Annotated in this window: 42 protein-coding genes (2 of these 42 only partly in view); 16 read left to right on the forward strand and 26 right to left on the reverse strand. The window is 70.8% G+C overall.

The window, feature by feature from the left end:
• Nucleotides 1-620 carry the 3' portion of a FadR/GntR family transcriptional regulator gene (locus tag AC507J_RS16725; protein WP_496290063.1) on the forward strand. It extends 151 nt beyond the left edge of the window, so only the last 620 of its 771 coding nucleotides appear in the window; its start codon lies off the left edge, out of view; its stop codon occupies nt 618-620.
• 40 nt (nt 621-660) lie between these two features.
• Entirely contained in the window at nt 661-1,290 is a 630-nt protein-coding gene (locus AC507J_RS16730) for a CG0192-related protein (RefSeq protein ID WP_496290064.1), read from the forward strand.
• Nucleotides 1,291-1,415: 125 nt separating this feature from the next.
• Here AC507J_RS16730 and sigJ read toward each other — a convergent pair whose 3' ends face one another.
• Nucleotides 1,416-2,300 (reverse strand): RNA polymerase sigma factor SigJ, encoded by an 885-nt coding sequence (gene sigJ, locus AC507J_RS16735; protein WP_496290065.1) that lies wholly within the window; start codon nt 2,298-2,300, stop codon nt 1,416-1,418.
• A gap of 181 nt (nt 2,301-2,481) precedes the next feature.
• Between sigJ and AC507J_RS16740 the strand changes: the two genes are divergently transcribed.
• A complete protein-coding gene (locus tag AC507J_RS16740; RefSeq protein WP_496290066.1) occupies nt 2,482-3,264 on the forward strand; it encodes an SDR family oxidoreductase in 783 nt (260 codons plus the stop codon).
• Nucleotides 3,265-3,269: 5 nt separating this feature from the next.
• Here AC507J_RS16740 and AC507J_RS16745 read toward each other — a convergent pair whose 3' ends face one another.
• From AC507J_RS16745 to AC507J_RS16765, 5 genes are all read right to left on the reverse strand, one after another.
• Nucleotides 3,270-3,971, reverse strand: a complete 702-nt coding sequence (locus tag AC507J_RS16745; RefSeq protein ID WP_496290067.1) for a GH12 family glycosyl hydrolase domain-containing protein — start codon at nt 3,969-3,971, stop codon at nt 3,270-3,272.
• 106 nt (nt 3,972-4,077) lie between these two features.
• Complete coding sequence (locus AC507J_RS16750) at nt 4,078-4,782, reverse strand: CBS domain-containing protein (protein WP_496290068.1); 705 nt, start codon at nt 4,780-4,782, stop codon at nt 4,078-4,080.
• Nucleotides 4,783-4,918: 136 nt separating this feature from the next.
• The gene (locus AC507J_RS16755) at nt 4,919-7,228 is read right to left on the reverse strand and encodes an alpha-L-fucosidase (protein ID WP_496290069.1); all 2,310 of its coding nucleotides are present in this window, start codon (nt 7,226-7,228) and stop codon (nt 4,919-4,921) included.
• Nucleotides 7,229-7,423: 195 nt separating this feature from the next.
• Nucleotides 7,424-7,678 carry a hypothetical protein gene (locus tag AC507J_RS16760; protein ID WP_496290070.1) on the reverse strand — a complete coding sequence of 85 codons (255 nt, stop codon included), beginning with the start codon at nt 7,676-7,678 and terminating at the stop codon, nt 7,424-7,426.
• Between the two features lie 109 nt (nt 7,679-7,787).
• Nucleotides 7,788-8,216 (reverse strand): hypothetical protein, encoded by a 429-nt coding sequence (locus tag AC507J_RS16765; RefSeq protein ID WP_496290071.1) that lies wholly within the window; start codon nt 8,214-8,216, stop codon nt 7,788-7,790.
• A gap of 245 nt (nt 8,217-8,461) precedes the next feature.
• On the opposite strand from AC507J_RS16765, the gene AC507J_RS16770 reads away from it, so the two are divergent.
• From AC507J_RS16770 to AC507J_RS16780, 3 genes are all read left to right on the forward strand, one after another.
• Complete coding sequence (locus tag AC507J_RS16770) at nt 8,462-9,391, forward strand: hypothetical protein (RefSeq protein ID WP_496290072.1); 930 nt, start codon at nt 8,462-8,464, stop codon at nt 9,389-9,391.
• 90 nt (nt 9,392-9,481) lie between these two features.
• Nucleotides 9,482-10,696: a sensor histidine kinase gene (locus tag AC507J_RS16775; RefSeq protein WP_496290073.1), complete on the forward strand. Its 1,215-nt coding sequence runs from the start codon at nt 9,482-9,484 to the stop codon at nt 10,694-10,696.
• A complete protein-coding gene (locus tag AC507J_RS16780) occupies nt 10,693-11,319 on the forward strand; it encodes a response regulator transcription factor (RefSeq protein ID WP_496290074.1) in 627 nt (208 codons plus the stop codon). The genes AC507J_RS16775 and AC507J_RS16780 overlap by 4 nt, the downstream gene beginning before the upstream one ends.
• Nucleotides 11,320-11,335: 16 nt before the next feature.
• Here AC507J_RS16780 and AC507J_RS16785 read toward each other — a convergent pair whose 3' ends face one another.
• From AC507J_RS16785 to AC507J_RS16805, 5 genes are all read right to left on the reverse strand, one after another.
• Entirely contained in the window at nt 11,336-11,638 is a 303-nt protein-coding gene (locus AC507J_RS16785) for a MoaD/ThiS family protein (RefSeq protein WP_496290075.1), read from the reverse strand.
• The gene (locus AC507J_RS16790; RefSeq protein ID WP_496290076.1) at nt 11,635-12,750 is read right to left on the reverse strand and encodes a WD40/YVTN/BNR-like repeat-containing protein; all 1,116 of its coding nucleotides are present in this window, start codon (nt 12,748-12,750) and stop codon (nt 11,635-11,637) included. The genes AC507J_RS16785 and AC507J_RS16790 overlap by 4 nt, the downstream gene beginning before the upstream one ends.
• A 279-nt stretch (nt 12,751-13,029) precedes the next feature.
• On the reverse strand, nt 13,030-16,986 hold the full coding sequence (locus AC507J_RS16795; RefSeq protein WP_496290077.1) for a CHAT domain-containing protein: 3,957 nt from the start codon (nt 16,984-16,986) through the stop codon (nt 13,030-13,032).
• Nucleotides 16,983-18,944: a caspase family protein gene (locus tag AC507J_RS16800; protein ID WP_496290078.1), complete on the reverse strand. Its 1,962-nt coding sequence runs from the start codon at nt 18,942-18,944 to the stop codon at nt 16,983-16,985. The genes AC507J_RS16795 and AC507J_RS16800 overlap by 4 nt, the downstream gene beginning before the upstream one ends.
• Entirely contained in the window at nt 18,941-20,251 is a 1,311-nt protein-coding gene (locus AC507J_RS16805; RefSeq protein ID WP_496290079.1) for a hypothetical protein, read from the reverse strand. Before AC507J_RS16805 ends, AC507J_RS16800 begins: the two co-directional genes overlap by 4 nt.
• 528 nt (nt 20,252-20,779) lie before the next feature.
• On the opposite strand from AC507J_RS16805, the gene AC507J_RS16810 reads away from it, so the two are divergent.
• From AC507J_RS16810 to AC507J_RS16835, 6 genes are all read left to right on the forward strand, one after another.
• Nucleotides 20,780-21,541: a Crp/Fnr family transcriptional regulator gene (locus tag AC507J_RS16810; protein WP_496290080.1), complete on the forward strand. Its 762-nt coding sequence runs from the start codon at nt 20,780-20,782 to the stop codon at nt 21,539-21,541.
• 210 nt (nt 21,542-21,751) lie between these two features.
• Nucleotides 21,752-23,524: a hypothetical protein gene (locus tag AC507J_RS16815; protein WP_496290081.1), complete on the forward strand. Its 1,773-nt coding sequence runs from the start codon at nt 21,752-21,754 to the stop codon at nt 23,522-23,524.
• 1 nt (nt 23,525) lies between these two features.
• On the forward strand, nt 23,526-23,705 hold the full coding sequence (locus tag AC507J_RS16820) for a hypothetical protein (protein WP_496290082.1): 180 nt from the start codon (nt 23,526-23,528) through the stop codon (nt 23,703-23,705).
• Between the two features lie 2 nt (nt 23,706-23,707).
• Nucleotides 23,708-24,268 (forward strand): hypothetical protein, encoded by a 561-nt coding sequence (locus AC507J_RS16825; RefSeq protein ID WP_496290083.1) that lies wholly within the window; start codon nt 23,708-23,710, stop codon nt 24,266-24,268.
• An 8-nt stretch (nt 24,269-24,276) separates the two neighbouring features.
• Nucleotides 24,277-25,836, forward strand: a complete 1,560-nt coding sequence (locus tag AC507J_RS16830) for an AAA family ATPase (protein ID WP_496290084.1) — start codon at nt 24,277-24,279, stop codon at nt 25,834-25,836.
• Nucleotides 25,837-25,849: 13 nt separating this feature from the next.
• Nucleotides 25,850-26,731 (forward strand): hypothetical protein, encoded by an 882-nt coding sequence (locus AC507J_RS16835; protein ID WP_496290085.1) that lies wholly within the window; start codon nt 25,850-25,852, stop codon nt 26,729-26,731.
• A 23-nt stretch (nt 26,732-26,754) separates the two neighbouring features.
• Here the strand turns inward: AC507J_RS16835 and AC507J_RS16840 are convergent, their stop codons facing one another.
• From AC507J_RS16840 to AC507J_RS16890, 11 genes are all read right to left on the reverse strand, one after another.
• The gene (locus AC507J_RS16840) at nt 26,755-27,264 is read right to left on the reverse strand and encodes a hypothetical protein (RefSeq protein WP_496290086.1); all 510 of its coding nucleotides are present in this window, start codon (nt 27,262-27,264) and stop codon (nt 26,755-26,757) included.
• Nucleotides 27,254-29,047, reverse strand: coding sequence for a RyR domain-containing protein (locus AC507J_RS16845; protein WP_496290087.1), 1,794 nt, complete (start codon nt 29,045-29,047; stop codon nt 27,254-27,256). Before AC507J_RS16845 ends, AC507J_RS16840 begins: the two co-directional genes overlap by 11 nt.
• On the reverse strand, nt 29,044-33,507 hold the full coding sequence (locus tag AC507J_RS16850; protein WP_496290088.1) for a DUF4062 domain-containing protein: 4,464 nt from the start codon (nt 33,505-33,507) through the stop codon (nt 29,044-29,046). Before AC507J_RS16850 ends, AC507J_RS16845 begins: the two co-directional genes overlap by 4 nt.
• Nucleotides 33,508-33,577: 70 nt before the next feature.
• A complete protein-coding gene (locus AC507J_RS16855) occupies nt 33,578-34,438 on the reverse strand; it encodes an aldo/keto reductase (RefSeq protein WP_496290089.1) in 861 nt (286 codons plus the stop codon).
• 70 nt (nt 34,439-34,508) lie between these two features.
• Nucleotides 34,509-35,129 carry an L-threonylcarbamoyladenylate synthase gene (locus AC507J_RS16860; RefSeq protein WP_496290090.1) on the reverse strand — a complete coding sequence of 207 codons (621 nt, stop codon included), beginning with the start codon at nt 35,127-35,129 and terminating at the stop codon, nt 34,509-34,511.
• Nucleotides 35,130-35,273: 144 nt separating this feature from the next.
• The gene (locus tag AC507J_RS16865; protein ID WP_496290091.1) at nt 35,274-37,433 is read right to left on the reverse strand and encodes a UvrD-helicase domain-containing protein; all 2,160 of its coding nucleotides are present in this window, start codon (nt 37,431-37,433) and stop codon (nt 35,274-35,276) included.
• Nucleotides 37,434-37,457: 24 nt separating this feature from the next.
• A complete protein-coding gene (locus AC507J_RS16870) occupies nt 37,458-40,001 on the reverse strand; it encodes a GmrSD restriction endonuclease domain-containing protein (protein ID WP_496290092.1) in 2,544 nt (847 codons plus the stop codon).
• A 451-nt stretch (nt 40,002-40,452) separates the two neighbouring features.
• A complete protein-coding gene (locus tag AC507J_RS16875; RefSeq protein WP_496290093.1) occupies nt 40,453-41,016 on the reverse strand; it encodes a dihydrofolate reductase family protein in 564 nt (187 codons plus the stop codon).
• A gap of 60 nt (nt 41,017-41,076) precedes the next feature.
• The gene (locus AC507J_RS16880; RefSeq protein WP_496290094.1) at nt 41,077-42,129 is read right to left on the reverse strand and encodes a sigma-70 family RNA polymerase sigma factor; all 1,053 of its coding nucleotides are present in this window, start codon (nt 42,127-42,129) and stop codon (nt 41,077-41,079) included.
• A gap of 30 nt (nt 42,130-42,159) precedes the next feature.
• Nucleotides 42,160-43,449 carry a serpin family protein gene (locus AC507J_RS16885; protein ID WP_496290095.1) on the reverse strand — a complete coding sequence of 430 codons (1,290 nt, stop codon included), beginning with the start codon at nt 43,447-43,449 and terminating at the stop codon, nt 42,160-42,162.
• A 101-nt stretch (nt 43,450-43,550) separates the two neighbouring features.
• Entirely contained in the window at nt 43,551-44,351 is an 801-nt protein-coding gene (locus AC507J_RS16890; protein ID WP_496290096.1) for a CE1 family esterase, read from the reverse strand.
• A 74-nt stretch (nt 44,352-44,425) separates the two neighbouring features.
• Here AC507J_RS16890 and AC507J_RS16895 point away from each other — a divergent pair, with 74 nt between their 5' ends.
• A complete protein-coding gene (locus AC507J_RS16895; protein ID WP_496290097.1) occupies nt 44,426-44,980 on the forward strand; it encodes a TetR/AcrR family transcriptional regulator in 555 nt (184 codons plus the stop codon).
• Nucleotides 44,981-45,088: 108 nt separating this feature from the next.
• Here the strand turns inward: AC507J_RS16895 and AC507J_RS16900 are convergent, their stop codons facing one another.
• The 4 genes from AC507J_RS16900 to AC507J_RS16915 all read right to left on the reverse strand — a co-directional run bounded on the left by AC507J_RS16900 (nt 45,089) and on the right by AC507J_RS16915 (nt 55,312).
• Nucleotides 45,089-45,925: a serine/threonine-protein kinase gene (locus AC507J_RS16900; protein WP_496290098.1), complete on the reverse strand. Its 837-nt coding sequence runs from the start codon at nt 45,923-45,925 to the stop codon at nt 45,089-45,091.
• 51 nt (nt 45,926-45,976) lie between these two features.
• A complete protein-coding gene (locus tag AC507J_RS16905; protein WP_496290099.1) occupies nt 45,977-48,202 on the reverse strand; it encodes a UvrD-helicase domain-containing protein in 2,226 nt (741 codons plus the stop codon).
• The gene (locus tag AC507J_RS16910; RefSeq protein WP_496290100.1) at nt 48,199-54,654 is read right to left on the reverse strand and encodes a DEAD/DEAH box helicase; all 6,456 of its coding nucleotides are present in this window, start codon (nt 54,652-54,654) and stop codon (nt 48,199-48,201) included. The genes AC507J_RS16905 and AC507J_RS16910 overlap by 4 nt, the downstream gene beginning before the upstream one ends.
• A 280-nt stretch (nt 54,655-54,934) precedes the next feature.
• Nucleotides 54,935-55,312 carry a hypothetical protein gene (locus AC507J_RS16915; protein WP_496290101.1) on the reverse strand — a complete coding sequence of 126 codons (378 nt, stop codon included), beginning with the start codon at nt 55,310-55,312 and terminating at the stop codon, nt 54,935-54,937.
• A gap of 128 nt (nt 55,313-55,440) precedes the next feature.
• On the opposite strand from AC507J_RS16915, the gene AC507J_RS16920 reads away from it, so the two are divergent.
• The 3 genes in view from AC507J_RS16920 to AC507J_RS16930 are tightly spaced (at most 3 nt apart) and all read left to right on the forward strand, a layout consistent with a single transcriptional unit that may run on beyond the window.
• On the forward strand, nt 55,441-55,713 hold the full coding sequence (locus tag AC507J_RS16920; protein WP_155219639.1) for a hypothetical protein: 273 nt from the start codon (nt 55,441-55,443) through the stop codon (nt 55,711-55,713).
• Nucleotides 55,706-56,317, forward strand: coding sequence for a DUF6879 family protein (locus tag AC507J_RS16925; RefSeq protein WP_496290102.1), 612 nt, complete (start codon nt 55,706-55,708; stop codon nt 56,315-56,317). Before AC507J_RS16920 ends, AC507J_RS16925 begins: the two co-directional genes overlap by 8 nt.
• A 3-nt stretch (nt 56,318-56,320) precedes the next feature.
• Nucleotides 56,321-57,671: the 5' portion of an ATP-binding protein gene (locus tag AC507J_RS16930; protein WP_496290103.1), read on the forward strand. It continues 1,109 nt past the right edge of the window; 1,351 of the gene's 2,460 nt are visible here — the first part of the coding sequence; its start codon is at nt 56,321-56,323; its stop codon lies off the right edge, out of view.

Below are 57,671 nucleotides of genomic sequence, written 5' to 3' on the forward strand. Positions count from 1 at the left end.
ATCGTTACGCGGTGTCCCGGTCGGTGATCCGCGAGGTGCTGCGGGTGCTCGCGTCGATGGGCTTCATCGAGACCCGTCGGCGGGTCGGCGTCATGATCCGCCCGGCCAATCACTGGAACGTCTTCGATCCCCAGGTCATCCGCTGGCGGCTGGCCTCGGCCGGACGCATCGCCCAGCTACGCTCGATCACCGAGCTGCGTACCGCGGTGGAGCCGCACGCCGCCTGGCTCGCCGCGCACCGGGTCGACCACGACGAGGCGAGCGACCTGGTCGGCCTCGCCGCCAAGATGTGGGCCGCCGGCAAGGCCGGCGACGAGGAGCGCTTCCTGGGCCTGGACATCGAGTTCCATCGGCGGGTGCTGCGCGCCTCGGGCAACGAGATGTTCGTCAAGCTCCAGGATCTGGTCGCCGAGGTGCTGACCGGCCGTCACCACTACCATCTGATGCCGCACCATCCGCACGAGCAGGCACTCCAGCTGCACGCCGACGTCGCCCAGTCCATCCAGCGCGGCGACGGTGACGCCGCCCGGCACGCGATGGTGCAGATCATGGAACACGCCTTCGACGAGATGTCCGCGATCTGGGAGCAGAATCTGGGCCCCGTGCCGCACCCGGCCTGACCACCGCCGGTGCGGCGAGCCACCACGTACGATGCCGCGCATGGCCTTGCTGCACCGCGCGGAAATCCGCCCCACCAAGCTCGAACTGTTGGCGACCTGGCTGCCCGGCCGGGACTGGTACCAGGGCGACACCGACGCCGAGGTGGCGCGCGTGGCCGCGTACCGCTTCGACGACCCGGCCGGAGAGGTCGGCATCGAGACGCTCCTCGTCCGCGCCGGCACCGGCCCGGTCCACCAGGTGCCGCTGACCTACCATGGCGCTCCGCGCGACGGCGCCGAGGAATGGCTGGTGGGCACCGTGGAGCACTCGGTGTTGGGCACCCGCTGGGTCTACGACGCCTGCGGTGACCCGGTGTACGCCGCCGCACTTGCCGACGCCATTCTCGCCGGCAGCGGCCAGGCCCAGGAGTATTTCGAGATCGACGGCGCGCGTGAGGTGCGTCCGCCCAGCATGGACATCGACACCGACGCCGCCGGCAGTGCCGAGGTCCCGCGCGTCGCGGCCGTGCGACGGGTGGTGGACGGCGACCCCACGGTGATCGTCACCGACACCGTGGAGCTCGCCGTGGTCCGACGCCCCGGCAGCCCCGGCAGCACCCCGGCCGGTGCCACGTTGACCGGCAGCTGGGACGGCGTCAGCGCCCCGCTGGCGTACGCCTCGCTGCGCTGAGCCCGGCGCGCGGTGTGCCGGCTGCCCGGCCGGTGCCGTGAGGTCCGCGGGCGACGCCGGCACCGCCCCGTGCCGGTGCCGGCGTCGCCCGCCCGACGGCCCTGCCCCGCGCCCCGGGCAGGTGGTCAGGCCGTGAACGCGGTCAGGTCCAGCCGACTGAGGCGGTCCCGGTCGGCGATCACGTCGATCTCGGCGATCAGCCCGCCGGTGATGGTGAATGCCATGATCGACAGCGGCTGCCGGCCCGCAGTGACGACCACCCCGGCGCCTCCGTTGATCACCGCGGGTCGGGCGAACGGGGAGAACCGACCGAACATGGTGGCCTGGGCGGCGACCTCGCGGGCACCGGCGATCACGGTGGTGTGGCGGGTCCGGCTGGCGCCGCCGTCGGAGCGCAGTACCGCGTCCGGGTGCAGCACGGCGACCAGCCCGGCCAGGTCGCCTTCGCGGGCGGCAGCGAGAAACGCGTCGACCACCTCGCGCTGGCGGGCGAGATCGGGGTCCGGGCTCGGGGCCTGGCCGCGGACCCGGCGCCGGGCCCGGCTGGCCAACTGCCGGGCGGCGGCCGGTGACCGGTCGACCATCGGGCCGATCTCGTCGAACGGCATCCCGAACATGTCGTGCAGGACGAAGGCGAGCCGCTCCGCCGGGGTGAGCGTGTCGAGGACCACCAGCAGCGCCAGGCCGATCGAGTCGGCCAGCACGGCGGAGTGCTCGGGATCGTCGGGGCCGGCCGGGGCGACCAACGGATCGGGTACCCGGACGTCGAGGGGTTCCTCCCGGCGCCGGTGGCGGGTACGCAGCGTGTTCAGGCAGACCCGGGCGACCACCGTGGTCAGCCAGGCCGCCACGTTGTCCAGCTCATCGGGGTCGGCGCGGGACAGCCGCAACCAGGTCTCCTGCACGGCGTCGTCGGCCTCGCCGAGGGAACCGAGCATCCGGTAGGCCACCGACCGCAGGTGCGCACGCTCCGCCTCGAATCGCTCGGCCAGCCAGGCGGACCCACCCATGCCACTCCCCTTCCGGTCTCGGCTCCACCCGTTCGACCCCGCCGGGCCCGCCGATGTGACCCGAGGTGACCTGGATCACTGCGGTCACATTCCCCGGCCGGGCGGGGTCGACCCGGCGAAACCACGAACGGTAGCCGGCCGATGGGCAGCGCCCCAGGTTCGGCGACGACAGGGAGGTTCCATGAATCCACCGATCCTGGTCACCGGCGGCACCGGCACCCTGGGCCGCCTGGTCACCCCACTGCTCCGCGCGGCCGGCCACCCGGTACGGATCCTCAGCCGCCGGGGCGGTCCCGCCGCGCCCGGAGTCGAGCACGTCGCCGGGGACCTGGCCACCGGCGTCGGCGTCGACGACGCCTTCGTCCCGGGCACCGAGATCGTCCTGCACCTGGCCGGCGGGCAGCGGGGCGACGACGAACTCGCCCGTACCGTCGCCCGGGCCGCGCGGCTGGCCGGCGTCCGGCACCTGGTCTTCATCTCGGTCACCGGGGCCGACCGGGTCCCGCTCGCCTGGCTGCGCAACAAGCTGGTCGCCGAGAAGACGATCGCCGACTCCGGTGTGCCGTGGACGACGCTGCGCGCCGCGCAGTTCCACGAACTGACCCTGACCCTGGTGCGGAAGATGTCGGCCCTGCCGATCATCCCGGCGCCCGGGATGCGACTCCAACCGGTCGACGGTCGCGAGGTCGCCGCCCGGGTCGCCGAGTTGGCGCTGGCCGCGCCGGCCGGCCTGGTGCCCGACCTGGCCGGGCCGAAGACGTACGGGATGGACGAGTTGATCTGCAGCTACCTGCGCGCCACCGGCAGGCGGCGGCTGCTGCTGCCCGTACGACTCCCCGGCCAGGCCGGGCGCGCCTACCGGGCCGGCGCCAACCTGGCTCGCGACGGCGCCACGAAGGGCACCCTGACCTGGGAGGAGTTCCTTGCCGATCGGGTGGTGCGGTCGGGCTCGGTCAGCGGCTGACGCCCTCAGCCGCTGACCGAGAAGGAGTTGGTGGTGAAGGTCTTGCCGCCGGCGGACGAGGTGATCTCGTAGCCGAGTTGCACGTCGCCGATGGTCACGTCACCGAACCAGCCCCGGTTCCGGATCCACTGGGCCACCGCCGTGACGTTGACCGTGCCGGCGTTGGTGTTGCTGGTGCGGATGAACGAGTAGACCTGGTTGGCGCCGTTGGAGCCCCGGTAGACGTCCCAGGTGTGCCCGCCGACGGTGGCCCGGGTCTGGTAACTGCCCAACGGCCCGACCGGACCGTACTTGTTCATCCACAGCATGATCTCGTGGGCGTGGTCGGTGGTCCAGATGTCGTACGAGGTGGTGAAGGCGACCCCGCTGGTCGGGACGGTGACGTTGAAGCTGCTCGTGACGTTGCCCAGCTGGCTGACCCGCCGGCCGATGTAGCGGGTGGCGTTCGGGTAGGACTTGATCCCGCCGGTGTTGGGATGGTTGGCCCAGACCCACCAGTTGCTTGGCGAGTTGGCCGTGATCGTCTGCGGCCCGTAGCCGTTGCCCCAGATGTTGTTGTACAGGGTGTAACCGCCGCTGCTCCAGGTGCCCCACCGGTCGGATGAGGACCAGACGGCCGCCTGTGCGGGCGCGGCAGGCAGGACCGCAGCCGTGGCAGCGAGCAGAGCTGCGGTCGCGACGGTGACGACTGAGCGGACAAGGCGCATGGCGCGCCTCCTTCCAGGTAGATAACCCCTGTTCGCCGCCCACCTTAGTTTCGAAATAAAACTATTTCAAGTGATGTTCTTCGATGCATTGCCATGGTGGTCCAGGTCAGGCGACCCGCATCGGCTGCACGGGAAAGGACGGCGACGCGGGCAGGTCACGGTCGTCGAAGTCGTAGCCCAACTCGTTGACCACCTCGACCACACCGGCGATGCGTGCCGCGAGCCGCCCCGCGATGTCGACCGCGGAGCTGCGGTCCAGGCGGCCGGTCATGGTCACCACACCGTCGCGTACCTCGATCCGGACCGTGCCGTCGCGCACCGCGAGCACCCGGCGCAGCACCTCCTGGACCACGTCGTCGCGGATGTCGGCGTCGGAGCGCAGATGCACGCGCAACAGGTCGCCGCGGGTCACGATGCCGACCACCCGACCGAGGTCGTCCACCACCGGCAGTCGTTTGACCTGCTCGCGGTCCATCAGCCGGGCGGCGGCCACCAGGGAGGTGTGCGGGAAGACGGTCACCGCCGGCGCGGTCATCAGGTCCCGCGCGATCCCCGCCGCGCCCTTGCGCCGAGCCTTACGACGACTGGGCCGCTCGAAGACGCGGCGCTCGTCCGGCTCGCCCATCCACTCCACCTTGTGCAGCAGGTCCCCCTCGGAGACCACACCGCGCGCGTACCCGAAGTCGTCGACCACCGGCACCGCGCTCACCCGCCGCTCCGCAAGAACATCGACGATCTTCCGGTACGCGGTCTCCTCCGTCACCGTGGCGACGTCCTTGGTCATCACGTCACTCACCTGCCAGGCCCGCATCACGACCTCCTCTGCTCGGCTACCCATTCACGGTATGGCTGAGCTGGGCATTCGGGTCAGGGCTGGCAGACCCCTCCGGCCGGGACCTTTGGCGGCGGCGGACCGGGGTCCGCCGCCGCCTGCACGTCGACCTGAACTAGCCGGTCACGGCCGTCAGATGCCACCGGAGGTTGGGGCTGCTGTCGACGGTCCACTGTTTCAGCGACGAGCCCGCTGGGACGTTGCCGCCGCTGTCCAGCGCGAGCCCGGTCTGTTTGTTGACGAACTGGTACACACCTGCGCCGACGCTCACCAGGCGCCACAGTTGGCTGTCCGCCCCGGTGGCCGTCACCTGCTGGACGAAGGTCCCGCTGCCGAGCCCCAGCCCGTCGATCACCAAGCCGGTGGCGGGGTTGGCGATCTCGTGGTAGCCGGCGGCCTTCTCGGTCAGCTTCCACTCCTGTTCGGCACTACCGTCGGGAGCCTGTTGCTTCACGGGGCTACCGCTGCCGCCGGAGTCGGTGTCGAGCGCGAAGCTGTTCGTCACGTTCGTCACCACGAATGGCTTGCTTAGGTCCTTGACGACCCGGATCGAACCCACCGCTGTCTTCTTCGGCAGGGCCTGAACCGAGCTGGTGTAGCTGGTCGGCGTACCGGTGAAGTTGTCGCCGGGGTAGAGGACCAGTGCCGTACCGGGCGCGACGTGCACCGAGGAGAGCTTGGTGCGCTTCAGGCCCAGGTCGGCCAGTTCGGCCGTGGTGTACTCCCCCGGGGCCAGCAGCGCGCTGACGCCCCGGAAGCCCTTGTCCTGGTAGACGCTCGCGCCGTCGGCGGCGGGGCGCGGGGTCGGGATGCCCTTCTTGAAGGAGAGCTTGAGCACGTACGCGGACGACGCGACCGGGCGCTGTCCCGGCATCGTCACCTTCAGGCCGTCCGGCTCCTGGCGTACGTTCTTGGTCAGGTTGATCGTCTTCTTCGGGCTGCTACCGAGCAGCTCGACCTTCTTCAGGTCAGCCAGGTTGGTGGTGTCCGAGCCCAGGGTGGTGATGTTGAGGACCTGGTTGTCCCCCGGCCAGCCCAGCACCGTGGCGTAGAGCGTGTCGTCCTTCTTGTTCCGGGTGAACCTGATGTCGGTGTTGGTGCCGACCTTGGGTGCGACGAACGAGCCGCCGCCCATCTTGGTCGGACCCTCGCCGTAGATGTCCCAGGCCCGGGTGGAGTAGATCGACTCACCGTATCGACCGAGGTAGTCGCCGATGTCGTGGAGCACGTCCCGCTGCCCCTGCGGGATCTCCCCCTCCAGGGTCGGCGAGACGTTCAGCAGCATGTTGCCGTTCTTGCTGACCCGGTCGATCAGGGCGTGGATCATCTGCTGCGACGAGTAGTAACCGATGCCCGTGGTGTAGCTCCAGCTGCTCGACGAGATGGCGTCGTCGGTGAGCCAGTACGGGCGGACGATGTCCGCCGGCCCGCCGCGCTCGTAGTCCTCGACCGCGCTGCGGTTGTCGAAGCCGCCGTCGAAGTGCTTGTAGGTCGTCACCACCTCCTTGCCCCACTTCTCGGCCTGGTTGAAGTAGTAGGCCAGGTAGTTGAGGCGCTGCTGCTCGTCCACGGCGCAGGGCCCTGGGTCGCCGTGGCAGTAGCCGGGGCTGTCGAGACCGAAGTCGTTCCAGATGATGTCCGGCTGACTCTGGTCGATCACTTCCTTCTGCTTGTCGAACCAGAGCTGGTCGGCGTCCTCGCGGGGCAGCTGGCCGTAGAGCTTGCGCAGGCTCGGGTCGGACTGCGGGGCGACGAACCGGAAGAACCCGTTGTAGTTGAACGAGTGGTGCATCGCCACCAGCAGCTTCATGTCCTGCTTGCGGATCGCCTCCGCGAAGATCTTCAGCAGGTCCAGCTTGGGGCCACGGTCAGCGGAGTTCCACTCGTTGACCTCGCTGTCCCACATGGAGTAGCCATCGTGGTGCTCGGCGACCGGGCCACCGAAGCGCGCTCCGGCCTCCTTGAAGAGGCGGGCCCACTCGTCCGGGTCGAACTTGCCGCCCTCCGACTTGAGGACCGGCTTGAACTGGACGTGGTTGCCGGCCTTGTCGACTCCACCGTCGATGAACTTCTCGTAGCCCCACTCGGTCTGCGGGTCGCCGTAGGTGGCCCGGTGGTGGTTGTTGATGCCGCTACCGTTGTTGTACATCTCGCGGCCGTACCACTCGTGCCCGTACTGCGGAGTGGTGAAGGCACCCCAGTGCCAGTAGATGCCGAACTTCGCGTCCTTGAACCACTCTGGCGAGGCGACGTGCTGGTTCACCGACTCCCAGGTCGGTTCGTAGGTGACGGTCTTGCCGGGCGGTGACGAGGGCGCCTCGGCGCGGGGGGTCGCCCCGGCCGGTGGCCCGGTCAGCAGTCCGAGGCCGAGCGCCCCGCTGGCTGTCAGAGCCGTGGCGGCTCGCAGAATTGATCGATTCGTCATACTCGGGAAACTCCCTCGACGCAGAGACGTGTTAGACACCTCACATACATCTGATGTTATGCACCTCGATCATGCGAGGTCAAGGACTGTCTCCTGAGGAAACCGCCCGGAGAAGGTTATTCATCAGATCATTTGTCGATCATGGACGGCGCTTCTCGCGCACCGGATGATGCCGCCGAGCGCCAAGCCCCAGAGTCAGGTCAACCCTTCGAGGCCGCCCGAACCCTTGGCGGACAACAGTTCACGGCGTACGACGCCGCGCTCAGTGCGCGGGCTGATGGTGCCGGACGGCACGCCGGCAACCTGCACGCGTACCGTGATCGGCTGGCCGCCGGAGGGCAGCCGATCGCCGACTCCCGCGACCCGGCCGCCCACCGTGGCGGTGAGGTGCAGAGCGACGGAGGCCGACCCGGCGAGCCGGCTCCGACCGGCGCGGAGGCCGGCCAGCACCGCTTAGGTGCGCAACTCCTCGGCGAAGACCACAGTGGAGGGTGGAGGTCCCCGCGTTACCAGGCGCCTGCTCGGCGGGCTCTCCCTTGGCGTCTCGCCCTGCCACGCTTCAGGAGATCCGCCCCAGCGCCAGGTGACAGGCGGCAAGGAGCACCGCCGTCGCCACCGGCCACGGCCACCAGCGGCAGGCTCGGGACAGCCGGATCAGCGAGATCACGAGGCAGGCGGTAGCCGACAGGCCCGCAGCGGCGGCCACGAGCCAGAAGGTCCGTTGCTCCGGACGCCAGCAGGCCCCCCACCCGTGGACGGCGGGATCGCACGGCTCGGCACCCGGACCGGTGAGCGCGGGCGACCAGTAGATCAGCATGATCACCCACAGGGACAGGAGCAGACCGCCCACCACCGCGAGGGGAATCGCCACCGCGAGCCGCAGGGCTCGGGTGCGGGCGCGGATGGTCACCGGCTCGGCACCCTCGGACCATTCGTCCGCCGTGGTCACCGGCTCGGCACCCTCGGACCATTCGTCTGCCGTGGTCACCCCGCCATCATCGCCGCTCGCGGCTCGCCCGTCGTCACCCGACCGTATCGGTCGGGGCGACCGGTCGAGGCTCAGCTCCCGTCGAGGCTCTTGTTAAGAGGGGGCCCCTCCTATGCACGAGGCGTTAACAAGGGGCCCTTCCTTTCATCTCCTACCGGGGTAGGAGATGGGGCTCCGACCGGGGGGCGGAGCTTGGGCTCGCGGGTGGGCGCGCCGCGCCGGAGCGCCGACCAGCATCTACAGGCATGACCAGTTTTGTACGCCAGGCAGGTGCCTGGCACCGTCCGCTTATGGTTTTCGTCTGGGCGATGGCGGGGCTCGCCGTCGTCTCCGCCGTCGGCATCTTCGCCGACGAGCGGGTGCTCACCGGGGCACCGATCTGGCTCAAGCCGTTCAAGTTCTCGGTCTCCCTGGCGTTGTACGGCCTCACCCTGGCCTGGCTGCTCTCGCTGCTGCGGCGGCGCAGCCGGATCGCGGAGTGGGCGGGCACCGTCGTGGTGGCGATGGGTGTGGTGGAGATGATCGTCGTCGTCGGGCAGGTGCTGCGCGGGCAGACCAGCCACTACAACGCGACCAGCCCGCTGAACGCCGTGCTGTGGCAGCTGATGGGCACCGCGATCATGGTGCTCTTCGTGGCGCATCTCGTGCTCGGGATGGTGGTGCTGCGGCAGCCGGTCGCGGACCGGGCCAGCCGGTACGCGATCGGGCTCGGGTTGGCTCTGACGGCGCTCGGCATGCTGGTGGCGATCCCGATGGTGCTGCCCGGTCAGGCGCCGGCGGTGGAGGGGATCGCCGGGGCGCACAGCGTGGGGGTGCCCGACGGTGGTCCCGGGCTGCCGCTGGTCGGCTGGAGCACCACCGGCGGCGACCTGCGGATCGGCCACTTCGTGGGGCTGCACGCGTTGCAGGTGCTGCCGATCCTGGCGCTCCTGCTGGGTCGGTTCCTCGGCGACCGCCTGGACAACGTCACCCGGGCGCGGCTGCTGCTGGTCGCGGGCGGCGGGTACGGCGGGCTGACGATTCTGCTGACCTGGCAGGCGCTGCGCGGGCAGTCGCTGCTGCGACCGGACGCGCTCACCCTGGCCGTCGCGGCGGCACTGGTGGTGGCGACCGTGGCCGCCGGTGCCCTGGTACTGAGCCGGGCTCGCCGCCCCGAGGTGGCGCTCGCGGCATGAACGAGCTGTTGTTCACGCTGACGTTCGCGGTGGCCGCACCCTTCCGGCCGGCGGTCGCCACGACACCCGAACCGGCCTAGGCTGATCACCGTGAGCTGGGCGGGGCGGCTGGTCGACGTACGCGACAGCCTGGTGCGGATGGTGCTTGTCATTCTCGCCGGCGTCGGATACCTGCTCTTCGTCCTCCAGGGCAGGCCGACCACCGACCAGCTGATCCTCGCGGTGGGTGCCTTCGCCGCCGGGCTGACGCTGCACCGCCGGCCGCTGGCCAACCTGCTCACGCAGACCGCGTTGCTGGCCGTCGCCATCCTCCGGCTCGACGACTGCACGATCAACCAGGTCGGTGCCAGCTGGGCGCTGCTCGAACTGACCATGCGGGCCGAGCGGACCCGGACCATCTGGCTGGCCACCGGCCTGCTGGCCGCGGTCGACATGATCGACTCGGTCGGCGATCCGCTCCCCCGCTTTCTCGCCGGGGCGGCCGGGCTGCTGGTGGAGGTCGGCCTCCCGCTGCTGCTCGGCCTGCTCATCCGGGCCAACCGGGAACTGTCGCAGCAGGCGCGGCAGCGGGCGGCGGAGGAACAGCGCCGGCGCGAGTCGGAGGCCCGGGCGGCCCGGGCCGACGAACGCAGCGCCATCGCCCGGGAGTTGCACGACGTGGTGGCGCATCACGTGGCCTCGATGGTGCTCCGGGTGGGCGTGGCCCGGCACGTGCTGACCGAGCTGGACCCGAGGGTGGACGAGGTCTTCGACGACGTACACGCGACCGGCACCGCGGCCCTGGCCGACCTGCGTCGGCTGGTCGCGGTGCTGCGCGACCCCGACGGCGTACGCGGCGACGCGGCGCTGACCGCGATCGAGCCCTCGGCGCTGCCGGCCGCCCTCGGCACGGCGGTCGACCGGGCCCGCCAGGCCGGGATCACAGTGGAGGCCGAGATCGACCCGGCGATCGGTTCGATCGACGCGGTACGGGGGCTGGCGGTGCTGCGCCTGACCCAGGAGTCGCTGACCAACGTGGCCAAGCACGTCGGCGCGTCCGCGCTGGCCCGGTTGTCGGTCCGGCTGGTCGACGGGGCGGTGCACTGGGAGGTGACCGACGACGGTCGGGGCCGGGTGCCGGCCTCGGTGCCGTCCGGTGGTGGTCACGGCATCACCGGGATGCGGGAGCGCGTCGAGGTCCTCGGTGGCCGCTTGGAGGTGGGACCGGCCGGTGCGGGCTGGCGGGTGCGTACCGTCCTACCTGCCGCCCCCGCTCCCGCCCGAACCGCCCCGCCCTCCTCCCCCGCTCGATTGGAGTCGACATGATCCGCGTCCTGCTCGTCGACGACCAGCATCTGATCCGGGCGGGCCTGCGCATGCTCTGCGACGCCCAGCCGGACATCGAGGTCGTCGGTGAGGCCGACAACGGCCGCGAGGCGATCGCCCTCGCCGCCCGGCTACGGCCGGACGTGGTGGTCATGGACCTGCGCATGCCGGGCGTCGACGGGATCACCGCGACCAGTCGGGTGCTCGCCGACCGGCCCGGCACCCGGGTGCTGGTGTTGACCACGTTCGGCGACGACGACCACCTCTATCCCGCGCTGACCGCCGGTGCCTGCGGATTCCTGCTCAAGGACGCACCCCCCACCGAGCTGCTGGACGGCATCCGCCGGGCCGCCTCCGGCGACAGCCCGTTCAGCCCGGAGGTGCTGCGGCGCCTGGTGCAGCGCGCGGTGCACGCCCGCGTCGAGGCACCGCCGCCCGTCGACGGGCTGACCACGCGCGAACAGGAGGTCCTGGACCTGGTGGCCGAGGGGCTCTCCAACGCGGAGATCGCCGAACGGCTGCACATCGGCGTCACCACGGTCAAGACCCACATCACCAGCCTGATGACCAAGACCGGCAGCCCGAATCGGGTACGCCTGGCCCTGTTCGCGCGCGGCGTTTGAGCGCCGGTGCCGGCGGTTAGCCGCCGGCCATCGCACCGAGGATGATAAGTGGTTCCTCGCCGGCCACGACCCGTTCGGGCAGGGGCGCGTCCGGCGCGGTGTTGGAGAGGTCCTCCTCGCAGGCGTAGAAGCGGACGAAGGCGCGGCGCTTGCCGCTGTGCCGGTCCCGGATGGTGCCGAGCAGCATCGGATAGCGCGCCTCGAGGGCGTCCAGCACCCGACGCTGGGTGGCCGGTTCCGGGCCGGCCACCTCGACGCGTACCTCGCCGGTGACCTTCGCCAGGTTCTTCAGATGGGCCGGGAGGACCACCCGGATCACGGCAACACCTGGACTTCGACGGAGAGTACGGCCGGCAGGTCCCGGACGATCGGCGCCCAGCTGTCGCCACCGTCGGCCGAGTGGTAGACCTGCCCGCCGGTGGTGCCGAAGTAGATGCCGCAGGGATCCAGCGTGTCGACCGCCATCGCGTCCCGGAGCACGTTGACGTAGCAGTGCGACTGCGGCAGGCCGGTGGTCAACGGCTCCCACTCGTCGCCGCCGGTGCGGCTGCGGTAGACGCGTAGCCGGCCCTCCGGCGGGTAGTGCTCGGAGTCGCTCTTGATCGGCACGACGTAGATCGTCTCGGGGTCGTTGGCGTCCACCGCGATCGGGAACCCGAAATCCGACGGAAGGTTGCCGCTGATCTCGCGCCAGTGCTCCCCGGCGTCGTCGCTGCGCATGACGTCCCAGTGCTTCTGCATGAAGAGCGTGTCCGGCCGGGACGGGTGCTGGGCGATGTGGTGCACGCAGTGGCCGACCTCGGCGTCGGTGTCGGGGATCTCCCCCGAGCGCAGCCCCTTGTTGATCGGCGACCAGCTGGCACCGGCGTCGTCGCTGCGGAACGCGCCCGCCGCCGAGATGGCGGTGTAGATCCGGCCGGGGTGCACCGGGTCCAGGATGATCGTGTGCAGGCAGAGACCGCCGGCGCCGGGCTGCCAGGACGGCCCGGTCGGGTGGGTACGCAGCGCGGTCAGCTCGGTCCACTTCTGGCCACCGTCGGTGGAGACGTAGAGGGCGGCGTCCTCGGCGCCCGCGTACACGGTGTCGGGGTCGTCGCGGGACGGTTCGAGGTGCCAGATGCGCTTGAACTCCCACGGGCGCGGCGTGCCGTCGTACCACAGGTGGTCGCCGACGTCGCCTGCGTAGGCGAAGTCGTTGCCGACCGTGGCCCAGCTGCGGCCGCCGTCGTCGGAGCGCTGGATCAGCTGGCCGAACCAGCCACCGGACTGCGAGACGTAGAGCCGGTCCGGGTCGGCCGGCGACCCGGTCAGGTGCATGATCTCCCAGCCGCCGAAGTGCGGGCCGTCGACCGTCCAGTCGCCGCGCCGGCCGTCCGAGGTCAGGATGAACGCGCCCTTGCGGGTGCCGACCAGCACCCGTACGCCGGTCATGCGGCCACCTCGCGTCGCGCGGCGGCGGCACGGCCGGTCCTCGGGCCGCCTGGCGGAATCGCTCGTTGCTTGTCGCTCATTCGGTGCATCCTCTCGTTCGGTCCGGCGGGCCGGGTCAATCCCGCCCGGCGTGCCGAAGCCCATCGGTCACCCTCGGTCTACTCCACAGGTACGACGAATCTCCGCCCTCGATGCGGACAACGAGCCTGGCTCTCGGCGGACGCCCGCCCCGCGGCCGCCGGCCGGACCCCACCGAGCGATCGGCCGGCTCGCCGGGACTCATCGCCCGAGGTGAGTGAAGGCGGCCCAGGCCAGCGGATCGGCGTTGTCGGGACGGGCGCACTGGGTGGCGAGTTCGGCTGGCATCCCCTCGGGCGGGCTGCGATCCGGATCCAGCATCCACAGCTGCGCGCGGTGCAGCGCTTCCGCGGGCGGGCAGTTCTTTACGTAGAGATGGTGATGGACCAGGTACATCAGCAGGGAGGTGCCCACGTCCGGCACCGACCACAACGAGCCGAAGACGGTCTGCGCGCCAGCCGCGAGAAACACGGAGGCGAGGCTGAACGCCTCGTCGGGCAGCCCGCCGGCCAGGTTCGTGGTGCAGGCGGCCAGGAACACCTGTCCCAGTTCGAGTGCGGCGAGGCGGGAGACCTCCACCAACTCCCGGGCCGGCAGTCGGCCATCGGCCAGCAGCAGGTGGGAATCTGCCGGACGGACCGGATCGATCCGCCCATGGCAGGCGAGGTGCAGCAGGGAGGGACCGGCACCTGCGGCCCGCACCCAGTCCAGCACGGCGTCCCGCCGGGCGGTCCGGTCCGGCCCCGCATCGGGTCCGCCGAGGTAGCGGCCCTCGGGATGGAAGCGTCGGTGGATCGCCCGCGCCTCGACGCCGGCGAATGGCAGGTCACCCAGCGGATCCCCGACGATAAGGGCGGAACGGACGGGACGTACGGGTTGGGCTGCGGCCGTGCCGAGCAGGCGAGCGGAGGGGGTGTAGGAGATGACCAGGTCGTGGACGGCGTACCGGCGACCGGACGGGGTCTCCTGGTACGCGGCGTGCCACGGCACCAACCCGAGCAGACCCATCGGCACGAGCACCACCCGCCGTGGTGCCCGGCTCTGCCCCAGGCGGGCCACCAGCGGGCGCATGGCGGCCCGCCACGCCCATCGGCACAGGTCGTCGATCCCGCTCCGCGCCGAGGGCGGCAGGCTCCCGCCGACCGGCCCGGCATCCCGGAGTGACAGGTCCTCCGATCCGGCGTTTCGGGACGACCGGTCCTCCGGACCGGTGAGGCCGGCGCCAAGCGCGGCCCGCAGCAGCCGCCGTACCGGTGCGCCGTCCCCGGTGCCAAGCTCGGGTAGTTCGAGCAGATCGACCTCACCGGCGTTGGAGACGATCACGGCGAGGCCCGGCACCGGATGGGCGGCCGGCACCAGGTAGACGAGCGCGTCTGCACCCAGGGTGGTGAGGGTCGCACCGATCTCGCCGGAGCGGGCCTGTGCCAGCGGCCCGCGCGTGGCCAGGTCTTCGGCGTCGAGCGTGGAGATCACCCGCAGCCGCAGGTCGTCGGGGATCTCTCCGGCGGTGGCGACCGCACCGAGCACCTCCCCGGTGAGCTGGTCGCGGCCCAGTCCACTGGTCTGCCGCCATTGCGTGGCCAACTCGCCCTGCCCGGCCGCATCGAGCAGGTCGGCCACCGTACGGGAGGCGGTGACGGCCTGTAGGACGAGACCGCGCCCGGCGTCGAGGGCGGCGACCAGGTCGTCGTCGGCCTGGTCCTGAAGGCACCACCGGACGACGGCGGTCGCGTCGGTGGCGGCCTCCCGGGCGGTCTCCATCGCGTGGTCCGTACCGGCCTGGAGGAGCACCCGCCGGGCATGGCCGTGCAGGGCGGCGAGCCCGAGTCGCCGGGTCCGCGCCCGGTCGGGGTCACCGGCGAGGCGCAGGGCGTACGCGAGGTCGCGCATCAGGATCGTCCATTTCGTGCCATCGGCGCCGACCTCCGTCTTCGCCTGCTCCAGCAGGTCGACGGCGCGGGCGGCGGCCCGGCGGTCCCGAACCATCAACGCCGGGACGAGTTCCGCCTTCGCGGCGAGCATAAATGTCGTCACGCGGACGATGTGTCCCCGTTCCAGCCGACCGGCGGCGTCGGCCAGGTGTGCTGCCCACCGTCGGAGCAGCGGCAGGTCGCCACGCTGGCTGCCCGCCCAGATCTGCACTCCGCCGGTCAGCACCGAGACGAACACCGTGTGTGACAGCGGTCCGGGCGGCAGGGGCGTCGGGGACTGCGGTCGAACCTCTCCCTCGCCGGTGAGGAGGATCAGTAGGTCCTGACCGATGCGGATCAGCGGATCCAGGAGATTTGTCTTCATTCGGGCGGCGACGAGGTCACGCCGTAGCGCGAGGGCACGCCCGATCATCCGGCGCAGGCCCGGGGCGGCGCCTCGGCTGCCCGATGTGAGCGTTTCCGCCAGGGCGAGGGCGATGTCCATCTCACGGCGGTGCAGATCCAGCCGGGCCTTGCCGGTGGTCTCGTACGCCTGCGCCAGCGCCTGCGCAAGCGACCGGCCGGCGTCCTGGCTACGCAGATCCCCGTACTTGACGGCCCGTGCCTGAAGCGCGACCGGCAGCATGAGCCGGGCCACGTTCCCATCGGCCAGGGTGAACGCCTCGTCCTTGTGCGCACGCAGCAGCGCGTGCAGGCCCCGGTCCGGGCTCTGGCCCGACGCGCTGTCCTCGGCCAACTGCTGCACGATGCTTTCGGCCATCGCCAGCGTGCCGAGCACGTCCGGCGGCAGGTCACCGTCGGGCGCTCCGGCCACCGCGAACAGGCGCCGCTGCCTGGGTAGGTCGAGATGGTCCGGCAGTTCGCCGACGTAGGCGAACTCGGTGAGCAGCAGGCAGGCGGCGAAGGCTGCCCGCTTGGGGTCGCAGGTGGCGACCAGGTCGTCCAGTAGCTGGTCGCCCTCGTTTAGGATCTCCCGCAGCCGGGGCAGGCTGGGCGGGACGGCTTCCGGGTACGTGTCGATCTCGTGGTCCAGCAGTTTGTTCGCGGCCTTGAGCCGAAGGAGCTGCGCCACCACCGCCTCGTCGGTCGGGCCGCCCTCGGCCACGGCGTGATCCAGACAGCGGATGGCGGCATCGAGGGTCTCCGGCGCCGAGGCGAGCTGCCAGCGCGCCAGGTGCGTCTCACCCAGTTGCCGCCATACCGGTCCGGGCCGCTGGACCGACGGCAACGCCTTCTCCAGCAGGGCCACCGCCTCGGCGAGGAGGTCCAGGTCACCCGCGTCGATTCCGGTCTCGTGCAGCAGTTCGGCAAGCGCGACATCGAAGGCGGGGTCGGGATCCCTCGCGCACACCGTGCGCCAGCGGGCGACAGCTGTGTCGAGGTCTGCCCGCTCGGCGTCCAGGCCCCACCGCATCGCGTACGCCTCGGCCTGGTGACGGTGCAGCGTCACCCAGGTGAACGAGTCCGGGTCGCAGACGGGCAGGGCCCGGTCCGCCACCGTGATCGCCTGTTCGACGCTCGTCCGGTCCTCGCGCAGGCCCGCCGTCTCCAGGTGAGCCGCGACGAGTTCGGCGGAGGCGAAGGCGTAGTGCGGGGTGGTGTCCGGCGACAGCTCCGCCAGCGCCTCGGCGAGCACCGCGACGCCCCGGTCCAGATCCTGCTCGGTCTGCCCGCCGTAGTCGTAGCGGTCCAGCAGCAGCACACCGAGCAGCATCCGGGCGTAACCGCTGTCCACACCGCCCTGGCGCACCACATCCAGCGCGGTGAGCGCCTCGTCCCGGTGCTCGGCAGCGGTCTCCGGGTTCTCCTCAGCCGCGCAGCGCCAGAGGAAACGCTGCCAGATCGCGTCCACCAGGTCGTCGGCCACCCCGTCCCGGTCGGCGTCGACCGCCGGCCAGCCCCGGTACGCCGCCATCAGGTGCCCGACGGCACCCTCGTGGTCGGCCGGCTCGTCACCGAGCCGGGCCCGTTCGGCGTGGCAGATGCCGAGTCCCCAGTGCCAGTACGGCACCTGCTCGTGCCGCGGGGCGCGGGCCAGCGCCCGACCGAACTCCGCGATGGCGGCCAGCAGCGACGTCTCGTCCGGTTCGCGTTGGTAGCGTTCCACGTACGCCGCACCGAGCAGCCCGGCCGGTTCGGCGAGGTCCGCACCGGCCGGTGGGTCCGCGACGTACGCGTTCAGTCGGGCGATCCACTCGTCGAGGGGTACCTCATCGTCCTCGATCATCGGTGCCCCGGCGGTGCCTCGGTACGGCGGCGGGCCGGCACCTCGGTGACCACCGGCACCGCCACCGTCGCCCAGTCGCACGCGCCCGGGTCGACGGCTCCCGCGTCCCGGTGCACCGCGGCCAGGCCGAGCCGTCCGAGCAGACCGGTGACGGCCAGCGGTGCGCGGGTCCGCCCGGGCCATACCTCGTCCACCGCCGGCAGCTCGAACGGCGACGAGCTGAACTGCTCCTCGGCCGCGAGCAGCAGCAGCCAGTCCCGGGTACGCGTGCCGGGTTGCACCGCCGCGCCGACGGGCAGCCGGAACTCGACCGGTCGACCGGAGAGCGCCGCCGCGACGCGTCCGGGTGCGACGTGGTCGCCGGGAAAGAGGGTGGCGTGCACCCGGTGCCGCTCGGTGATGTTGATCAGGACGAAGAAGAGCTGCCGGTCGCTGTCGTTGCGCATCCGGACGAACACCGTCGGCGGCACCCAGACGCCCTGCTCCCGGCGGTAGCGCAGGCGCAGGGCACCGTCCGCGTCCGGCAGCAGAGGCGGCCGGTGCGCGGGCACGCTGAACTCGCCCGGTCTGGTCTCGACGAGTTCCACACGAACCGCTCCCAACAGGCTGGAGACGGGATTCACCAGGGCCTTGACCTGGTGCACGCGGGCCAGGTGTTCGAGGGCCGCAGCCGCTCGCCGGCCGTCGTCGTGACCGGTGTTCAACTCGACGCCGAGCGGCGCGCCGTCCGCGTCGCAGACCCGCACCCGGTCCGGTTGGTCGGCGTCCAGCAGCAGGTCCGTCGTCCTCTCCCCGTCGCCCTCGACCGGTCGGAGGTGCGGCGAGGGTCGCCCGCCGGGCCCCGCCGACGCGAGCGCCTTCAGCACCAGGTCCGCCGCCGGCCGGTACGCGCCGCCGACGGCCACGGTCACCGTCGGCATCGGGACCCGGCTCAACACGACGGGGTACTGGATGTCCTCGTCGGGAGCCCAGCCGAGCGCCTCGACCACGCTGCGTCCGGGCTCGACCCGCATGATCCGCGCCTCGCGCAACTCCGGTCCGGGTACCGCCACCCGCGCGTCCTCCGCGCCGGGTCCGAGCGACAGGCCGTGGCAGGAACCGGCGTCGATCTCCCACTCGCGGCGCACCCGGCGCATCCGGATGCCGGTGGCCGGCGGGATGATCTGCCCGCCCAGGAAGGGCTGGTCGGCGATGCCGGGAGTCACCGGATCCAACTGCGGAACCTGGTGCCAGGATCGGCGTTCCACTTCGCACCGCGCCGCGACCAGCAGCTCACGGTACGTCGCGGCCGGACCGAGCCGGCGCATGGCGTTCAGCAGCGACCAGCTGAACAGGCCGTGCGCGCGTCCGTCCGCCCAGGTCTCCACGGCGGTCTGATCCTCCCGGCAGGCCGCCAGCACGATCCGTTCCTCGGGCGGCCGGGCCAGGGCGCGGCGCAGCTCCGGCAGGAGCAGCTCGATGGCCGGCGGGGTCTCCAGCGCCGGGACGTAGCGCACCGGGTTGCGACTGGCGCCGTGCGAATGGCAGCTGTCCAGTACGACCGCCAGGTGGCAGCCGCTCGCGGCAATCCCGTCGAGCAGGAGCAGGAGTTCCTTGTCGTAGAGGTCGGGAACCTGGCCGTGTCGGCTGTCGTGGCAGATCAGCGTCTGGAGCTGACCGGACGGCTCCAGGTGCCACAGTTCCTCGGGCAGCGGTGCCCAGGAGCCGTGTCCGCTGAACCAGAAGAGGGCGGTGTCGCCCGGTCCGGCCTGGCCCAGGTGTTCGCGCAGGCCCATGACGACGGCGGCGCGGGTGGCCTCGCCGTCCGAGAGCAGCCGGATCATCGGCGGCTGTTCACCCTTGGCGCGTACCCGGAGGAACTCCGCTACCGCGGCCACATCGTTGGCGCAGCCCTGCAACGGGCTGACGGCCAGGTAGTGGTTGATCCCCACCAGGAACGCGAAGACCCGCCCGGTCATCGGCCGGGCCCCGGCGGTACGTGCAGCCAGCCGTGTTCGACGAAGCCCTTGTCGGGCAGGTCGATGGTGATCTCGGCGAACTCGTGCGGCAGCGGTGGAAGCGTGGAGTGCCAGATGACGTCCCGGTAGAGCAGGTCCGGCACGCCCAGGACGTAGTCGGCAGCCGGGTTGTCCCGGATCGCGGCACGCAGCGGTGGACTGTCGAGGATCCGGTGCACCGCGATCGCGGCGGTGCCAACCCAGCCGCTGTCGGCGGGCTTCATCAGGCCACGGTGCAGCGCGACGCGGAGTCGCATCCGTTCCGCGGGGCTCAGGCCGTGGTTGGTCCGACGCAACGCGTCGGCCAGGCCGCCGATCAGGTCCGGGATCACCTGCGACTCGTCGATGCCGACCGGCAGGACGGCGAACTGCCCGTCGCCCTGCCCCTGGATCACCACCGCCGTCTCGTCCAGACCGGCGCAGCGACGGGCGGCGGCCAGAACCCGCACCAGCCAGGACTGGGTTCGCTCCGCGAGTTGGTTCGGTCGACGGCTGTAGCTGGTCACGTCGGCGGCCAGGCACAGTCGTACCGCCGCTCCGCTCGACGCGGCCGGTCCCGGCAGCGCCTCGCGGAACGGCACCGAGTCCTGGAGGGTGGCGTGCCGCCGCGCTGGCCGGTTCCGCCAGGTACCGGCCAACTCCACCTCCAGACCGATCCGGCCGGACAGTTCCCGCATGGACGCCGGCACCTCGACCAGGGCGTGCATGCCATACGTGAGCGGCAGGAACATCGCGCCCGACGGGTCCTCGTACGACCATCCGAAGTGGCGCCGCTGGGTGCCGAACGACCAGGCCCGGGGGCGGCCGGAGCGGGGCGCCAGCCGGAGCAGCCAGCCCTGGCGAGCCGTGGCGGCGTGGATCGCGCGGTCGGCGGAGGGTGTCAGCGCCAACGGCGGGCCGGCACCGTAGCTCACGCCGAGCGTGCCGCCGTCGCGATCGAGCCGTACCGCCACGGCCTCGCCGTCGAGAGTGACCTCGAAGCGCACCGAGGTGTACCGGCCGTCGGCCGGATCGTCGAGGTCGAAGGCGAACAGCAGCCCGTAGTAGCGCCGGCCCGCCAGCTGGGCGCGGCGGCGCAGCTCGGACGGCAGGTCCGCCACCGCCACCGGGAAGATCAGGGGACGGCCGCAGCTCACCGCGCCGGCATCGAACGGCAGGTCACTCTCGTCGGCTCCGCGTCCCTGACCGGATCGTAGTGCCGATCGGGCCAGCACATCACCCGGCCGTAACCGTTCCTCTTCGGACCAGATTGATTCGTCCCCGGTCATCGCTCCTCCAGTGCACGGTTCTGCCGAACGGCCGGCGACACCGGCGGTTCGGTGGATCGGGTTGCCTGACGAATGTTCCCGAGCATCGGATCTGCGCCGGGCAGCAATGACGTCCTGGACGACGCAGAGAACCCCCAACGGCGCTTTCTCGTTATGGGTGTAACACACGCGATATAGGTCCAGGATCGTCCCCGTGTCACGCGCCGGGGGGTGAACGCGGCCCCCGTGGCGGGCTCCGATCATTGCTGACGAACCGGCACCCGGAACGGAAGTGTCGTCCAGCTGACAGAGGTCCCATACGGTCGGCCGGGTAGCCGTTCACCAATTCGCGCACATCCCCACGCTGATCTGGCCCAGTCACGGGAATCCCGTAGAAATAGGGGATTCCCTGGTCCGGCGCGTGTCAGGCTCAGCGCTGACGTGGCGCGAGGAGCAACAGTGATCCTTGGAAAATCCCCGGCCCCACCTCGGGTGGCGGCAACCGGTCGAGGTGGGGCCGGCCTCAGGTCCGTTGTGGGCGGACGCCGGGTGGACCAGACTTGCCGGGTCAGCAGTGACCTGTGGATCCCCGGCGAGGTAGGTGTGGACGGTGCAGCGCGACGCCCGGCCGCGGAGGTCGGCGGTTTCCTGGCCCGGCTGCCGGTCACGATCCGGCAGGAGCTGCTGGACCGGGGCATGGCCTGCCGTTACGCCCCGGGCGAGCGCATCCTGCTCGAGGGCGACCGCGAGGACCACGTCGTTCTGCTGACCGCAGGCTTCGCGAAGGTGACAAGCAATGCCGACGGGATCGAGGCGTTGCTGGCGATCCGTGGTGCGGGCGACCTGGTGGGCGAGGCGGCGGCCCTCGCCGGTCAGCCACGAATGGCCAGCGTCACGGCCTGCGGCCTGGTCACCGGCCGGCTGCTCACGGCGGAAGCGTTCCGCCACGTCCTCGGTCGACATCCGCTCGCCGCCCGACTGGTCACGGCGACCGTCGTCGAACGGCTGCGCTGGGCGAACCAGCGGCGCTCCGACTTCGTCGCCTACCCCGCCGAGGTACGACTCACCCGCGTCCTGCTGGAGATCGCCGCAAGGTACGGACGGAGCGGCCCCGACGGGTCCGTCGCCATCGACGTACCGCTCAGTCAACTCGAACTGGCCACCATGATCGGCGCCGCCGAGACAACTGTCCAGAAGGCGATGCGGATGCTGCGGACCAGGGGCCTGGTCCGCTCCGGATACCGGCAGATCAGGATTCTCGATTCCGGCACCCTGCGGCAGATGGTGAGCGAGGCCGGCCCGACCGGCTAGCCGATCAACCGTCCGATTCGGAAGGCGTCGCCGAACAATCGCCACCGCCGACAACCGTTCGGTCACGCATTCGGCCCCTATGGTCGAAGCGCCGTCCGGAGCGATTGACAGTACCGTTCACGGGATCGACCGTAACCATAGGCACCACGCTTCGACCCGGTGACCAAGCAACCGCGATCCCTCCCCCTCTCGCACATGAGCCGGAGCAGCATGTCCGAACTGAACGCGATACGAAGTGAAATCCTCGACGCCAAGCGGGTCCTGTTCGACCTGAAGCACACCGTCAACCTGCTGGGCGACCACGTCGTTGACATCGGGCAACAGCAGAAGGTCGCGCGGAACGAGCTACTGGCACTGCACGCCGACGTCCTCCGCTTCGTCGAGCAGGCCGAACGGACCGCCAACCTTCAGCGCGCCGAACTCGCGATCAACACCATCAAGGGCGATCTGGAGCGTCAGTTCGGCCACCACAAGGTGGTACGACGCACCGCGGTGGGCATGCTCCAGTCGTTCGATCTCGGACTGATCGGCGAGGAGGCGGTACGGAACGTCGGCGACCAACTGATGGTGCAGACCCCCCGTTACTGGCTGGCTCCCGTGCTGGTCGCGCTCGCCGCCTGGGCCGGGGACGACCCGGACCTCTGCGTTCGGGCGATCGAGGAGGCGTACCGCCGCTCCCCGCACCGCACGTCGCTGTTCATGCTGCTCGTGCTGCGCCGGCAGGGGCGGCGGGCCAGCGCCGTCCGCTGGCTACGGCACTACCTCGACGCGCAGGATCCCGCGGCACTCGACCGCGAATTCGCGGTGATCCTGGAGGCCATCGCCCACGGCGCCTTCGGACCGGCCGCACTGGCGTCGGTCCGGGAGCGCCTCGACACCTGGCGTCTCCTGTTGCTCGACGACGAATCGGTGACGCTCGCCCAGGTCAGCCGCTGGCGCCGGGAGATGGAAACCCATGTGCAGACCGGTGAGCTCGACGCGGCCTTCCCCCGGCTGGCCGCCGGGTCACCGCAGTGGCCACAGCTCCAGCGCGCGCTGGCCGGTGCCGAGGCGCACCGGTCCATCATCGAGCGGTACGCGGCGCTTATGGATGCCGAGCCGGCGCCGAGCGGGCGCATCGAGGACGCCATCGACGACATCCTCGACCGGCTGGCCGAGGAGTACGACCCCGAGGAGCTTCCCCTGCGGCGGGAACTCGCGGCCAAGGAGGCGATCGTCCAGGCCGGTGGCGACCTGGCTGCGGCCGCCGAGGCGACCCGGTCGGAGTCCGACCGCCCGGACGGCACCCGGGACTACCTCACCATCCAGACCGAGTCGGCGCTGAACCCTGAGGGCAGCGGGGTGTCGGTGCAGGGCCAGCGACTGGCCGTGGCGTTCTGCCACGACTGGATGCGCGAGGCGCACGCGGCGTTCACCCGGGAATACCGCCTCGGCGTGCCGGAGACCGTGGAGCTACGGCTGGACCTCAGCGAGCAGGCCGGCCTGGCCGGTTTCCGGCCACCGGAGTGGAAGGGCTCGTTCGCCCGGCCGATGGCGGAGCTGGAACGTTCCCTGGGCAGCCACTGGAGCCGGTACGCCGACCCCTATCTGGAGGGTCTCAGGTTCCGGTGGGGTCAGGCGCTGATCGCCCCGGCGCTGGTTGTCCCGCTCGTCGTCCTGCTCGTGGCCGCCGTCAGCGAGGTCGGATTGGGCGTGGTGCTCGCCCTCTTCGTCGCTGCCGGCTGGCTCATCGTGCTCAAGGGACATTCGGACAAGGCGCTCGCCGAGCAGGAGAAGGCCCGCAAGCGGATCGCCGGGGCCAGGCAGGACTCGCTGCGGGGGCTGCGGGCCGCCGGAGCCGAACTGACCGACTGGACGAGCCGGTTCGGCACGGCCGACAGCCGCGAGACAGAGGTGAAGGAGCTGATCGCCAGGATCGCCACGGCCGGCTCGCCGGGCACCCCGCACGAACGCCGCGCGGTCGACCGTACGGAGGAGTACTGACATGACGGTGTCCGAATCCGCCGAACAGCCCGTACCGGTCGACCCGGTGCCCTGGGCCAGCCAACCGACGCCACCACCGGCGCGTACCACGAGGCGGGAACGGCGCATCGCCGAAGGGTTGCCCGACTGGGAACCGATGCCGCCTGGTGAGTTTCTCGTCCGCCGTGCCAGGCGGGCCTGACCGTGCCGGTCGGTGACAGCGGCTACCAACGCTGGGCCTCCTTCCTGGAGCGGTGGCGGGCCGGGCAGCCCGCCGACCCGGGCGGGCTGCCGGCGCTGGACGAGGAGGACTACCCGGCGGATGCCTGGCTCCGGCTCGTCACCCGGTTGGTCGACACGCTCGGGCAGCGATTGCAGGCCTGGCTCGACGCGCTACTACGCGCCATGGCGGCGGCACAGGACGAGTTCGAGGTCGCACGAGCGCTGACCCAGGCCAGGACCGGGTTGGTGTCGATCAGGGCGGTCGCGGGTCATGCCGGCCTGCCCGAAGAGTTGTCGCGGCTGTTGAGCGAGCACGTCGACAAGCAGATCCGCTCGGCTCAGCAGGCAATGGAGGAGGGCATCGAGGCTGCCCGCCGGGCCGGCGTAGACGACCGGGTCGTGCAGGTGCGGCTGCGCACGCTACGCGACAACCCGATCGACGGGCCGGGTGGTTCGACGCCTGCGTCCGGGACCGGCTGGACCAGTCCACCGACCCGATCGGCCCGCCGGATCATCGTCGATCCGCCCGTACGACCGAGCTGAGGAGCAACGTGTCCCACTACGACGAGGCTCGCCGGGATCTCGACAGCTACATCGCCGCCCGGGTCCCCCTCATCGGCATCCAGACGGCCGAGCAGGTACGCGCCATCCGCCTCCTGCGCGACGTCGCCTCCAGCACCCGTCGCGTCAACCTGCCGTTCTCCATCTACACACGCGCCACCGGCCTGCGGGACCTGCGCAGCAACGGTCCCCTCCAGGACGACCGTTCGCTCGTGGCGGCCATGGATTTCGCCGCTGGCCAGCTCACCCGGCGACCGCAGGCGACGATCGCGTTCGTCGACCCGGACGTGCTCAGCGCCGATTCCTCCATCACCCGGCACCTGGCGGAGCTGGCCCGGCTCGCCGACGAGCACTCCGGCAGCATCGTGCTGATCACCGACGGCCCGCTCTGGGGCGGTCTGCAACGCCTCGGCATGAGCATCATGCTGGAATCGCCCGACGCGAACGAGATGTACGACATCGTGGTCAACTTCCTGAAGGAACAGCAGGGCGCGATCACCATCGACTGGACCGAGAGCGACGCCCGCCGGGCCGCCGATTCCCTCGTCGGGGTACCGGAGGGCACCGCGGTCAACGTTCTCGCAACCATCGCCACGGCCGGTCGACTGCGCAAGGAGGATCTCGATCGGGTCGCCGAGATCAAGGACAAGCACTTCTCCGACCTCGCCGGTCTGGAGCGCCTTCCGCTGAGCCCTGGTGACGACGTCGTCGGCGGCCTCACCAACCTGCGTGCCTGGCTGGACCTCCGCCGACAGGTGATGCTCTCGGATCTGCGCGACACCTGGCTGCGTCCGCCGAGAGGCGTGCTGCTTGTCGGCGTGCCCGGCTGCGGAAAGTCGCTCTCCGCGAAGATGGTGGCCGCCCAGTGGCGGCTGCCCCTGTACCGGCTCGATTTCGCCGCCATCCTCGGCATGTACGTGGGACAGTCCGAGGCACGTCTGCGCGAGGCACTCGAAATGGCAGACCGGACGGCACCCTGCGTGCTCTGGATCGACGAGATCGAAAAAGGCCTGTCCGGACAGTACGACTCGACCGGCGTGAGCCGCCGAATGGTCGGGCAGTTCCTCTTCTGGCTACAGGAGTCGCGGTCCCGGGTCTTCGTCGTGGCCACTGCCAACGACATCCGTTCGCTGCCGCCGGAACTACTACGCAAGGGCAGGTTCGACGAACTCTTCTTCGTCGACCTGCCCGACGAAACCGAACGGGCGGAGATCATCCGGCTCTACCACCGCCGCTATCTGGGCGGGGAGCCCGACGAAGACCTGGTCGGCCGGCTCGTCGTCGCGTCCGAGGGCTTCGCCGGCTCCGACATCGAGTCGGCCCTGCGCGAAGTGGGCTACGTGGCGCACCTGGGCAGCGCCAGCCTGACGGCCGACCTCATCGTCGACACCTTCGTCAACACCAACCCGTTGAGCCGTAGCCACGCCGACGAGCTGACCGAACTGCGCGCCTGGGGCCGGGAACGGGCGATCCCCGCTGGCGCGTCGGGCATCGTCGGCGCGCCGGCCGCCGGTGGTCGCCGACGGGTGATCGTACCGGGCGACGTCTGACCAGGAGCACGAGATGAGAGACGAGCAGCAGGCAGGCGGCGGGGCGATCTGGAACGTCCGTGCCCTCGTTGGTGATCTCGCCGACGAGCTGACGCAGGAACAACCAGCCGAACCGGCACCGGAACGTGCGGACCGCGCCACGGAAGAGGAGCGATCCACACCGGGAGCGCAGCAACCCACCCCGGTGTCGTTCGATGAACGGGTTCGTTCCGGATGGGTTGGCGACGGTGCGGTGCTCCGGCGACCCAGCGGGATCTCGACGCGCAAGGTGATCATGGCGGCCGTGCTCACCCTGCTGGTGGCGTTCACCGTGGTCGGTGTCGTGGCCGGGACGCAGGGCGAGGACTCCTCCGGCGCGTCCTATCCCGAGTACCCCGCGCAGCCCCGGTACGACCCGCCCGCCGGCCAGGGCGAGCCGCCCACCCACGACCCGACCACCTTCGGTGCCACCGAGACCAGTGAGCCGCCGTGGCCCGATCCGGAGGCAGGCGCGCTTGCGCAGCTCTCCGAACTCAACCGGCAGGACCTGCCGACGGTCTCGCTGGACGGCCGGTACGCCGCGCAGCTCGCGTCCAAGGCGGTTGGCATCGTCGACCCCAACCAGACGGCGGCCAACGGCTCACACACCTTCTACGCCGAGGACATCCTCGCCGAGCACCTCCGGCTGCGGGAGACGTTCAGCGGCGAGGAGCGGGTGGTCCTGCTGCTGAGCACTGATTACGGCCGGCAGCAACTGTACGGCGGTCAGCCACTCTGGATAACCTTCGCGGTCCTGCCAGGTCGCTCGAAGCAGGCAGCAGCACGCTGGTGTGCCGCCCAGTTTCCACACCTGACCGGGAGTGCTCTGGACAATCAGTGCGTACCGCGTCGACTACGCCCGCCCGGCTCGACCTGAGCCGGGCGACTGGCCGGTGCCGATCAGGGGTTCCGGGGGGCCCGGCGGGCGTCGGTGGGCCAGAGGATCGTGGTCGGGATGGCCAACTGCCGGGCCAGCTGCACGGTCCGGTCCGTGGACGCCGCGTGGCAGCCCGGCTCGCCGTCCCAGACCGCCACCAGCCGCTGTACCCGGTTGAGCAGTTCCCGGTTGGCGGCCACGTAGGCGGCGGTGCCGGAGCTGCGGTGGCCGGTTCGCACGACAAGTGTCGCCCGCTCCAGCAGCTCGTCGAAGTCGGCCCGGTGCGCCGGGTCGATCGTGTCCCGGTAGTCCGGCGCCGGCAGGATCACCTCGTAGCTGCCGCCGGTGGCCAGTACCGTCCGGGCGAAGATCTGGTCGGTGCCGGCGGCCAGGCAGGTGACGCCGTGCACCGGCCGTTCGCTGAGCCGGCGCAGCTCCGCGCGGAGCGCGTCGGCGACGAGCCGTTCGGTGGCCGGGGTCAGGTGGATGTGTCCGGTGACGCCGACACGCAGCGGGCTGGAGTCAGTCGCCATCGACCGATCCTTCCCGCTGCTCGGGCACGGCGGCGGTCAGCCGGATCAGTTCGAAACCACTGTCGGAGAGCACGTCCGGCAGCGTACGGATCTCCTCCCGGTTCTGCTCCTGGATGGCGGGGCTCAGCTCGTCCCAAGGCCGTAGCTCGGGGTGCCGCTGCCGGGCGTCGTCGCGCGGCTCGCCGTACGTCCAGCCCTCGCCACGCCGTTCCCGGCACCACCGCTCATGTTCGAGTCGGGCCAGGTGGTCGATCCGGTCGTCGATGGCCTGCCCGGCCGCCGAGGCGTCAACGCTGCCGCCGTGCCGGGGTGCCACCACGCAGCCGAGGTCCAGCAGCTTGGCGGCGATGTCCTGGACGTAGCTGCGGTTGGCCCGTTGCAGCGACGCGGGCAGTCGGGACCAGCCCACCATCGCCGGCGCCGAGCCGAGCCGGGCCCCGGAGCGCAGCCTGGCGTGCAGGTAGCGTTCGTGGATCTGCTGGGCCAGCCGCTCGGTGAGGTCCTCGGCGATCAGCCGGGCGTCGCAGGCCTCGGTCAGCACCGGATACAGGCGCAGCTTCCCGTGCACCTCGTCGAGCAGGTCGTGACCGGGGTCGCCGTGGAAGGCTGCGGCGAGCGCGGCCTGCCGGTAGACCGGTACGAAGACGGCGCCGCGTACGCCCTGCCAGAGCCCGGGTGTGTCGAGCACGAACTGTAGGCCGCTGCTCTCCTGCGGAACGCATACGTAGATCCGGTCGTAGCCGCCGGCACCGAACTGTGCCAGCCCGGTCAGCTCGTCGATGCCCCGGTCGTACGCCGACAGCTGACAGACGGTGTCCAGGAACGGGTAGCGCGAGGTGGCGAGGGTCAGTTCGGCGCTGGCGTCCGGTGCCACCAGGTCCACCCGCAGCCGTGGGCGGGCGGCGCCGGGCTGGGCGCGCCAGTGCCGGGCCGTCTCCACAAGCAACGCCCGCCGGAAGCTACCGCCGCCGGCGATGAGCACACTTCTCGGTCGACCTGCGGCGCAGTACAACGGATGGTGCCGGTGCAGGGCGCGGGCGGCGATGTCGTCGACGTGGAAGTAGTCCAGCCGCAACCGGCTGGACCCGGCCGCGCCCAGCCGCCGGGCCTGCAACGACAGGCACATTTCGGGGTCGTGGACCTGGACGTAGACCCGGGGCGGGTGCCGGCGGTCGGCGATCAACCGGCTGGCCGCGTTGGCGATCGCGTGGTTCAGGTCGTCGTCGTGGGTGCAGGCGTAGATGGTGTGGGCCCGCGGCAGGCCGGCACCGCGCAACACCTCGGCACTGGTCGGGTCGCCGATCACGCCGAGGTACCGGCGTCGGCGGTACTCCAGTGGCCCGAACGGTTCCGAGCGCACCACCACCACCCGTTCGCCGTCGGCGAAGAGCCGGTCGGCGAGCATCTGGGCGAACTGGGAATCCCCGCAGACCAGCGCGTGACCGCTGGCCCGGCGGGCCCGCAGACGGCGGATCTCGGCGGCCAGCAGCAGCCGGCCGGCCTCGGCCACGGCGAGCAGAGTGACCAGCGGAGCGAGGAACCGGGCGAGCTGCAACTGCCACGGCAGCGGACCCGGATCCTCGAAGGGTTCGGCGCTGAGGACGAAGAGCTGGACGCTGTAGTAGAGCGCGTCGTACCTGTCGTTGACGGTGTCGGGCCGGAGTTGCCCGAACCGCTGGAAGCCGAGGTAGCCGAGGACCAGGGCGGCCAGGCCGACGATCACGAAGGCCCAGCGCAGCCACCACACGGCCGGGCGGGCGAAGCCGGCGACCGGTTGCGTCATCGAGCGGCGTCCTCGGTCGGTGGGTCGGGCTGCGGCGGGTCGGACTGCGGTGGGTCGGACTGCGGTGGGTCGGACTGCGGCGGGTCGGGCGGCGGCGGGTCGGACGGCAGCCACGCGAGCCGGAGGTGGTAGCGGGCCGCCTGCTCCTCGTACCACCGCCGCACCTCGGCTGTCGACCTGTCCAGCCCGGCAGCCACCCTGGCCAGGCGAGCATCGGTGACCGGAGCGGCCGGATCGAGGAACGGATCCAACCCGTCCACGTCCCGGGAGAGCAGTCGCGCATCTTCGTACCCGTTGCGGTGGGCGAACGCACCCAGCGCGTTGCGCCGCACCACCCCGTCCGGGTCGGTCAGGAGCGCATCCCACTCCGCCCGGTCGACGGGGATCGACGGGTCGATCAGGGCGCGGGCCGCGCCCCGCCGGCGCGCCGGTTCCGCGCTACCGAGGAACTCCTTGATCATTGTTGCCAGCCAGGGCGGTGTCTCATCGCGCGACAGCACCCGTTGCAGCACCTCGGCGTCGGACTCCCGCCGCAACAGTTCGCAGGCGTCCTGGATGTCTTCGCTGTTGCCGGTGAAGCCCGCTATCCCGAGCACCGCGTGCAGCCCGAACCTGCGGAGCGGGTTCTCCGCCGACCGCGCTGCGGCACCCGCCACCGTCCGCCGCTGCGCATCGGAGAGCATCGGTGACCAGATGGTCAGCTCCTCTTCGAGAACGGTGCCGGAACCGAGCGGATCCGTGCGGACCTGGGCCGCCAACGCCTGCCGCAGCCGCTCTACGTGATCGTCACGGGTGCCGGGGTCGGAACGAGCGAGGACGAGCCGGGTAAGCGCATGCACCCGCACCCTGGCGCTGGCGTCCGCCTCGGCCAGGTCCAGCAACACGTCCCACTGCTGCGACGCCAGCGGCGCGACGCCGTACATGGAGCCCACCGCCCGGGGCCGGGACCATGGTGGGGTGTCCAGCAGGACAGGGTCATCCCACGGCATCGGAAAACAGGCCGCCAGCAGCGTCTCCCGGAGCCCGTCGTCCGGCTCGGTCCGCAGTCGCCGATGCAACTCGGCCATTGGCAGCAGGTCATGCCGCACCGCGGTGAGCAGCGCGGCAAGTCGTGTCCCCGGGTCGGGATCGTCAGTGAGTTCAAGCAGCGCATCGGGGTCGGCGGCCTGGTCGACCGCCTCGAACAGCCGCCGCAGGGCGGTGGCCCGCACCAGCGGCGCCGGGTCGTCGCGCGCCACGGCCCGCAGGTCACCGGGGAGTTCGTCGTCGTCCGGCAGCAGCGTCGCGGCCGTGACGCGCACGGCGGGACGGGGGTGCGACAACGCCGCCAGGTACACCTCCCGGCCGACCTGCTGCGCAACCGCCGCAAGCACCAGGCCGAGGCGCTGGTCGCCGAGGTCGAGGTCGCAGATGTCCCGGACGAACGAGGCGACGTCGCAGCGGCGCCGCAGCTCACGCGCGATCATGTTCGACAGGTCGGGATGAACGGGATCATCCGGCGGCAACTCGACGAGTGCCTCCAGGAAGGTCACCGGCACCACAGCGGGCGACGGCATCGACGGCACGACGGCACGGGGCAGGTCCGTGGGCTCGGCCGCGCCCAGCTCCCGCAGCGTCGCACCGGCCCGGTCCAGCCCCTCCTGGTACGCGTACGGTGGACCGTCACACCACGCCAACCGGTACGCCTCCCGGGCTGTCCCGACCGCCCGGTCAACCGCCCCGGCGGCCTGTTCGATGCGGCTGAGCAGGTTCAGCGTGTCCGCCTGGAGCAGCCGCAGTTCGGTCTGCGCGACAAGCGGCTCGGCCTGCTGGTGGCAGCGGCGCGCCGCTGCCAGCTCGCCCCGGCGCAGGTGCCAGTTGCCGAGTTCGAGAAGCACCTCGACCTCGGCTCTCGCCAGGTTGCCGGCCCGAAACCCGGCCAGGGCGTCCTGGAGGATGGTGCCGGCCTCGTCATCGGCTCCGCCGGCGGTGGCGACCTGCGCCCGTACCCGGGCCCCGATGATCCGCGCCAGCCCCTTCTGCTCGTCCGAGTCGAGCACGCCGCACATCTGCGCGGCGGCCCTCAGGTTCCCCGCCGCCAACTCGATGCGGACCTCGTGCAGCAGGCATTCGGTGAGAATCTCGCTGGTCGAGTCGGTCAGCCGGTGATCACGCATCCAACGCAGCGCCTCCCGGCTCTCGCCCCGGGTGGCCGACACGACCGCTACGGCGCCGAGCACGAGCTCGAACCCGTCGGCCTCGGTGCCGCCGGGCTTGACCTGCGCGAGGACGTCGCGCACGACCTGCTCCGCGGCGACGATCTGCCCGGTGACCAGGAGGGACCGTGCCCGCACCCATGCGGTCATCGCCCGCACCTCCGGGGCGGCCACCGCCGGCTGCGCCTCAATGCGGTCACACGTCGCCAGCGCCCGAGCCGGACGCCCGCACAGTTCCTGCAACCAACCGACGATGGCCATGAAGCCCAGTAGTTCGTCGTCGTCTCCGCTGAGCACCCGAACGGCACCCGCGTCGATCGCCGCTTCGGTCATGGACAGCAGGTCGCCGACGGCCATCAGGTCCCACAGCGGATCGAGCAGGCGGTTGGCGAGCAGGTCGAGCGCCTCCGCGACCTGACCGAGCGCCAGCAGCGTGTAGTAGTGCTCGATCGTGCCGCTGAGGTCGTCGACGCCGACGATCTCACTCTCGTCCACACTGGGCAGCGACTCGAAGTGACCGGCCAGGTCGCGGTAGATGCCGCGCTGGTCGCCGGCGTCCAGCGCCGACCAGGCCACCGCCCGGACGATCGGATGCAGGTCGTACCGGTTGGCCACCTTCTCCCAGCCGAGCAGACCGCGGTCCTCCAGCTCGCCCAGGGCGCGGTCCAGTTCGGGTTCGGCGGCGAAGGGCCGCCCCTCGCCCACCAGCAGGGCACGCAGCGCGTGGTAGGTGGCAGGCATCCGGAACGCGGCGACGACGTGCAGGGTACGCGCCAGCGCGGCGGTGAGGCCACGCAGCGCGTGCGCCAGTACGTGCGAGTTCCGCAGGCGCAGGTCCAGGGAGTTCGGGTCGAAGGACGGATTCGCGGCCCGCCAGGCGGCGAAGTCGCCGGGAGCGGCCCGGAACCGGGCCACCTCGCCGGCGAGGGCCCGGATCAGCAGCGGATAGTTGCGGAAACTGGCGAAGATGTGGACCAGTTCGGCCCGGCTGCCGCTGACCCCGAAGGCCCGCCAGAGCGCCACCGCGTCGTCGTCGGAAAGTCCGTCGAGAAAGTACGCCGACACGCCGGCGATCGGCGCGGTGGTGACGGTCTGCAAGTCGGCCGGGAAGAGCCGGGTGCTGATCAGGATGCGGCTGGCCCGTACCGTGGTGAGTCGCCGCAGGAAGCCGCCCACCCGCTGGTCGACCGCGTGGCGCAGCCGGGACTGGCCGGTGAACGAGGAGGCGGCGCTCGCCGGCAGCGCCCACCGGTCCGCCACGACGTGGGCCGTCGCCACGTCGAGGTCGTTGTCGGCGAGGAAGGCGGCGTCGGGCCGGGCGTAGGCGATCAGCAGCCGCTCCAAGCCGTCCAGCACGACGAGGTACGGCTTCTCGTCCAGGATGGCCAGCAGGGCCTCCTCCTGGTCCGGCAGGTTGAGCCGGTCAAGCTGCTCGACGCTCTCCCCCGTGACGTAGCTGAGGGTACGGGTGACGAAGTTGGCGTACCGGGCGTCGCTCTCGTAGAAGCTCCACCAGACCCGGCCGGAGAGCGGTCGCATCTCCTGCGGGGCGATCTCGTTGAACCACTTCCAGGTGAGCGCGCTCTTGCCCATCCCACCGATCGCCGTCATCACGAAGACCCGGTCGGCGCCAGCGACTCCGGCTCCGGTGACCCAGTCGGTGAGGGCGTTGAGGTCGACCTGCCGGCCGACGAGATTGCGGGTGTGCAGCAGGGTGTAGGGGTGGGCGACGTAGGGCTGCGGCGGGGCCGGCAACCTGCGGACGTAGTGCAGCGCGGCGGGCTCCTCGCCCAGTCGGGCCCGCAGGTCGGAGAGCCCGTCGACGAGCAGGGCGCGCAGCGACTCGGGTGAGTCGAAGAAGCCCACCCCCTGGCGGCGGCGTAGCTCCTCGCGGAGCGTGTCGAGTCGCTGCGCGCCGGGGCCGGTCTCCATCTCCACCGGTCGCACGGGATGCCGCTCCAGGTCCATCATCAGCACCAGGACCGGGATGCCGCGTTCGAACGCCCGGTCCAGCTCCAGATGGGTGTACGACTTGTCGTGGCCGGTCGGGATCTCGCCGTACCGGACGCCGAGGATCAGCACGTAGACGTCGGCCTCGTCGACCAGTTGGAGGGAGAGCGTCACCGCGTCGTGCGGGGTCGGCGGCAGGTGTTCCATCATCTTCGGGAAGAAGTCCTGCCGCAGGCAGGCGTCCCTGGCCGCCTTGCGGTGCGCCGGCAGATCCCGGGTGGTACTGCTGATCATCGCGACCGGTTTCTGCGCCACGGCGGCTCCCAAGACCACGGCTTACCCAGGGCCACTGTAGCGTCACCGGTCAGGCCCGGCGCGGCACCGGTCAGGCCCGGTCGAGGCGGGCGAGCTGCTCCGCCGACAACTCGAGGTCGGCCGCGGCGGCGGAATCCCGGATCGTCTCGGGTCGCGACGAGCCGGGAATCGGGATCACGACCGGCGCCTTCGCCAGCATCCAGGCCAGGCAGACCTGTTGCGCGCTGACCCCGAGCTCCCCGGCGACCTCGGCGAAGGCGGCGAACCGCGACCCCAGGTCACCAGCGTTGGTGATGCCGCCCAGTGGGCTCCAGGGCAGGAACGCGATGCCGAGTTCGGCGCAGAGCGCCAACTCCGGTTCGCTCGACCGGAAGGCGGGCGAGAACTGGTTCTGCACGCTGACCAGCCGACCACCGAGGATCTCGTTGGCCAGCACGATCTGCTCCGGGTCGGCGTTGGAGATGCCGGCGAGCCGGATCTTCCCGGCGTCGAGCAGATCCCGGATGGCGCCGATGGAGTCCGCGTACGGGACCTTGGAGTCGGGCCGGTGGAACTGGTAGAGGCCGATCGCCTCGAGGCCGAGTCGCTTCAGCGACGCCTCGCAGGCGCGCTTCAGGTACTCCGGCGAGCCGTTCTTCGTCCAGGAGCCGTCGCCGGGGCGCAGGTGGCCGCCCTTCGTGGCGATCAGTACGTCGGAGGTGTCGCCGCCGTAGGTCGCCACGGCACGGGCGATCAGCGACTCGTTGTGGCCGACGTCGTTGGCGTAGAGGTGGTAGGCGTCCGCGGTGTCGATAAGCGTGACGCCGGCGTCCAGCGCGGCGTGGATCGTGGCAATGGAGCGCTGCTCGTCGGGACGGCCCTCGATCGACATCGGCATGCCGCCGAGGCCGATCGCACCCACGGACAGGTCACCGATGCGGCGGGTGTGCATGGCAGATTCCTCCTCGGAACGGACGGTTGATCGACGATCAGGTCAAGCGGTCGGTTAGTCGACGATCGGGTCACTCGAAGCGGGACGGGTCGCCGGCACCCCGGCGCAGGATCTCCGGCTCGTCGCCGGAGAGGTCGACCACGGTGGTCGGTTCCTTGCCGCACTCCCCCGCGTCGACCACCGCGTCGAGCTGGTGGTCCAGCCGCTCCTTGATCTCCCAGCCCTGGGTCATCGGCTCCTCCTCGCCGGGCAGCACCAGTGTGCTGGAGACCAGCGGCTCACCCAACTCGGCCAGCAGCGCCTGGGTGACCGTGTGCGCCGGTACGCGGACCCCGACGGTGCGCTTGCGTGGATGCAGCATCCGGCGCGGCACCTCCCGGGTGGCCGGCAGGATAAACGTGTAGCTGCCCGGGGTGCACGCCTTGACCAGGCGGAAGATCGCGTTGCTGACCTGCACGAACTGGCCGAGCTGCGCGAAGTCCCGGCACACAAGCGTGAAGTGGTGCCGGTCGTCCAGGTGCCGGATCTCGCGGATCCGGGTCAGCCCGTCCCGGTTGTCCAGCCGGCAGCCCAGGGCGAAGCAGGAGTCCGTGGGGTAGGCGATCAGACCGTCGTCGCGGACGAGGTCGACGACCTGCCGGATGATCCGGGGCTGGGGATTGTCCGGGTGCACGTCGTAGTACCTCGCCATACGACAACCCTAGAGTCTGGGCAGGCGGAGCGCCCCCGGAGGGAACGCTCCGCCGAGATGCGGACCGGTACACACGCCAGTTGGTCGCCTCCGACTCGTTTGTGGCACGGGAAAGCGGCATAGTTCGCAGGAGCCACTGCCGAGTCATCCTTCTCTGTTGACGGCCGGAACAAACGACAGGAACGGGCTGGGTTGTCCGCTCCACGAGACGTAGAGGGCTTCGCGGGCCCGGGTGCTGGCGACGAAGAGCAGGCAACGTTCGCGCAGCAGGTCGCTCTCGTGCTGCACCTGGTCCACCTCGGGCGGGGTGATCTCCTTGGCGAAGGGGATCGCCTTTGCGGTCACGCCGACCATCGCTACGCAGCGGAATTCAAGGCCCTTCATCGCATGCATGGTGGCCAGTCGTACGCCGTCGATGTCGGCCCCGGGCTGGTCGCGTACCCGGACCGACGGGATCCCGGCCGCGGTCAGTTCGTCCTGCACGCTGCCCAGGGTGGTGTTGAACCGGGCGCAGACGGCGATCTCACTGGCCCCGACGCCCTGCTCCAACCACTCCCCTATCCGCTTGACCAGCGCGGTGATCTCGGCCTGCGACGACGGATGGCCCTGCGCGGCGGGCCGCTTGCCGTGCAGCAGCGACCGGTAGCCGGTCAGGCTGTCCTCACCTTCGCCACCGAGGTCCTCGACCCGCGACCCGACGAGCACCTTCGTGGACCAGGAGAGGATCTCCTCGGTGCTGCGGTAGTTGATGCGCAGCCGGCTGCTGCGGCCGGTGACGGAGATGCCGAGTGCGGTGAGTGAGACCCGGGAGTCGTAGATCCGCTGGTGCGGGTCGCCGGTGATGAAGAGGTCGTCGGGGCCGGGCGGCACGGCCGCGCGCAGCACCCGCCACTGCGCGGGGTGCAGGTCCTGCGCCTCGTCGACCACAACATGGTGGTGGCCGTGCTCGGCCAGATCAGCGGTGCCGAGCAGGTCCGCCGCCCGCGCGCAGATCTGGAGGTGGGTGGCGGTGCCGGCGGCCGACAGCTCGGCGGTGAACATCTCGACGGCGTCCCACACCCGGTCCCGCTGCCGTGCGCCCAGCGCCGTCCCTCGGCCGCGTCGGCTGGCCGCGCGGTACGCCTCCCGGTCGCGTACGTCGTGGGCGAGGACGACATGCCGGAACTCCTGGGCCAGGAACTGCTCGCTCCAGGGCAGCGTCAGCTTCCGGCAGACCCGCCGCCAGACCTGTCGTTCGTCGACGTCACCGATCGGCGTCGGCACCCGACCGGCGAGCGTGCGCACGGTCCGGTTGGCGAAGGCGTTCACCGTGGTCACCTCGACCCGCGCCAACTGCTGCTCGTCGCCGAGCAGCAGCGCCAGGTTCTCCCGCAGGCTGGCGGCCAGGGCATTGGTGTACGTGGTGAGCAGCACCCGGCTCTCCGGCGTACGGGAGAGCAGGTGCTTGACCCGGTGCAACGCCGCCACCGTCTTTCCGGTGCCCGGCCCACCGGTCACCTGGGCCGGCCCGGTGTACGAGACCCGGTAGGCGACCCGCCGCTGCGACGGGTGCAGGAACACCCGCCAGGCGGCGAAGGGTTTGTCGAGGATCTCGGCCAGCTCGTCCGGCCGGGTCACCAGGGTGATCCGGCTGGTCGTGTTGGCGATGGCAATCTCCAGGCTCTCGCTCGGCTCCGGCGTCGCGTCGGCCGGCCGACGCGCGGTCACCAGGTCGCGGTAGACCTCGTCCGGGCTGAATCCCTCGGCGAGGTACTGCAACACCTCGAACTGGTCCTCGGGCAGGAGCGTGCCGAACGCCTCCAGCTGCGACTTGTCGACGATCGTACGGACGGCCCGTAGCACCTGGTCGTCGATGCCGAGGTGACGCAGCGCGGTGTCGGAGTGCTTGGCGAACAACAGGCTCGGCGCCTGCGCGGCGGCCTTCTCCAGTGTCGGGGTGAGCTGCTCGATGGCGACGACGTTGCGGACCTCCAACGCCCGGGTCGCGCTGTTGACCGTGTAGAGCCGCTTCGCGGCCCAGCCGTACGCGTCGTCGTGCGGTACGACGATGAGCAGCAGGAACGTGTCGCTACCGTCGTCCGGTGCGAGCACCACCCCACGCCAGAAGTCGGTGATCCGGATGGTCCGCATCCGCGGGTCGCGGGCGTTGTTCACCGACTCTAGGTGCAGCCCCTTGTCGGCGTGCAACTCGGCGACGGTGAGCTGCTGGAACTTCTCCATCGCCTTGCGCACGCCGGCCTTGACCGGTTTTTCCAGGACGTCGTAGCTCTGCCAGAAGGTATTGGCGAAGGCGAGCTGCGGCACGGGCGGACCTTCCGGGTAGGGGATTTACTCGGTGAAGAGCGAGGCGGGGGCGGCTGCCTGCGCCTGGTCGTAGAACCAGCTCAGGTGGTCGAGCAGCGCCTCCCGGGCACCGGCGTCGGTGAGGACGGTGAGCGGGAAGCCCGGACGCAGCGCGATCTTCGCGGCGGGGAGGTCCACGCCCGGCAGTTCGTTCAGCCGCTGCCGCAGCTCCTCGCGCAGCGTCACGTCGTCGAAGGGCGTACGCACGCTCAGGTGCTGGAACACGACCTCGAACTTGCCGCTCGGATAGATCGCCGCCGGCCAGATGTTGCCGAGTTCGTGCTCCTTGCCGCGCGCCATCAGGAAGCAGGAGGTTTCCCCGCCGCTGCCGTAGAGCAGGCTGCCGCCCAGCGTGGTCCATGCGTCGAGCAGGACGTGGATGGCGGTTGCGACCGACGGGCCTTGCAGGGTGGTCAGCTGTTCGATGAACCGGGCGGCGTAGTCGACGTTGCCGGCCGGCCGCTGTCGCGGCAGCCGCTCGGGCAGGTCGTCCGGCGTCATTCCGGCGAGTTGCGCCAGCTCCTCGACGCCGATGCGTTGCGACCGGTCCGCCCGGCCGTGTTCGTCGAACTTCACTCCCTCGGCGATGAGTATGTCGCGCGGGTCGTCGGTGCGGTTCGGGTCGGGCCAGCGGAAGTTGGCGGCGACGAGGCCGTCGGCCTGGAGTACCCGGTGGGCGTTCGGCGCGGGGTGGTTGGCGAGCCGTGACCCGACCGGAAGGGGTGCGGTGCCGATCAGCGCCGCGAGATCGCCGTAGGTGGTCCAGGAGCCGGCCGGCAGTTCGGCGAGCGCCTTGTTCATCAACCCCCACAGCGCGTCCGGCTGCTCGGTCGACTCTTCGGTGGGACCGGGCCAGAGGGCGAGGATGCGGTCGGCGAGCGCGTCGGCACGGGCGTGGATCTCGGTACGGCCCCAGCGGTCCTGCCCGGCGATCTCCCGGTTGAGCATGATCCCGCTCTTGGCCAGCTCCATCCGCTTGAGCGCGAAGGGCTTGTTGCTCAGCTCCGAGTTGTAGCCGGTGAGGGTGAGATTCCCGAGCGTGTGGACCAGTGCCTCGTGCGCCTCGTCGACGGTCTCGGTCGGTTCGAGGTCGGCGGCGAGCAACTGTCGCCACTCGGCGGTCGGGGTCTGCGGCAGGACATGCTCGATGGTCAGTTTGTCGGGCACCACCGGTTCCTTGGTCCCGTACGACTCCTCCAGCCAGCTCAGGATGAGCTTGCGCTGGTGTGCCCGGCCGTTGAGGTAGTACGGGATCGACCGGACCGCAGTCCGCACATTGGCGTCGGTGGCGTAGTACTTGCGGCCGGCTGACAGGTACGCCCGCACCGCCTCGTCCACCGGTAGTTCCTGGTTCATCTCGGTGACGATGCTGAGCAGGATCCGGTTGATGTTGGCGGTGGCCCGGCCGATCAGCAGGCGCCGGACGAAGAAGCTCTCCACGTACTGCATTGCCGAGGCGACCTGCTCCGAGGTTGCCGTGGTCTGATCGCGGCGGTCGAGCAGGTGCAGCAGCAGCGGGTAGACGGTGGTGGTGCCCCAGGCGCGCAGCCGCCCCAACCGTTGCCGTACGCCCGGGTTCTGCTCCTCGTCGGGGTGCAGGATGACGCGCAGCAGGGCACCGAGGCGGCTGAGCCGCCGCACGTCGGCCTCGATCTCCTCCTCGGAGCGGAGCCCGTTCAGCCTGGCCTGCTGCGCCGAGTAGACGTCGGTCTGCTTGATCCGTGGGTCCCGGTGCACCAGGTCGAGCCAGAAGAGCAGCACCAACTCGTCCGGCGACAGCTGCTTCTGCAACGGCAGCCACAGGGTCTGGTAGACCGTCTCGCCCCGGCTGGGCAGCCGCATGAAGAGGTAGTTGCGCAGCAGGTCGGCCTGGCTGAGTTGAAGGCCGGTGTTGTTGAGCGACTCGAAGATGCGGTAGACGTTGTCGCCGGGTTGTGCGGTCACCGACACCAGCGCCAGGCCGGAGAGCACGGCGTTCTCGATGCGTTCGATGTCGAGCGGATCGTCGGAGTCGTCCGCATCGGCCAGTTGCGCGGCGAAGAACCGGTACGCCGCTCCCACCGGGTCGGCGCCGCCGGCCTGCGGCGTCGAGTCGAGGCAGGCCAGGTAGGCGGCCCGATCCGCCTGGGTGGGTACGAGTTTCAGCCGTCGCGGCTCGGCCTCCCACGGGTTGATCAGGTACTTCTCGTGGATGCGCTTGTGGTGCTCCGGGCTCTCATGCGCGGCCCGGTGATCGCGGATGGCGCAGAGCAGGATGGTAAGGGTGGTGAGCCGCTGCTGGCCGTCCACGACGAGATATTCGTCCACCCCCGCAGGCCCGTTGGTGGGGCTGGGCGCGAGCACGAGTGAGCCGATGAAGTGGGTGGCGGTCGGGTCGGAAACCCGATCGTCGGCCAGCTTGAGAACGTCGTTCCACAGGCGCGCCAGCTGGGACTGCGTCCACGAGTACGTGCGCTGGTAGAGCGGCACCTGATATTGCTTCGTGCCCTCCAGCAGCTTCCGCAGAATCGTCTCGTGTGCCGCGACCATGCAACCGGCTCCTCGCTCACTGATCTCCGACCTGAGCCGGCAAGAAAACCAGATCAGCGGTGGCCTGAGCAACGTCCGAAAGGGACAAAAGCCTGCTTGGCGGCCCGATGACGTGTCGGCTTTCCGACATACCGAAATTCACGGACTTGAGTGTGACCGGCAATAGGGCGGGTCAGGGTACGGGTGTTGGTCCTGTCGAGCTGAGCGCATTGACGGATCGCGGCTTGCCGGCGGGGTGACGGTGGGCGTTGCGTCGTGTGATGGCGTAGACGGCTCAGCTCGACAGGGACCGCGGAAGGGTGTGCCGGCGTCGGGCTGCCCGGCAGTGGGCCGAGCCGTGGGCGGCGGTGAGCGACGCGGGGCGGCGGCGAGACACCACGGACGGCCTATTGCCGGTCGCACTGAAGGTGGCGGGTCCGGTGGCTGGAACGCCGCCACCGGACCCGGTGCCCTATGCGGTTGCCGGTCGGTAGCGTACGTCCAGCTCGGCCGTCGGGTCGTCGGCGCCGACCCGGTGCAGGTAGATCGGGCGACCGCCGAGGTGCTCGTAGAGGCGGATGCCGTCACCCAGCAGCACCGGCGCGATGTGCAGGTCGATCTCGTCGAGCAGGCCACGTTCGAGGAGCTGGCGGCCGATGTCCGGCGACAGCACCTCCACGTTCTTGCCGTTGGCTGCCGCCAGCGCGATCCGCACCGCCTCCGCCACGTCGCAGTTGAGGAAGGTGACCCCGTCGGCGGGCTTGGCGTCCTCGGGGTGGTGGGTCAGCACGAAGACCTGGCCGGTCCAGTCGCCGCCGTAGACACCGCTGGCGTCGGGGAACTTGTCCCAGCCGCGCCGGCCACCGAGGACGGCGCCCGTCGTCTCGACGTACTGCTGGGTGAAGCCGGGCCGCTCGGAGATGCCGGTCGACATCCACGACATGTCGTGGTCCGGCCCAGCCACGAACCCGTCAAGTGACATGGTGAAGTGCCACAGGACCTTGCCGCTGGCGGTCTGCGGTTCGAAGTCGCTCATGCCGTCCTCCTCGTGTCGATCAGCTCGTACCGAAGTAGAGACGGCATCCGCGGCGAAACCTCATCGGTCGGCGGGGGTCGGCGGAAGCCCGAACGCCGGAAAGAGCGCCGGCTCGTGGAACGCGACGATCTCCGTGATCAGACCGTCGCGTACCTGGAGCACACCGATCCCGAACGGCTCGAAGAGCTGCTGCCCCGGCGGTCGCCGGTAGCTCGCCGCGGCGAGCTGCCCGTTTGCGCTGGTGGGCAGCATGCGAAACGCGCCGATGTAATCGGGAGAGTCCGGGTCCCAGGTCGCCGCAAGCGCCGCGAGGACCGACTCGCGGTCGGCGAACCATTCCGGGAAGGGCGGCATCGTGGCGCGTACGTCCTTCGCCAGCAGCTCGGCCACCTCGTCGAGGTCGCCGCGCTCGACCGCCGCCAGGTAGCGCCGCAGCACCTGCCGGTCCTCCTCGGTCGGCGGCGCGGCCGGCGCCCAGTCCGACCGGCCCGGCGGGAGGTGCTCGCGCAGCGTCGCGCGGGCCCGCTGCAACGCGCTGTTGACCGACGCGACGCTGCCGTCGAGCACCTCGGCCGTCTGCCGCGCCGGCCAGCCGAGCACGTCGCAGAGGATCACCGCGGCGCGCTGCCGGGGTGGCAGGTGCTGCATCGCCGCCAGAAACGCCAGCTCCAGGGTTTCCCGCGCCACGACCGCCGCCTCCGGCTCGTCCTGGCGCGGCGCGACCGGCTCCCACGCCGTCACCGGTTCCCGCAGCGCCACCGGTTCCCGCAGCGTCACCGGTTCCCGCAGCGCGTCGGGGAACGGTTGCAGCCACGGGCCGGTGACCAGGGTGCCCGTCGGCTGCCCGGGTACGTAGTCCGGGTTGGCCTGGTCGGGCAGCAGCCGCCGTTTGCGCCCGGCGAGCGCGTCGAGGCAGACGTTTGTGGCGATGCGGTAGAGCCAGCTGCGCAGCGACGACCGGCCCTCGAACCCGGCCCGGGCCCGCCACGCTTTCAGGAAGACCTCCTGCACGAGGTCTTCCGCCTCGTCGTAGGAGCCGACCATCCGGTAGCAGTGCACGCGCAGCTCACGCCGGTGCCGCTCGATCCGCCGGGCGAAGTCGTCGTCGCTCACCGGGCCACCGTACGTGCTGGCCCTGACCTTCTACGCGCTGGTGACCAGCGGGTCGTGGACCCGGCCGAGGAAGAGCGGTACGCCGGTGAGCCGGTCGTGGATGACGTACAGGAACGGCCGGTTCACGAAGAACTGCGGTCCCTGCGGGATCGACGGCGGCCGGACGATTACCGCCGACGCGGCTGCCGCCTCGACGCCCTTCTCGTCCACCCCGATGAACGTCTCGTGCAGCACGTCGTCGATGCTCAGCGCCGGATCGGTGCTCATGCCTGTGAGGTCGGCCCGCGTGCTGAACGCCGTGGGCATGCCGAGGCTGCTCAGCACCGCACGCAGCTCGGCCGGCAGGCGGAACGTCCACCGGGGCAGGCGCAGTTCGACTGTGGCGTTCCGGAACCCGGTGAGCAACGCACCAAGCCACGTCACATCGAGGTTGGCCTCGACTGCGGCGAGATCGCCCCGGGTCGGCAGAACGATGGCCATGCCCAGCCCGTTGCCCGCGAGCGGCACGTCGACCGCGCGCCACCCGTCGCCCTCCAGGTAGCCCATCGGGTCGAATGGCCCACGCATCATCGGCACGCCGACCACGCTGCCGTCATCCCGGGTGAACTGCTCCGTCGCCGTGAACATCGAGAGGAACGGGTACCGCCAGGCCGCCTTGAGGTAGGTGGTGTTGGTCAGGATCAAACTGGTGTCGGGGGTCGGGACGCCTGAGGGCAACAGCTCCGGGATCCTCGCGTTGGTCCGATCGGAGACCCAGGTGTTGATCTGCTGGCGGGTCGCCTCCGGCGCGCCACGGAAGTCGACCGGGTGCGGGGCGGCACCGTAGTAGCCGGCCAGGGTTTGCTGGAACCCGGGGCGCAGCTCCAGGTCGAGCCGGGTCCACAGGGCGTTGGCGGTGGTCAGCAGGGGCCGCGCGACTCCGTCGCCGTTCGCGTACCGGCCGGCGAGCGCCTGTTCGACGGTGTTGAGCCCGCTGTCGAGCGCGCCGGGTCGGGGATGCGGGGCATGGAGCACCGCGTCCATCTCGTCCGCAGTGGTCGAGCCGGCGCCCGCCCTGGTCATCGCCAGCGCGAGCCCGACCGAGTACGGCGCGCAGACCACGTTGCCGCCGGGACGGGTCGACGCCAACGTGCGGTAGAGGTCGGCCGAGAAGCCGCGTACCGCGGTCGCGGCGGCGGACATGGTGGCCGGGTCGGGAGGTACGCGTACCGGATCCGTCGACGTGGACGACCCGTCGAGCGAGCTGGATTGACCTGGGGCGGCGGTTAACGCGGCGGCCGCGAGCGGCACGGTCCGCAGAATCGATCGACGCGAGACCATGCCGTGACGGTAGTGCAGTCATACGGAAATGCGCCAGGTGAAAGCCCGAAATGCATCGGAGTCTGACAATGTCATTGACTCGCCCGCCCGAGGCCCGGCGATCAGTTCCAGCCGAAGAACCCGGCCATCGCGTCGGTGGTGTGGAGGTCGTGGGTGGTGCGGCCGACCAGCCGGGGCGCCGGATGCGGTCCCGGGATGGTGTGGCCGTCGCCGCGCACGGCGTAGAGCCGGACGGGGGCTCGCCCGTCCTGACTGTGGTCGGTGCGGCTGATCCCGCCGGAGAGTTCCACAGTCACGGGCGGCACCGTGATGCCGTTACGCTGCGCGAAGTAGGCGGCGGTCTCCGGCGTGGACAGCGTCTCCCCGCCGGCCCGGAAGACGAAGCGGGCCCAGGCCGCCATCTCGCCGCCCTCGTACGGCACGATCCGGTCGGCTGTGCCGTGCAGCAGAAGAACCGGCTTCGGCACGACGGGCAGGCCGGGCACGAGGAAGTTGGCGGGTGCCGGTTGCTGGGCCGCGATGATCGTCGCGCCGGCGAGCAGGTCGGGGTGTTCGTGCAGCAGTCGGATCACCATGCCGCCACCGTTGGAGTAGCCGGCCGCGTAGACCTTCCGCCCGCCCACGTGCCGCTTCACCACCGCCTCGGCGAATGCCACGTCGTCAACGTTGGCCCGACGGGCCGGGAAGCGGCTGGCCGTGCGGGCGTCGTTCCAGTTGCCCCGGTAGCCGTCGAGGTAGGCGACGGCCGTGCCGGGGATCGTGTCGAACGCCTGACCGGTGAAGGCGCGAAACTGGGCTGCGTTCTGCCTGGAGCCGTGAAAGACCAGCAGGAGGCGGTCGTGACCACCCGCCGGCTCGATGAGGGTATAGGTGCGGGCACGGCCGGCGGCTTCGATCTCCATGACAACCCTTCCGGATAAAGTATTCACTTCAACCTAGTCGCAGACGGATGGGTTATCCAGTTACCTTGGTCACCGTGACTCGCAGAGACGCCGCCCGCAACTGGCAACGCATCGTCGACACCGGCCGTGCCTTCGTGGCCGAGCAGCGGCCGCTACGGCTCAACGACGTCGCCCATGAGGCGTCGGTCGGCGTCGCCACGGTCTACCGCCACTTCCCCACTCCCGAGGCACTGCTCGAAACCCTGGCCCGCCCGAGCCTGGAGGACCTGATCGCGTGCGCCGAGCAGGCCCTGCGTGACGACGACCCCTGGCTTGCGTTCGCCGGTTTCCTGACCGCCGGCATCAACGCGCAGCTCGCCGACGCCGCCGTGCAGCCGGTCTTCGCCGCCGCCGCGCACGAATTGCCGGAGACGGCCGAGCTCGTAGGCCGCCTGGAAACGTTGGCCGCCGACCTGCTTGAACGGGTACGCGCGGCGGGCCTGATCCGCCCCGGCGTCGAGCATGCCGACGTGGTGCGCCTGATGTGCGGGGTGGTCTTCGCCGCCTCGGTCCACTCGACGCCTGACGAACAGGCGGCGCTCACCCGCCGCTACCTCGACGTGGTGCTCGACGGCCTGCACACCCGGTGACGCCAATCATCCGAAGGCGACTCGCACCACCGGCGCGCCCGACAGGTAGCCCGGCCGAAACAGCCTCAGCGGATGGTTGCCCGGGCCGAACGAGGCCGGAGGGTGGCATCACCGCGTGAAGGGCAGCAACAGGCTCTCCACCTCAGCGGCCGACGGGGGGCGCTCTGCGGGATCCTTGGCGAGCAGGCAGAACAGCAGATGTGCAAGATCATCCGGCACGTCCGACCGGTGTTCGGTGACGATGGGAATCGGCGCGCGCATGTGGCAGCGCAGCATCTCGGGCGCGTTGGCTGCCTGGTACGGCGGCCGGCCGGTGAGCATCTCGTAGAGGATGCAGCCCAGGGCGTAGAGGTCGGCGGCTGGTCCGACCGGGCTACCGGCGGCCTGCTCGGGAGCGATGTAGGCAGGCGTGCCGAGGGTGCGGCCGGTGGTGGTGAGGCGGGACGACTCGACCGGCCCGAGCAGTGCGGCAACGCCGAAATCCAGGACCTTCACCGCTCCGGTGGAGGTGATCATCAAGTTCTGCGGCTTCAGGTCCCGGTGCACGAGGGAGGCGTCGTGGGCGGCGGCGAGCACGGCACAGATCTGCGCGGCGATCGATGCGGCCTCGCCTACCGGCAGCCGTTCCTGTTCGGCGATGTGGTCACTGAGGACGATGCCTCGGACGAGTTGCATGGCCAGGTACAGGTCGTCACCGTGTTCGCCGAGGTCGTACACGGCGGGCACGCCGGGATGGTCGAGCTTGGCGGTGGCCCGCGCCTCCCGCTGGAACCGTCGCACCGCGACCGGGCGCTCGTCCTCCGGCACCTCCAACTGCCGGAGGAACTTGACGGCCACCAGCCGGTCGAGCCGCTCGTCGTGACCCGCCCAGACCTGCCCCATGCCACCGCGTCCGATCGGGTACGTCAGCTCGTACCGGTCGCCGATGCGGTCCCCTGCCTGCAACGCCGGCCCCTCCCCTGGTGGCATACGGGCCCCGGGACAGGGGCCCGACGCTCACGGTAACTGGCGCTGGACCAGGCGGCTGGTGAGGAACGGGCTGGGCGTGCCGTGCCAGAAGACCACCAACTCGTCGCGGGGACGGGTCGCGGCGACGAAGAGCAACGACCGGTCCCGCTGACGTTCGCGCTGGTAGCGCTTGGGGTCGGTGTCCCGGTACCGGCTGATCAGCTGCCGGGGCACCAGCCCGTCACTCACCCCGGCGATCACCATCCGCTGGTACTCCAGGCCCTTGAACCGGTGCATGGTGCCGACGTGGATGCCGTCGGGCTGCTTGGGACCATCGGGGCCGATCTCCACCGCCAGCAGGTCGTCGGCTTCCAGCCGGGCGATCACGTCGGCCGCGAACTCCCGGGTCGGTACGCAGACGGCCACCGAACCGTCGGTCGGGTTGCCCCAGGCCCGCAGTTGCTCGGCGATCAGATCGCGTTCCTGCGCCCAGGTCGCCGCGCCCCGGAAGGAGGGTTGGCCGCCCCGGAGCAGCGAACGGTAACCGGCCAGGTCCTCCGGGCCGCCGTCGAGGTCGTCGTAGACCTCACCGGTCATGATCTGTAGCGCGTCGGCGAGGATCTGGCGCGTGGTGCGGTAGCTAAGCGTCAGCCGCGAGGACCGGCCCCGGATGTTGATGCCGAGGCTGCTCAGTGTCACGTGGTTGTCGTAGATCCGCTGGTGGGTGTCGCCGGTGAGGAACATGTCGTCCGGGCCGGCGGCGACCATCGCCCGCAGCATCTTCCAGTGCGCCGCGCTGAGGTCCTGCGCCTCGTCCACCACCACGTGTCGGTAGCGGGGGCGGTGGAGGCTGCCGGAGGACTCGCCCGAGTTGGCGGCGGCCCGGTCCATCTCGATCCGGGCGGCCCGCTCGGCGATCTGCCGCCACGTCCAGACGCCCCGTGCCTCCAGCCAGGTGGTGAACCGTTCGGTGAGCCGCCAGATCTGGTCGCGTTCCATCCGGTTCAGGCTGCGTCCCCGGTTGGGTCGCCGGGCCTTGAAGTAGTCGGTCCGGGAGTTGAGCACCTGGCCGAGGATCACCTGGGTCCATTCGGCGGCCAGGAATTCGGCGTCCCAGCCGTTCTCACCGGTCTCGACCAGGAAGTCGGTCCACAGCTGCGGCACCTGGTTGTCGTTGACCACCCGCCGGCTGCCGCCCGCCCTGGCCTCCGAGACGACCCGGCTGGCCAGCCGGTCGATGTTGACGATGTCGACCCGGGCGACCAGTTCCTCACCGCCGAGCGCCATGAGCCGGGTACGCAGGTCGGCCGCGAGGTTCCGGTTGAAGGTGGTGAGCAGGATGGGTTTGTCCGTGCCGGGCGGCAACTGCCGGGCGAGGTGGGCGACGCGGTGCAGGGCCACGATCGTCTTGCCGGTGCCCGGTCCGCCACCCACCCGGGCGGGGCCGTTGTAGCGCCGCTCCACCAGCTTGCGTTGGGTGGGGTGCAGGAAGATCTGCCACCGTTCGAAGGACTCCACGAGCATCGCCTGAAGGGCCTCGTCGTCGGAGGTCACCTGGGTCGCGGGCCGGGCCACCGCGGCGGCGAAGTCCTCGGGGTCGATCGGTTCCTCGGCCCGGACCGGGTCGGTGACCTGAGCTAGTACCTCGTCGTAGGTCTTGCCGTCGAAGAGGGCGAAGAGCACGTCGGTGGTGAGTTGCGGTGCCCGGTCGAGTAGTTCCAGCAGTTCCGCCTCGGTGGTCAACTCGCGGATCTGCGGCAGCAGCGGCTCGGCAACGCCCAGTTCCAGCAGCTGGGCGTCGGTGTAGCGGTCGAAGAGCGCCTTCGACGCCGGCTGCGGCTCGACCAACGACGGCTCGACCACCGACGGCTCGGCCACTGCGGGGAGGGCCACTGACGAATCCGGGGAGACGACCCGGCCGACGATGCTGTCGCCGACCGGCGCCAGGTCGATGACCTCGATGCCGCCGGTGACCCGGTTGATCCGGTACGCGTACCGGCTGAGGTCGTCGTACACCTCGCTGCGGTGCTTGACCGCGACGAGCAGGTAGTCCCGCTCAGCGATGTGCAGCAGCAGCGCCCGGTAGTCCCGGCTGATCCGCGCGGACATCAGCCGCGAGTCGCCGTTGAGGTTCTTGAGCTTGAGGCCCGGGTTGTCGGGGTTGTGGCGGAACTTGTGCATGAACTCGTAGACCGCGCCGATGTCGGCGCGGGTGAGCTTCATGACCTCCTTGTCGGCCCGGTCGAGCATCCGCAGCATCGCTCCGGTCTTCATCGGTCCTCTCCCCCACTCGTCGCGGCCAGCCGCGCCGCCAACTCCTCCACCGACCACTGCCGCGCGGTCTGCACCCGCCAGCCCGCCTCGGCGTACGCCCGGTCCCGGTCCTCGACCTCCGGGTCGTCCGGTGCTCCACTGAGCACGATGGCGACCCGCCGCTCGGGCCAGGCCAGCTCCGCCTGCCAGCCCTGGTCACCGAGTTCGTAACCGACCACCGGCAGCGGCAGGTCCCACGCGGCCAACTGCTGGACGAGCCCCTCCAGGGTGCCTTCGTCCGGGTCGACGTAGCGCAGCACGTCGCCCCAGGGGGAGCCGTCCTGCACCGGCTGCACCGGGGTCGGCTGGCTGACGGTGCCGAGCCAGGTCGCCGTCTCCTCGTCCAGCGGCAGGGCGCGTCGGGTGAGGGAGAGTCCGGTGCCCTCGGTGACGGCCATCGACGCGGGCTCGAAGACGTCGAGGTCGGAGACGACGAGCTGCCCGGCGTCGCCACCCCCCTCGGCGAGGAACTGGATGACGTTGCCCCACGCCAACCAGCCCGCCCAGCGTTCCTTGTGCCCGTCGGCGGCGACCGCCGCCGGCAGGTCGTCGAGCACGGTAAGCGCCGACCAGGTCGGCAGCGGTTTACTCGCTCCGGGTGACCCGGGCTGCGTCGCCCCGCGGCCGTCGACGAGCACCGTCAGGGCGCAGTCGGCGGCGTCACAGGCCCGGACGACCATGATCTGTCCCCGGGTAGCCGACGGCGGCAGTGGCTCGCCGCGCAGCGCCGCGAGCAGCCGGTCGGCCACCCCGCTGGAGTCGCAGCGGCTGTTCTCCCGGGCCTGCGGGAGCAGGCCGGCGAGGACGGCTTCGGCGCGGCGCTGCCAGCGGTGCAGGTCGGGCTCGGCGAGGAAACGCAGCAGTTGCTCGATCGGGTTGGCCCAGACCGTCGTCTCCAGTTCGTCCGGGTCGGCGCCGGGCAGGAAGGCCCGGTACCGCTCCCGGGCGGTCTGCCGGCTGATCCCGCCGTACGGCAGCCAGCGACCATTCCCCTCGGTGCTGCCCCACGTCGCCACGTCGTCCCAGGTGGCGGCGAAGACTAGGTAGCCGTGGGCGCGCAGCCGGGCCCGCTTCTCGGCGTCGTCGGCGAGCCGGTTGTACTGGCTGGAGGCGTGGTATTTGAAGCCGTCGAGGTAGACGGCGACCTCCGGCGACGGCGCGTCGAGGCGCTTGAAGTGCACGTCCGGTCGGGTGCCCTGGACGGTGTTCTGAAGCTTCATCTGCCAGTGGGTGACGTTCTGCCCGCCCTGGGTGACGAACCGGAGGTCGGCGATGCGGGCCCCGTCGTGGTCGGTGCGTTTCTCGACCCGCAGCCCGGAGTCCGGCGTGGCCCCGAGAGCCAGCAACTTGGTGAGGAAACGCATCTCCAACTCGCTCTCCACCTGACCGATGAGCGAGATCTCGTCGGTGCGGGTGCCCTTCTCCACGTTCCAGCTGTCCAGGAGCTTGTCCAGCATGCCCAGCGCCTCGTCGCGGCTCATCAGGGCGAACTGGTCGTTGCGGGCGTAGCGCAGCAGGCAGCGGTGGCAGACGGGCCGGGCCTGGCGTCGGCATTCGCATTCGGTGATCCGCCGCCGGGCCAACTCCAGCACCTGGCGGAACTCCTCCGGCTCGGCAAGCCGGTGCAGGTAGCCGGTGCCCTGCGGCTGAATGTCGAAGACGACGACGAAGTTGCGGGTGCCGTCGCTCTGCCCGTCCGGCATGGTGGCCGGGACCGCCTGGAGGTGGGCCGGGTCGCCGCCGTACTGGGCGGCGATGCCGAGCCGGATCGCCGCGGCGAGCGAGACGACCCGCTCCGCCACCAGCGCGGTCGCCGCCGGGATCAGGATGCGCAGCGCCTCGGTCTCCAACTCGTGGGCGAGGATCAGGTCGACGTGGGTGTCCGGCGTGGCCGGCGAACGCCGGTACGCACACCACGGCCGATGGTGCTCGGCACCCTGCACCACAGTCGCCCCCGACGCCTGCGCGGCGAGTTGCTGGCTGACCGCCGGAGCGCCGTCGACCGTGGTGCCGCCGCACGAGGTGCAGGTGTGGAAGCGGTTGATCCGCACCTCGTCGCCGGCAAACGCCTCGGCGGCCCGGTCGAAGCGTTGGGCGCCCAGGTTGAAGTGGCGGACCATGGCGTGCCGGCTGTAGTCGACGCCGAAGGTCTCGTGCGCGTGCCGCCAGGAGGAGTCGACCTTGGCCGGGTCGATGTCGACCGCGACGGTGGTGGCGTAGAAGCGGCGGGTGCGGTCGTCGCTGTCGTCGCGGATGCGGGCGTCGTCGCGCTTGTCCCGGCTGTAGACCCGGGTCGGTTGAAGCACCTGGAAGAGCCGGCCGTGGTCGGCGATGCCCCGGTCGGCGCAGCGCGGGCAGGCGCTGGTGTCCTCCTGCGCCAGGTGGGTGCGGACGTAGCCGCACTGGGCGCAGATCCGCCACTGCGCGTACGCGGGCCGGTCGGCCGGGCCAACCTCCAGACCGGAGATCTCGTGCTGGTAGCCGCGCACGTAGTAGCTGTTGCCGGGGGCGATCTCCACAAGCGCCTGGCGGGCCGGGCGGGCGTACTCGCGTAGCTCGCTGTGGAACCGGCGGTCGCCGTCGACCTGTTCCTCCCAGGTGAGGGTGGCCTCCAGGTCGGTGCGGGTGTCGATGAGGGCGTAGTTCGGCAGCAGTCCGAACTCGACAAGGGTGCCGTGCGCGGCGGCGCCGCTGACCTCCCGCAGCCGGCGGCGTACGGCGGCTTCCTCGGCCCGGAGCATCTTCAGCTCGCGGGCGTGGTCCGGGTCGCTGGCCACCAGCGTGCCCCGGGCGGTGGCGATCTCCTGGAGTCGACGCCGCAGGTCGGCCAGGCGCAGCTCCCAGCGCTCGTCGGCCTCCTTGACCCGGTGCACGATGCCGTCGACGGCGAACTCGCGCAGTTGGTCGGCGGCGGCCCGCAGGATCTTGTCGCCGAAAAGCCCGAGAAAGTCCTCGACCAGGCGTACGCCGTCGCGGCGACCGGCCTCGGCGAGGTGGGCCAGCCAGCCGCTCGGGCCGAAGAGGACGTGTGCCCGGCGCGGCATCGGCAGTACCCCGGGCAGCTCGCCCCGGGCGGCCAGGTCGATCAGGTGGGCGAGGTACTGCCGGCGCAGGATCTCCACGGCGGAGAGGAAACAGCCGGGTGGCACGATCTGTCCGGCGATCATGTCGCGTGGCTCGGTGAGGTAGTAGCGGTCCCGTTCGGTGCGCCCGACCAGGGTGAGCACCAGCGCGTTGCCGCTCTTGCGGCCGGCGCGACCGGCCCGCTGGACGTAGTTGGCGGGCCCGTGCGGCAGCGATGCGAGCACCACCGCGGAGAGCGCGCCGATGTCGATGCCCATCTCCAGCGTCGGGGTGCAGGAGAGCACGTTCGGGTCGGTGTAGCGCTCGCCGTCGCGGAACTGCTGCTCGACGTTTTCCCGCTGGGTTCGGGTGAGCATGCCGGTGTGCTCGCCGGTCACCACCCGGAAGACGTCGCTCTCCAGGTAGAGCCGCCGGTAGTAGTCGTCCGGCGCGGTGTCGTCGGGTGCCGGCCGGAGCCGTCCACGGCAGCGGTACTGCCGGCAGGGTTGGCCGATCCAGTCGGCGACCCGGTCGGGATGCTCGGTCTGCTGCCAGTGGCAGGTGTCGCAGCCGACACCGGCCGCGACGGCGGCGGTGTCGTCCAGCCGGGTCACCCGCAGGTGGCCGGGGAGCAGCCCGTACACCGTGTTGCCGTCCTCGGTGTCGCCGGCCGCGACGATGCCGGCGGCGGCCAGGGCCGGCAGCAACCGACTCAGGTAGCCGGCGGCTTCGGCCGAGTCCAGGCCGAGGCAGCGGGCGGTCCAGTCCTGGTACCAGTTGCCGCGTGCGGTGATCGCGTCGAACTCGGAGCGGGACTTCGGGGTCGCCAGCAGGAAGGCGGGCGCGGAGACGCCCCGGGGGAAGGCAGGCATGCCGGCCGGACGGCCACCCCACACCTGCCAGCGGGTGCCACCACGCCGCAGGTACGGCGCCAGCCACTCGTGGTAGACCGCGCCCCGGGCGCGCAGCCGTTCCAGCAGGCCCCGCAGGAAGGCCAGGTAGCGGGCGTCGTCGGGGGCGGCCACGCCGAGCTGGCCGGGGCCGGTGAGCTGCACGTCGCGGCAGAGCGCGACCGCTGCGGCCGGGTCGTCGAGCGCCACCTCGACGGCCACGGACCGGGTCAACTCCAGGGTGCGGCCCTGCCGGGTACGCAGCCCGGCCTCCAGCACGGTGGCGAAGACGAGCCGTTCGCCGATCAGCGTCCAGGTCTGCCGGCTGCCGGTGTCGGTACCGGCGAGCAGGCCGTCAACGCCCGGCTGGTCGTGCAGGTCGGGCGGTACGACGGTGGAGAGGATCTCCGGCCGGGCCGCCTCCGCGACCATCTTCACCACCAGCTCGTCCAAGCCGACCGACGCACCGGGGGTGAGCTGGTCGGCCAGCAGGGCACGCAGCGAGAAGGCGTACGACCGGTTGGCGACGAATCCGGCCCGGTGCGCCGCGTCCTGGACGGAGTCGTTGAAGAGCAGCGTCTTGCGTTCCGCCTGGCCCAGTTCACCACCGGTGAAGAGTTGGGTGATGGCCACCGAGGCGAGGGTGGCCAGGCCGGCACCGAGGAAGCGGATGCCGTGGTCAAGCTGGCAGGAGGGGCAGCGGTCCTTCTCGGCCGCGTCGAGGCCGGTCAGGTCACCGAGCACCACGATCTCGTCGTCGCCAAGCGTCCGGTCGCGCTGCTCGTCGTAGGGTCGCACCCGACGGCCGTGCTCCAGTACCAGCAGACCAGTCGCCCGCTGCCGGATCTCGTCGTCGGTGGCCGCGATGAGTGCCCGTACCCGACGCTTGTCCCGGCCGACGCTGGCCCGGTAGATCTTGTCCGGGTCGGTCTCCAGCTCCTGCGGGTCCTTCTCCGGCGACAGCGCCATCCAGCCGGAGCGCCCGCAGTGTCGGCAGTAGACGGCCGGCAGCCGCAGGTGCCGGTTGTCGGCGATCACCGTGTCGCGCTCGGTGGCGTACGGGTCCAACTCCCGGGGGGCCTCGCCGTACCAGCCGAAGGTGGCCTGGCGGGAGGTGCCGCGCAGCAGCCGGGAGACGGCGCGTACCCAGAGGTGGGTTTCGATGTTGAGCAGCGGCCGGCGCTCGTCGTCCGGGTGGCGGGCCATGGAGAGCAGCCCGACGAACCGGGCCAGCGCGCGGGCGGTGATTTCTGGTCGGCTGCGCATCACGCTGCCCCAGCCGGTGGCGTTCTTACGCGGCAGCACGTCGATGATCTCGTCGAGGGTGCGCGGTGCCGGGCCGAGCGAGTCGAGCACCGCCTTTGTCAGCGGATGCTTACGCAGCAACCCACCGAGTTCCTGCGGCTTGCCCAGGCAGTTCTTGCCGAGCACCAGTTCGGCGACCTCGGCCATCATCTGCGCCGGATCCCGGCCGTCGACGGCGGCGAGTTGCTCGGGGCTGGGCAGCGGCAGGCTGAAATCCTGACCGGTCATGAACTCGCCGGGTTCGTAGCGTTCCTCCCCCACCAGCGAGTCCGGGTCGAACACGATGCCGAAGACCTGTTCGGCGACCTCCCGGATGGCGGTCCGGCCGTCCCGGCCGTCGCTCTCGCCGAGGGTGGCGGAGGTGGCCACCGGGCAGATCGGCCCGAGCGGGCGACCCGGTTCGGCCAGGCCGAGCGCGGCGGCCAGCCGACGCAGCAGCATCGCCACGTCGGTGCCCTGCGCGCCGTCGTAGCTGTGGAACTCGTCAAGCACCACGTACGCCGGCTCCGCGCCCTCCCAGAGCGGCAGGTCGTCGGCGCGCTGGAGCAGCAGGTCCAGCATCTTGTAGTTGGTGATCAGGATGTCCGGCGGGGTGCGCCGCAGCTCCGACCGCCGGTTCATCACATGCTGGTACTCGGTCTCCGTGACGTCGCCGATGTAGAGGCCGGCGGTGACGCCGGCCAGCGCCGGGTCGGTGAGCAGTTCGTTGATGCGCTGGGTCTGGTCGGTGGCCAGGGCGTTCATCGGATAGAGCAGGATCGCCTTGACGCCGGGCCGTCCCTGCTGCCTGCGTCGCCGGCAGTGGTCGAGGATCGGGATCAGGAAGGACTCGGTCTTGCCGGAGCCGGTGCCGGTGGTGATCAGCGTCGGCTCGGCGGCCTTCCCCTTGGTCGACAGCCGGGCGAACGCCTTCGCCTGGTGCCGGTAGGGGGTGAAGTCGGCCGGTGCCCAGTCCAGGCCCGCCCGCCAGTCCCCCTCCGCGGTGCGAAAGGGCGTGCGGATCCGCAGGTACGGCCCGCGGAAGACGCCCTGCTCAGGGTGGGAGAGGAAACCCTCAAGCCCCTGGCGTACGCCTTCCTCGGTCAGACCGAAGGTGGTGGTCAGGTATTGCGTGAGGGTCCGACGCAGGGTGTCGGCGGCGATCGTCGGCCTCATGAGCGCATCACCCGCGGGATGCTACGTCAGCATCCACTGTGGTTGATCCTCTGATCAGCCACAGTGGAGCTTTGGTCAGATACGCGACACCCCTTCACCACAGGCTGCCGCTTTGCTGGCCTCCGGGGGCGATGGTCCTCAGGACGTTGATTTCAGGCTGAAATCAATATTTCACCGTGAAATCAAGCCAGCTCAGGATGTGCTTCCGGCCGGGCAGTCCGGGAAATCGGCCGAGTGCCGCCGACATCGCCACCGGCGCGCCCGCCGAAGGCTCATAGCTTCAGATGCGGCTGTCGCCGAAGGTGATGCCGCCGTGGACGTCGCGTGCCTGCACCATCGGGCCGCTGACGTCACCGGCCACGGTGTTCGTGACGCCTCCGTGGCGGGCTTCGACAACGGCCTGAACCTCTGCGAAACGCGCGCGGAACTCGGCACCGAACCCGGCGTCACGGCGATTTTCCTCTTCGAGCAGCGCCGCGAGGCGTTGAACCGCGTCGTTATCGGGTCGGCGCAGGACAACCTCGATCGTTTCCCGCGATGCCGCCTCCCGCCCGAACCGGTGCCGAAGAAAGTCGGTCAGCCCGATCACGGCGGATCGGGCACTCTCAGCAAGATTGGTGGTCATCCAGGCGACCAGGGTGGTCGCTGCGGTGAGCATGAGTGGATCGTCCATACCGCGCCCCCAGGTTCGCCACGATGCTCGAAGCCGGACAAGGCCGAATGCAATTCGTAATCCTAAATGTTACTTTGAGTGCCCGCTTCATCACATCAACCCAGGAGGCCGGGATGAGTGCGCGTCGATGGGAGGCGGACCCGTCCGCCCAGCTCAGCCGCCGCTGGGGCAAGTCTTCGCACGAGCTGGGCAACACCTCCGGCGACGGCAGCTGTCCCGACATCTGGGAGTTGAGCAACGGCGACGTCGCAGTCATCGGGCAGGACCTCACCGACAGCTACCGGGATCGACTGCCCGAAGGGGTCTCCGTCGACCCCGGCGAGCGGCTTATCATCATTCCCCGATCGACAATGCTCGCCGCGAAGGTGGACATCCCTGATGCGTGACCTCCTCGACGGAGATCCCGGCGAGTTGCTGGCCCTCGACGACTACTGGGCCGACTTCGACGAGCGATTCTGGAAGACCGGGCCGCCCGGCTTCTGGAAACTCGAACGGCAACAAACGTTCAAGGAACCCAACGATGAAGGCTGGCAGGCGTTCGCCGCCGGCCGGTGGGACGAGTCGCTGCGGATTCTCCACGCCCGGCGCCCCGAGTTCGAGGACTACTACCGGCGTATCGCCGACAACGGGTTCGCCACCCGCCGGGTACGGGTGGTGCAGGAACCGTTGAGTCCGTACCTGCAATGGGAGCTGCACGTGCTGCGGCTCCGCCACGAGTACGGCGGCCTGACCCGGGTGGTGGGGCCTGAAGCCGTCGCCGCCACAGAGGTCAGTGGTCCGCTGCCGGAGATCTACACCCTCGGCAGCGACGTGATGTACGAGGCGATCTACGACGCCGACGGGGTGCTCGAAGCGGCCCGACGGTGGCGGAATCCGCGTGTGGTAGCGCGGTGCCAGGAGTTCATCGAGTCGCTCTACAACGACGGCGAGCCGCTGGACGAGTTCTTCGTGCGAGCGGTGGCACCGCTGGAGCCTCCGCACTCGGACTGAGCGATGACCGACGGGGGCGCGGACAGACATCCACCGGGCGAGGCACGACCGGAACACGTCAACCAGTCGGCGTCGTCCGGTGCCGCTGATCTCGTGCAGGCTCGCGACGTGTACGGCGGGGTCCACTTTCACTCCGCAGACTCCTCGCCGCCGCATCCGCCGCCCCGCCAGTTGCCCGGCGACGTGCGCGGCTTCGTCAACCGGGTCGAGGAACTGCGCTCGCTGGACCGGCTGCTCACCGACGAGGCCGTTCGGGCTGCCCTCGTCGTCATCTGCGGCACCGCTGGCGTGGGCAAGACGGCGCTGGCGCTGCGTTGGGCGCACGCCGTACGCCAGCACTTCCCGGACGGCCAGCTCTACGCGAACCTCCGCGGCTACGACCCGGGCCAGCCCAGCCGACCGGAGCAGGTGCTCGACCGTTTCCTGCGGTCACTCGGCATTCCGCCCTCCGCCATTCCGGCCGATGTCGAGGACCGTGCGGCGCTGTACCGCTCCCGGCTCGCCGACCGGCGCGTCCTGGTGGTGCTGGACAACGCCGCCACCGTCCGCCAGGTGCGTCCGCTGCTACCGGGTACGAACGGCTGCCTGGTGATCGTCACCAGCCGGACCATGCTGTCGGGCCTGGTCAGCCGGGACGGCGGGCGACGCCTGACGCTGCGAATGCTGTCCGAGGACGATGCGGTGACGTTGCTGCACGAGGTGACCACCGGATACCGCGACGACGAACCGGGCGAGTTGGCCGAGTTGGCCCGGTTGTGTGCGCGGCTGCCGTTGGCGCTGCGCATCGCCGCGGAACGGGCGGCGAGCCGGCCGTTCATGCCGCTGGCCGAGCTGATTCAGGATCTGCGCGACGAGTCGGCCCTGTGGGACGCCCTCACCACCGACGACGGCGAGGAGGCCGACGCCGTACGCACCGTCTTTGCCTGGTCCTACCGGGCCCTGAACGCCTCGGCCGCCCGGTTGTTCCGGCTGCTCGGTCTGCATCCCGGCCCCGACTTCAGCGCACCGGCCGCAGCCGCGCTCGCCGACCTGCCGGTGTCGGGCATCCGGCAGCCGCTCGACGCCCTGGTACGCGCGCATCTGCTGGAGCAGAGCGCACCCGGCCGCTACCAGTTGCACGACCTGCTACGCGCGTACGCCAACGATCAGGTCAGGCAGCTGGAGCACGACCAGAGTCGCCGGGCGGCGCTGGTGCGCGTGCTCACCTGGTATCTGCACTCGGCGGACGCCGCGCTGGGCCGCACCCTGCCGTTCTACCGGACGGTGCCGCTGGATCCGACGGCCGACCTCACGCCGTTGGGCTTCGAGACGGCAGCGGAGGCTGACGCCTGGTTCACAGCCGAGCAGGACAACC

It is taken from the genome of Micromonospora sp. PRAS1 (genome assembly GCF_059553435.1).

What these genes read in the sequence shown, in the direction of transcription:
- AC507J_RS16730 (WP_496290064.1), top strand. Translation starts at nt 661, where the DNA reads ATGGCCTTGCTGCACCGCGCGGAAATCCGCCCCACCAAGCTCGAACTG.
- sigJ (WP_496290065.1), bottom strand. Translation starts at nt 2,300, where the DNA reads ATGGGTGGGTCCGCCTGGCTGGCCGAGCGATTCGAGGCGGAGCGTGCG.
- AC507J_RS16740 (WP_496290066.1), top strand. Translation starts at nt 2,482, where the DNA reads ATGAATCCACCGATCCTGGTCACCGGCGGCACCGGCACCCTGGGCCGC.
- AC507J_RS16745 (WP_496290067.1), bottom strand. Translation starts at nt 3,971, where the DNA reads ATGCGCCTTGTCCGCTCAGTCGTCACCGTCGCGACCGCAGCTCTGCTC.
- AC507J_RS16750 (WP_496290068.1), bottom strand. Translation starts at nt 4,782, where the DNA reads ATGCGGGCCTGGCAGGTGAGTGACGTGATGACCAAGGACGTCGCCACG.
- AC507J_RS16755 (WP_496290069.1), bottom strand. Translation starts at nt 7,228, where the DNA reads ATGACGAATCGATCAATTCTGCGAGCCGCCACGGCTCTGACAGCCAGC.
- AC507J_RS16770 (WP_496290072.1), top strand. Translation starts at nt 8,462, where the DNA reads ATGACCAGTTTTGTACGCCAGGCAGGTGCCTGGCACCGTCCGCTTATG.
- AC507J_RS16780 (WP_496290074.1), top strand. Translation starts at nt 10,693, where the DNA reads ATGATCCGCGTCCTGCTCGTCGACGACCAGCATCTGATCCGGGCGGGC.
- AC507J_RS16790 (WP_496290076.1), bottom strand. Translation starts at nt 12,750, where the DNA reads ATGACCGGCGTACGGGTGCTGGTCGGCACCCGCAAGGGCGCGTTCATC.
- AC507J_RS16795 (WP_496290077.1), bottom strand. Translation starts at nt 16,986, where the DNA reads ATGATCGAGGACGATGAGGTACCCCTCGACGAGTGGATCGCCCGACTG.
- AC507J_RS16800 (WP_496290078.1), bottom strand. Translation starts at nt 18,944, where the DNA reads ATGACCGGGCGGGTCTTCGCGTTCCTGGTGGGGATCAACCACTACCTG.
- AC507J_RS16805 (WP_496290079.1), bottom strand. Translation starts at nt 20,251, where the DNA reads ATGACCGGGGACGAATCAATCTGGTCCGAAGAGGAACGGTTACGGCCG.
- AC507J_RS16815 (WP_496290081.1), top strand. Translation starts at nt 21,752, where the DNA reads ATGTCCGAACTGAACGCGATACGAAGTGAAATCCTCGACGCCAAGCGG.
- AC507J_RS16820 (WP_496290082.1), top strand. Translation starts at nt 23,526, where the DNA reads ATGACGGTGTCCGAATCCGCCGAACAGCCCGTACCGGTCGACCCGGTG.
- AC507J_RS16835 (WP_496290085.1), top strand. Translation starts at nt 25,850, where the DNA reads ATGAGAGACGAGCAGCAGGCAGGCGGCGGGGCGATCTGGAACGTCCGT.
- AC507J_RS16840 (WP_496290086.1), bottom strand. Translation starts at nt 27,264, where the DNA reads ATGGCGACTGACTCCAGCCCGCTGCGTGTCGGCGTCACCGGACACATC.
- AC507J_RS16845 (WP_496290087.1), bottom strand. Translation starts at nt 29,047, where the DNA reads ATGACGCAACCGGTCGCCGGCTTCGCCCGCCCGGCCGTGTGGTGGCTG.
- AC507J_RS16855 (WP_496290089.1), bottom strand. Translation starts at nt 34,438, where the DNA reads ATGCACACCCGCCGCATCGGTGACCTGTCCGTGGGTGCGATCGGCCTC.
- AC507J_RS16860 (WP_496290090.1), bottom strand. Translation starts at nt 35,129, where the DNA reads ATGGCGAGGTACTACGACGTGCACCCGGACAATCCCCAGCCCCGGATC.
- AC507J_RS16870 (WP_496290092.1), bottom strand. Translation starts at nt 40,001, where the DNA reads ATGGTCGCGGCACACGAGACGATTCTGCGGAAGCTGCTGGAGGGCACG.
- AC507J_RS16875 (WP_496290093.1), bottom strand. Translation starts at nt 41,016, where the DNA reads ATGAGCGACTTCGAACCGCAGACCGCCAGCGGCAAGGTCCTGTGGCAC.
- AC507J_RS16885 (WP_496290095.1), bottom strand. Translation starts at nt 43,449, where the DNA reads ATGGTCTCGCGTCGATCGATTCTGCGGACCGTGCCGCTCGCGGCCGCC.
- AC507J_RS16890 (WP_496290096.1), bottom strand. Translation starts at nt 44,351, where the DNA reads ATGGAGATCGAAGCCGCCGGCCGTGCCCGCACCTATACCCTCATCGAG.
- AC507J_RS16905 (WP_496290099.1), bottom strand. Translation starts at nt 48,202, where the DNA reads ATGAAGACCGGAGCGATGCTGCGGATGCTCGACCGGGCCGACAAGGAG.
- AC507J_RS16910 (WP_496290100.1), bottom strand. Translation starts at nt 54,654, where the DNA reads ATGAGGCCGACGATCGCCGCCGACACCCTGCGTCGGACCCTCACGCAA.
- AC507J_RS16915 (WP_496290101.1), bottom strand. Translation starts at nt 55,312, where the DNA reads ATGCTCACCGCAGCGACCACCCTGGTCGCCTGGATGACCACCAATCTT.
- AC507J_RS16920 (WP_155219639.1), top strand. Translation starts at nt 55,441, where the DNA reads ATGAGTGCGCGTCGATGGGAGGCGGACCCGTCCGCCCAGCTCAGCCGC.
- AC507J_RS16925 (WP_496290102.1), top strand. Translation starts at nt 55,706, where the DNA reads ATGCGTGACCTCCTCGACGGAGATCCCGGCGAGTTGCTGGCCCTCGAC.